Annotated in this window: 38 protein-coding genes; 21 read left to right on the top strand and 17 right to left on the bottom strand. The window is 67.0% G+C overall.

The window, feature by feature from the left end:
- Nucleotides 1-10: 10 nt before the first annotated feature.
- Together CWC60_RS20995 and CWC60_RS20990 are read right to left on the bottom strand one after the other, a co-directional pair.
- Complete coding sequence (locus CWC60_RS20995; protein WP_109792444.1) at nt 11-472, bottom strand: pseudoazurin; 462 nt, start codon at nt 470-472, stop codon at nt 11-13.
- Nucleotides 473-879: 407 nt separating this feature from the next.
- Nucleotides 880-1,908: a ferritin-like domain-containing protein gene (locus CWC60_RS20990; protein ID WP_206420082.1), complete on the bottom strand. Its 1,029-nt coding sequence runs from the start codon at nt 1,906-1,908 to the stop codon at nt 880-882.
- Between the two features lie 67 nt (nt 1,909-1,975).
- On the opposite strand from CWC60_RS20990, the gene CWC60_RS20985 reads away from it, so the two are divergent.
- From CWC60_RS20985 to CWC60_RS20950, 8 genes are all read left to right on the top strand, one after another.
- Entirely contained in the window at nt 1,976-4,231 is a 2,256-nt protein-coding gene (locus tag CWC60_RS20985) for a NosR/NirI family protein (protein ID WP_206420081.1), read from the top strand.
- A gap of 3 nt (nt 4,232-4,234) precedes the next feature.
- A complete protein-coding gene (nosZ, locus tag CWC60_RS20980) occupies nt 4,235-6,151 on the top strand; it encodes a TAT-dependent nitrous-oxide reductase (RefSeq protein ID WP_109795881.1) in 1,917 nt (638 codons plus the stop codon).
- Nucleotides 6,152-6,156: 5 nt separating this feature from the next.
- Entirely contained in the window at nt 6,157-7,428 is a 1,272-nt protein-coding gene (locus CWC60_RS20975; protein WP_109795880.1) for a nitrous oxide reductase family maturation protein NosD, read from the top strand.
- A complete protein-coding gene (locus CWC60_RS20970; protein WP_109795879.1) occupies nt 7,425-8,342 on the top strand; it encodes an ABC transporter ATP-binding protein in 918 nt (305 codons plus the stop codon). Before CWC60_RS20975 ends, CWC60_RS20970 begins: the two co-directional genes overlap by 4 nt.
- Nucleotides 8,339-9,154: an ABC transporter permease gene (locus CWC60_RS20965; RefSeq protein ID WP_109795878.1), complete on the top strand. Its 816-nt coding sequence runs from the start codon at nt 8,339-8,341 to the stop codon at nt 9,152-9,154. Before CWC60_RS20970 ends, CWC60_RS20965 begins: the two co-directional genes overlap by 4 nt.
- Nucleotides 9,151-9,714, top strand: a complete 564-nt coding sequence (locus CWC60_RS20960) for a nitrous oxide reductase accessory protein NosL (RefSeq protein ID WP_109795877.1) — start codon at nt 9,151-9,153, stop codon at nt 9,712-9,714. Before CWC60_RS20965 ends, CWC60_RS20960 begins: the two co-directional genes overlap by 4 nt.
- Nucleotides 9,698-10,696 carry an FAD:protein FMN transferase gene (locus CWC60_RS20955; RefSeq protein WP_164516670.1) on the top strand — a complete coding sequence of 333 codons (999 nt, stop codon included), beginning with the start codon at nt 9,698-9,700 and terminating at the stop codon, nt 10,694-10,696. The genes CWC60_RS20960 and CWC60_RS20955 overlap by 17 nt, the downstream gene beginning before the upstream one ends.
- A 142-nt stretch (nt 10,697-10,838) precedes the next feature.
- The gene (locus CWC60_RS20950) at nt 10,839-11,981 is read left to right on the top strand and encodes an NADH:flavin oxidoreductase/NADH oxidase (protein WP_109795875.1); all 1,143 of its coding nucleotides are present in this window, start codon (nt 10,839-10,841) and stop codon (nt 11,979-11,981) included.
- Between the two features lie 156 nt (nt 11,982-12,137).
- Here the strand turns inward: CWC60_RS20950 and CWC60_RS20945 are convergent, their stop codons facing one another.
- The 11 genes from CWC60_RS20945 to CWC60_RS20895 all read right to left on the bottom strand — a co-directional run bounded on the left by CWC60_RS20945 (nt 12,138) and on the right by CWC60_RS20895 (nt 29,032).
- Nucleotides 12,138-12,629, bottom strand: coding sequence for a hypothetical protein (locus CWC60_RS20945; RefSeq protein ID WP_109795874.1), 492 nt, complete (start codon nt 12,627-12,629; stop codon nt 12,138-12,140).
- 8 nt (nt 12,630-12,637) lie between these two features.
- Nucleotides 12,638-13,402 carry a hypothetical protein gene (locus CWC60_RS20940; protein ID WP_109795873.1) on the bottom strand — a complete coding sequence of 255 codons (765 nt, stop codon included), beginning with the start codon at nt 13,400-13,402 and terminating at the stop codon, nt 12,638-12,640.
- Between the two features lie 13 nt (nt 13,403-13,415).
- Nucleotides 13,416-14,975 (bottom strand): formylglycine-generating enzyme family protein, encoded by a 1,560-nt coding sequence (locus CWC60_RS20935; protein ID WP_109795872.1) that lies wholly within the window; start codon nt 14,973-14,975, stop codon nt 13,416-13,418.
- Complete coding sequence (locus CWC60_RS20930; protein WP_109795871.1) at nt 14,956-16,185, bottom strand: ABC transporter permease; 1,230 nt, start codon at nt 16,183-16,185, stop codon at nt 14,956-14,958. The genes CWC60_RS20935 and CWC60_RS20930 overlap by 20 nt, the downstream gene beginning before the upstream one ends.
- Complete coding sequence (locus tag CWC60_RS20925; protein ID WP_109795870.1) at nt 16,185-16,901, bottom strand: ABC transporter ATP-binding protein; 717 nt, start codon at nt 16,899-16,901, stop codon at nt 16,185-16,187. The genes CWC60_RS20930 and CWC60_RS20925 overlap by 1 nt, the downstream gene beginning before the upstream one ends.
- 2 nt (nt 16,902-16,903) lie before the next feature.
- The gene (locus CWC60_RS20920; RefSeq protein WP_109795869.1) at nt 16,904-18,895 is read right to left on the bottom strand and encodes a vWA domain-containing protein; all 1,992 of its coding nucleotides are present in this window, start codon (nt 18,893-18,895) and stop codon (nt 16,904-16,906) included.
- Complete coding sequence (locus CWC60_RS23375) at nt 18,892-20,025, bottom strand: tetratricopeptide repeat protein (protein ID WP_125182847.1); 1,134 nt, start codon at nt 20,023-20,025, stop codon at nt 18,892-18,894. Before CWC60_RS23375 ends, CWC60_RS20920 begins: the two co-directional genes overlap by 4 nt.
- An 11-nt stretch (nt 20,026-20,036) precedes the next feature.
- Nucleotides 20,037-22,781: a virulence factor SrfC family protein gene (locus CWC60_RS20910; RefSeq protein WP_109795867.1), complete on the bottom strand. Its 2,745-nt coding sequence runs from the start codon at nt 22,779-22,781 to the stop codon at nt 20,037-20,039.
- Between the two features lie 11 nt (nt 22,782-22,792).
- On the bottom strand, nt 22,793-25,786 hold the full coding sequence (locus tag CWC60_RS20905) for a virulence factor SrfB (RefSeq protein ID WP_109795866.1): 2,994 nt from the start codon (nt 25,784-25,786) through the stop codon (nt 22,793-22,795).
- An 83-nt stretch (nt 25,787-25,869) separates the two neighbouring features.
- Nucleotides 25,870-27,348 (bottom strand): SrfA family protein, encoded by a 1,479-nt coding sequence (locus CWC60_RS20900; protein WP_109795865.1) that lies wholly within the window; start codon nt 27,346-27,348, stop codon nt 25,870-25,872.
- A gap of 22 nt (nt 27,349-27,370) precedes the next feature.
- Entirely contained in the window at nt 27,371-29,032 is a 1,662-nt protein-coding gene (locus CWC60_RS20895; protein WP_109795864.1) for a VWA domain-containing protein, read from the bottom strand.
- Nucleotides 29,033-29,158: 126 nt separating this feature from the next.
- Between CWC60_RS20895 and CWC60_RS20890 the strand changes: the two genes are divergently transcribed.
- Both CWC60_RS20890 and CWC60_RS20885 read left to right on the top strand, forming a co-directional pair.
- Nucleotides 29,159-30,298 (top strand): S1 family peptidase, encoded by a 1,140-nt coding sequence (locus tag CWC60_RS20890; RefSeq protein ID WP_109795863.1) that lies wholly within the window; start codon nt 29,159-29,161, stop codon nt 30,296-30,298.
- A gap of 238 nt (nt 30,299-30,536) precedes the next feature.
- On the top strand, nt 30,537-30,938 hold the full coding sequence (locus tag CWC60_RS20885) for a response regulator (protein WP_109795862.1): 402 nt from the start codon (nt 30,537-30,539) through the stop codon (nt 30,936-30,938).
- A 41-nt stretch (nt 30,939-30,979) separates the two neighbouring features.
- Here the strand turns inward: CWC60_RS20885 and CWC60_RS20880 are convergent, their stop codons facing one another.
- Nucleotides 30,980-31,747, bottom strand: a complete 768-nt coding sequence (locus CWC60_RS20880) for an SDR family NAD(P)-dependent oxidoreductase (protein ID WP_109795861.1) — start codon at nt 31,745-31,747, stop codon at nt 30,980-30,982.
- A 69-nt stretch (nt 31,748-31,816) separates the two neighbouring features.
- Between CWC60_RS20880 and CWC60_RS20875 the strand changes: the two genes are divergently transcribed.
- Together CWC60_RS20875 and CWC60_RS20870 are read left to right on the top strand one after the other, a co-directional pair.
- On the top strand, nt 31,817-32,476 hold the full coding sequence (locus CWC60_RS20875; RefSeq protein ID WP_109795860.1) for a DsbA family oxidoreductase: 660 nt from the start codon (nt 31,817-31,819) through the stop codon (nt 32,474-32,476).
- Nucleotides 32,477-32,512: 36 nt separating this feature from the next.
- Complete coding sequence (locus tag CWC60_RS20870) at nt 32,513-33,745, top strand: MFS transporter (protein WP_109795859.1); 1,233 nt, start codon at nt 32,513-32,515, stop codon at nt 33,743-33,745.
- A 9-nt stretch (nt 33,746-33,754) separates the two neighbouring features.
- Here CWC60_RS20870 and mfd read toward each other — a convergent pair whose 3' ends face one another.
- Complete coding sequence (mfd, locus tag CWC60_RS20865; protein WP_206420079.1) at nt 33,755-37,255, bottom strand: transcription-repair coupling factor; 3,501 nt, start codon at nt 37,253-37,255, stop codon at nt 33,755-33,757.
- Nucleotides 37,252-37,533, bottom strand: a complete 282-nt coding sequence (locus CWC60_RS20860) for an FAD assembly factor SdhE (protein ID WP_109795858.1) — start codon at nt 37,531-37,533, stop codon at nt 37,252-37,254. Before CWC60_RS20860 ends, mfd begins: the two co-directional genes overlap by 4 nt.
- A 100-nt stretch (nt 37,534-37,633) precedes the next feature.
- Here CWC60_RS20860 and recG point away from each other — a divergent pair, with 100 nt between their 5' ends.
- Nucleotides 37,634-39,712, top strand: a complete 2,079-nt coding sequence (gene recG / locus CWC60_RS20855; protein ID WP_109795857.1) for an ATP-dependent DNA helicase RecG — start codon at nt 37,634-37,636, stop codon at nt 39,710-39,712.
- Here the strand turns inward: recG and CWC60_RS20850 are convergent.
- Nucleotides 39,704-40,426 (bottom strand): DUF502 domain-containing protein, encoded by a 723-nt coding sequence (locus CWC60_RS20850; RefSeq protein WP_109795856.1) that lies wholly within the window; start codon nt 40,424-40,426, stop codon nt 39,704-39,706. The genes recG and CWC60_RS20850 overlap by 9 nt on opposite strands.
- Nucleotides 40,427-40,669: 243 nt before the next feature.
- Between CWC60_RS20850 and CWC60_RS20845 the strand changes: the two genes are divergently transcribed.
- The 8 genes from CWC60_RS20845 to CWC60_RS20810 form a co-directional block, all read left to right on the top strand.
- A complete protein-coding gene (locus tag CWC60_RS20845) occupies nt 40,670-41,731 on the top strand; it encodes a type III polyketide synthase (RefSeq protein WP_109795855.1) in 1,062 nt (353 codons plus the stop codon).
- On the top strand, nt 41,728-42,228 hold the full coding sequence (locus CWC60_RS20840; RefSeq protein WP_109795854.1) for an isoprenylcysteine carboxyl methyltransferase family protein: 501 nt from the start codon (nt 41,728-41,730) through the stop codon (nt 42,226-42,228). The genes CWC60_RS20845 and CWC60_RS20840 overlap by 4 nt, the downstream gene beginning before the upstream one ends.
- A 143-nt stretch (nt 42,229-42,371) precedes the next feature.
- A complete protein-coding gene (locus tag CWC60_RS20835) occupies nt 42,372-44,651 on the top strand; it encodes a PAS domain-containing protein (protein ID WP_125182846.1) in 2,280 nt (759 codons plus the stop codon).
- 98 nt (nt 44,652-44,749) lie between these two features.
- On the top strand, nt 44,750-45,538 hold the full coding sequence (locus CWC60_RS20830; protein ID WP_206420078.1) for an ABC transporter ATP-binding protein: 789 nt from the start codon (nt 44,750-44,752) through the stop codon (nt 45,536-45,538).
- 17 nt (nt 45,539-45,555) lie between these two features.
- Nucleotides 45,556-47,439 (top strand): AMP-binding protein, encoded by a 1,884-nt coding sequence (locus CWC60_RS20825; protein ID WP_109795851.1) that lies wholly within the window; start codon nt 45,556-45,558, stop codon nt 47,437-47,439.
- A 17-nt stretch (nt 47,440-47,456) separates the two neighbouring features.
- Nucleotides 47,457-48,392 (top strand): branched-chain amino acid ABC transporter permease, encoded by a 936-nt coding sequence (locus CWC60_RS20820; protein WP_109795850.1) that lies wholly within the window; start codon nt 47,457-47,459, stop codon nt 48,390-48,392.
- A gap of 3 nt (nt 48,393-48,395) precedes the next feature.
- On the top strand, nt 48,396-49,466 hold the full coding sequence (locus CWC60_RS20815) for a branched-chain amino acid ABC transporter permease (RefSeq protein ID WP_109795849.1): 1,071 nt from the start codon (nt 48,396-48,398) through the stop codon (nt 49,464-49,466).
- Between the two features lie 63 nt (nt 49,467-49,529).
- The coding region (locus CWC60_RS20810; protein WP_164516669.1) for an ABC transporter substrate-binding protein at nt 49,530-50,317 on the top strand (788 nt) is incomplete at its 3' end.

Genomic DNA, 50,317 nt, shown 5'->3' with positions numbered 1-50,317 from the left:
GGCATCCGGTTCAGCGCGCGGCCAGCCGGTCGTCCATTTGCTGCAGCAGGGCGGACATGCGCTTGTCCGCCCGGCCCGGATGCTTCGCCTCGCGGATGGCGTCCAGGTTCGCCGTGGCGTCGCCGACCACGACAACGCCGACCATGCCCATGCCGTAGTGGGGCAGGCACTTGTAGCCGTAGACACCCTCCTCGGTGAAGGTCACGGTGACCGGCTTGTTCATCCGGCCCTTGAAAGCCTCGGCATTGGCGGGAAGCATGGACCTGATGGTTTCCGCGTTGTGGCCCTTGTCGGTGGGCAGGAAGGTCACGGTATCGCCTGGCTGGACCTCCAGATAGGCGGGCTCGAAGACCATCATGCCGTCCGCGCCGCGGTTCAGCATCTTGACCTCGAAGTCGGCGGCCGCGGCGGGCTGTACGGCGGCGGCGAGGAGACCGCCCAGCATGGCGGCGGCGATCAGGGTGCGTTTCATCTCGGGGTTCCTTTCGTCAATTGTCTTCGGGAAAAGGGGCGGCGGTCCCGCGGGAGCGAGGGGGAGGAAGTGCGGAACCGCCGGAGCGTCAGTCGTCAGCAACCCCCGACCGCGATCATGCTGGCGGCGCCGGGAAGAGCATTACGTAACGTGCTCATTTGGGTTCTCCTTGACGCCTGCGGTTGTTGGCGACGGACAAAACCTAAACGGCGTCTCGGCGCGTTGATTTGCGCTGCAGCAATTTCGAACCGGATTGTCGAGATCGACAGAGCAATCCGGGAATCCGGGCAATGAGGCAGGGTGGCGGGCTGGGGCGGCGCTGCACGCTGTCTGCAGGACGTCGTCGACCGTGCTCGGTCCGGTCGCTCCCGACATCGGACCAGAAGGCAGGCAGGCGAGCGGTTCACTCAGACCTCGTCCGACCGTTCCAGTCTGTCATTGATCAACGCGATCCGGCGGACAACGTCTTCAAGTGACGATTGCGCAAGGCTCATGATCTTTTCGTCTTCCGCGGCGATCAGAACGGATTCAAGCCGTTCGCTGAACCGCTCCAGCCGGGCCTGCGCTGTGGTCATAATGCCAGCGGCGCTGTTCGGAACCGGCGGCATGTCATCCGGCGAACTTTTCACCTCGTCCACCGCGGCGCGCGTCTTCGCCTTTTCCGCCATGCGCCGCACGTCATCGGCGGATCCCGCGGCGCCCAAGTCGTCCAGACGATCGGCCATAGCGGCGAACATCTCCGCGATCTCCGCTTCTTCCTCAACGATCAGCCGCGCAAGGGCCGCCTCTGTTTGGATATCGTCGAGTTCAGGGGTGCTTCGATGGCGTCCTTCGGCGCGATACGCAATCCGGCGCTGCGTGCGCAGTTTCGCTGCGTGCCGCAGTTCTTCCCGGGCCAGCATCTCGGCTTCGGCGGCAATCTTGCGGTCTTCGGCCCAGGCGCTCACATAGGCGTAGAAGGCGAAGGCCCGCTCCTCGTTGTCGACAGCGATGGCGAAGGCGCGATAGGGCGTCAGCAGGGCGCTGCCGGCCACCTCGTCCCAGCTTTCGGCGAGATCGGAAGGCAGGCGCCAGAAGAAGGACTCCGCCGCCGGCACGGGCTGGCCGAGATTGTCGGCCCAGCGCGAGACGTCGACGATATGGTGCTCCTCTTCGCCCGCCATGCCCTCGAACGCTTCGGCCGTCTCCGGCTCGCCACGGCGGCGAAATTCCTCCGCCAACCAGCGATAGCGTCTTTCGGCTTCATGTTCGAGCGCATTGGCGATGCCGACCAGTTCAGCCAGTGTAGCGACGCCGGTGTCCGGCGATTTGCTTAGCCTCGGCATGATCGAGCCCTTCCTGTTGCCGTTCTTCGAGGACCTGCCGGCACCCTCGCGCCACAACGCCCTCGGAAAACCTTCCCCCGGACTATTGCCCGTCGATTTGCGCCAGCGCAAATGGCGTCGGCGTCGGGGGATCGAAGGTTGCGTAACGATGACCGATCCGAGAGCATGAGGTGCTATGTTGCGTAGGGGCAGAGATCGAAACGATCCGGCCCGCTGGTTCAAGGGAATGCGGGCGAGTCTTCTGGCCTGCTTCGCCATTCTCCTTCTGGCGTCGTCCGCGACTGCGCAGACGACATCGCGCCTCGTCGGCTATCTCGACACGGTCGATCCCGCTTCCGTCGTGCCCGGCGCCGACCAGTTCGGCGCCCCGGAAGGCGCACCGCCTCTTGTTCCTGTACTGCGTGAGGGAGAAGTCGCCGGCTACGCCTATCTGACGTCGGATGTGGTCAACACCGCCGGTTATTCGGGGAAGTACATCGACGTTCTTGTCGGGCTCGATACCGACGGCACGATCGTCGGCGCACAACTCCTGGAGCACCACGAACCCATCGTGCTGATCGGCATTCCCGAGGCCAGGATCGAGACCTACATGTCCGAACTGGTCGGCTTCAATCCGCTGAAGGCCGCCGCGGCCGGCGAGGAGCCGCCGGACGTGGATATCGTCTCAGGCGCCACCGTCACCGTACTCGTTATCGGCGACAGCATCCTGCGCTCGGCCGCACGGATGGGCCGGCGCATTGCAGGTAGCCCAGATCCCGCGGACACCACGCGCCGCATAGTCGACCCCGACGCGGGCGAGGTGACGGACTGGTTGACGCTGCTCGGCAACGGGGCGATCCGGCGGCTCAGCATCTCCGTCGAGGACGTCAACCGGGCCTTCGAACAATCCGGCGGCGCGCGGGCGGCCGAGCGGCCCGAGAAGGGGCCGCCGGACGCTGTCTTCGCCGAAATCTATGTCGCCCTGGTCTCCCATCCTGCGATCGGCCGGTCGCTGCTGGGGGATGCCGGATTCGAACGGCTGCAGGGGCGGCTTGACGAGGACCAGTCGGCGATCCTGGTGATGGGCGAAGGCCGCTATTCCTTCAAGGGCTCCGGCTATGTCCGTGGCGGCATCTTCGACCGCATCCAGCTCACTCAGGGCGCGGAGAGCATCCGCTTCCGCGACAAGCAGCACGAGCGGATCGCGGACCTCGCGCCGGGCGACGCACCGTCGTTCAACGAAATCGCGCTGTTCCGCATTCCGGAGGATGCCCGTATACGGCCGGCCGAGACGTGGAGCCTGCACCTTCTGGTCCAGCGGGCCATCGGCGCTCTCGACAAGGCTTTTGTGACATTCGCGCTGGACTACCGGCTGCCGGCCCCCTACGCGCAGACGATCCGCAAGGCCACGCCCCCGCCTGATGGCCGGGGCGCGACAACCGAAGCCCCCGTGGCGCCGGCGCTGGACGAGAGCCCCGGTCAGGCCGAGACGCCGCTCTGGCAGCGCATCTGGCGCTCCAAGGTCGCCTCGATCTCCGTGCTCGTGGCCATGCTGGCGGCGCTGACCGCCATCTTCTTCTTCCAGGACATCCTGGTGAAGCGGCCAAAGCTGTTCGATCGGATCCGGCTGGTCTATCTCGGCGTCACCCTGGTCTGGCTCGGATGGGTCGCCAAGGCCCAGCTTTCGGTCGTCAACGTTCTGGCCTTTGCACAGGCGCTGCGCACCGATTTCCAGTGGTCCTATTTCCTCGCCGACCCGCTGATCTTCATCCTCTGGTTCTCGGTCGCGGCGGCGTTGCTGTTCTGGGGGCGCGGGCCGTTCTGCGGCTGGCTCTGCCCCTTCGGCGCGCTGCAGGAGCTGGCCAACCGGGCCGGGCGGCTGCTCAGGATCCCGCAGGTCAAGGTGCCGTGGGCGCTGCACGAGCGGCTCTGGCCGATCAAGTACATCATCTTCCTGGTGCTGTTCGGCGTTTCGCTGACGTCGCTCGCGCTCGCCGAGCAGCTGTCCGAGATCGAGCCCTTCAAGACCGCGATCATCCTGCGGTTCCTGCGGGACTGGTGGTTCGTGCTCTTCGCCGTGTCGCTGCTGGTGGCGGGCCTGTTCATCGAACGCTTCTTCTGCCGCTATCTCTGCCCGCTCGGCGCTGCGCTGGCCATTCCGGGACGGCTCAGGATGTTCGACTGGCTGAAACGCTACCGCGATTGCGGCAACCCCTGCATGCGCTGCCACAACGAATGCCCGGTCGGCGCGATCCATCCGGAGGGGCACATCAATCCGAACGAGTGCATCTCCTGTCTGCACTGCCAGGTGCTCTATCACCACGACCACAAGTGTCCGGTGATGATCCAGAAGCGCCTGAAGCGCGAGAAGCGGGCCGCCATGGCCTCGCCGAGCATGCGAGGCGCCGCCGCGGCGCCGCCGCGCACCGCTCCCACCCCCCAGGAAGGAGACTGAAAGATGAAACGGACGGAACAGGACGGGAAGGGCCTAAGCAGGCGCGATCTGCTGGGCGGAACGGCTTCGGCCGCGACCCTGGCCGGGCTGGCCGGCACCGCCGGTTTCGCCGGCGGCATGACCCTGACGTCGCGCGCGGCGCAGGCCGCCGCCGGCAAGGCGAGCGTCGGACCGGGCGAACTGGACGAGTACTATGTCTTCTTCTCCAGCGGCCAGACCGGCGAGATGCGGATCGTCGGCCTGCCTTCGATGCGCGAGCTGATGCGTGTGCCGGTCTTCAACCGCTGCAGCGCCACCGGCTGGGGCGACACCAACGAAAGCCGCAAGATCCTGACCGAGGGCTTGCTGCCGGAGACCCGCGAGTTCCTGAAGGACAAGGGCGGCGTCTACCTCAACGGCGATCTCCACCACCCGCACATGTCCTTCACGGACGGGACCTACGATGGCCGCTACGTCTTCATGAACGACAAGGCCAATTCGCGCGTGGCCCGCGTCCGCTGCGACGTCATGAAGTGCGACAAGATCATCGAGATCCCGAACATGGAAGCGGTGCACGGCCTGAGGGTGCAGAAGTTCCCGAAGACCGGCTACGTCTTCGCCAATGGCGAAGATCGCCTGCCGCTGCCGAATGACGGCTCCATCCTGGACGAGCCGGAAAAGTACCATGGCATCTTCACAGCCATCGACGGCGACACCATGGAGATCGCCTGGCAGGTGATGGTCGACGGCAACCTCGACAACGTCGATGCCGACTACCAGGGCAAGTACTGCTTCTCGACCTGCTACAACTCCGAGGGCGGCACCAATCTCGGCGAGATGATGGCCGCCGAGCAGGACTGGATCGTGGTCTTCAACATCGCCCGCATCGAGGAGGCGGTACGCAACGGCGACTTCACCGAGCACAAGGGCGTGCCCGTGATCGACGGCCGTCACGGCTCCCGCTACACGCGCTACATCCCCGTCCCGAACAGCCCGCACGGCATCAACACGGCGCCGGATGGGATCCATGTGGTCGCCAATGGCAAGCTGTCGCCTACGGTTACCGTGTTCGACGTTCGCCGTTTCGACGATCTGTTCGATGACAAGATCAAGCCGAGGGATGCTGTGGTCGCAGAGCCGGAACTTGGTCTCGGCCCGCTGCACACGGCCTTCGACGGACGCGGCAACGCGTACACGACGCTGTTCATCGACAGCCAGGTCTGCAAGTGGGACATGGCCAAGGCCATTCGCCGCTTCCAGGGCGAGGACGTCGATCCGATCCTCCAGAAACTGGATGTCCACTACCAGCCCGGCCACAACCATACCTCCATGGGCCAGACCAAGGAGGCGGACGGCAAATGGCTGATTTCGCTGAACAAGTTCTCCAAGGACCGGTTCCTCAACGTCGGCCCCCTCAAGCCGGAGAACGATCAGCTGATCGACATTTCCGGCGACGAGATGAAGCTGGTGCATGACGGGCCGAGCTTCGCCGAGCCGCACGACGCCACCATCGTCCACCGCTCCAAGGTCAACCCGGTGCATGTCTGGGACCGCAACGACCCCATGTTTGAGGACGCCAGGAAACAGGCCGCGGCCGACGGGGTCGATCTGGAGGACGCTGCCGACGTCATCCGCGACGGCAACAAGGTCCGCGTCTACATGTATTCGGTGGCGCCGTCGTTCAGCCTGGAGAAGTTCACGGTCAAGGAAGGCGACGAGGTCACGGTCTATGTCACCAACCTCGACGATATCGAGGATCTGACCCACGGCTTCGTGATGGTGAACCACGGTGTGTGCATGGAGGTGCCGCCGCAGGCGACGGCGTCCATCACCTTCACCGCAGGCCGGCCCGGTGTTCACTGGTTCTACTGCCAGTGGTTCTGCCACGCCCTCCACATGGAGATGAAGGGCCGGATGCTCGTCGAGCCGCGGGCGGCATAGGGTCGATGCGGCTGCTCGGGCGACATGCGGCCGGCTGGCCTGCGGCCCTGACGCTGGCGGTCGGGATGGCGTTCGCCGTCCCGGCCCCGGCGGCAGAGCAGGTCGTGGCTCCGGGTGACGACCTGGGCGTCCTCATCGAACAGGCGGCGGCCGGCGACGTGTTGAGTCTCGCCGCCGGCCGTCACGCCGGGCCGGTCGTCATCGACAAGAAGCTTTCCCTTCTGGGCCGTTCCGGCGCCGTGGTGGAAGGCGACGGCAAGGGGAGCGTCCTCACCGTGACCGCTCCGGGCGTCACCATCCGAGGGCTTACCATCCGGGGCTCCGGTGTGGACGTACCGGCCATGGATTCCGCCATCCTGGTCCGGCAGAGCGCACGCGGCGCGGTGATCGAGGACAATCGGCTGGAAGGCAACCTATTTGGTGTCTATCTGCATGGCGCGGCGAAGTCGGTCGTGCGGGCCAACACGATCGTCGGCCGCGACGACCTCAGGCTCTCGGAGTCCGGCAACGGGGTCTCGATATGGAATGCGCCCGGCGCGAAGGTCATCGGCAACAACATCCGCTACGGACGCGACGGGATCTTCGTCAACATCAGCAAGCGCAACGAGTTCCGCGACAACACCTTCGCCGACCTGCGCTTCGCCATTCATTACATGTACACCCACGACAGCAAAGTCATCGGCAACGTCTCGCGCGGCAATCATGTCGGCTGGGCACTGATGTTCTCCGATCGTCTGGAAATCCGAGACAATGTCAGCGTCGACGATCGAGATCACGGGCTGCTGCTCAACTACGTCAACAACTCCCAGATCACCGGTAACGTCGTGCGCGGCAGCAGAAACAAGTGCCTGTTCATTTACAACGCACACAAGAACCGGGTCGCCGGCAACCACTTCGAGAATTGTCCCATCGGCATCCATTTCACTGCCGGTTCTGAGCGGAACGACGTGTATGGCAACGCCTTCGTCGCCAACCGGACCCAGGTCAAGTATGTCGGCTCGCGCAATGTGGTCTGGAGCCATGAGGGCCGAGGCAACTACTGGAGCGACAACGCCGCGTTCGATCTGGACGGGGACGGTGTCGCCGACCGTCCCTACCGCCCCAACGACTTGGTCGACGACGTATTGTGGCGCTATCCGCAGGCGAAGCTGCTGCTCAACAGCCCCGCGATCGACCTGCTCCGCCTGGCGCAGTCACAGTTCCCCGGACTGCTACCGGGTGGCGTTGTGGACATGGCGCCGCTGATCGACCCGCCCGACATCGGAGGCTCCGAATGAACGCCGTCGTCGCCCTGGACGCCGTCTCCAAGAACTACGGCCCCGTTGCCGCGCTGGAGAGCGTCAGCCTGGACCTCGTCGCCGGCGAGACCGTGGCGCTGGCCGGTCACAACGGCGCCGGCAAGACCACCCTCATGAAGCTGGCGCTCGGCCTGGCACGGCCGAGTTCGGGCACGATCCGTGTCTTCGGCCAGGATCCGGCCGGGCGTCACGGGGCCCGTGCGCGGCGCCGCGTCGGCTTTCTGCCCGAAAGCGCCGCCTTCCACGGCGCCATGACCGGGCTCGAATTGCTCGCATTCTACGCTCGGTTGAAGCGTGCGCGCGTCGAACCGCTCGAGGAACTGCTGGAACGGGTTGGCCTCGACCATGCGGCCAACCGGCGCGTCGGCACCTATTCCAAGGGCATGCGCCAGCGACTGGCGCTGGCCCAGGCACTGATCGGTGAGCCAGGACTGCTGCTGCTCGACGAGCCGACTTCCGGCCTGGATCCTGATTCAAGAATGCAGGTCTACGACACGATCGACCGTCTGCGGGCCGAGGGCTCGACGATCCTGATATCGACCCACGCGCTGGCGGAGATCGAGAGTCATGCCGACCGGGTGGCCCTGCTTCATCGCGGCAAGCTACTTGCAGCGGGCGAACTACAGGCGCTGCGCCGCAAAGCTGCCCTACCGTCTCGCATAACCCTTGTGGTCAGGCCTTGCCACACCGAACGGGTGCTGTCGGCGCTCACTGTCCGCGCCGAGGTGCGGGCCCGGAGTGAAGAGCGGCTGGTACTCGCCGTGCCCCACGCCGACAAGATCGCCGCGTTGCGCGACATCGCCGGCCTGGGTGAGGCAGTGACCGACATCGAAATCACCGAGCCGGGGCTGGAAGCGCTCTATCACAGCCTGACGCGGGAGGACGGCCGATGACGCCGCTCGTCACCATCGCGGGTCAGGAGATCCGCGCCGGCATCCGTAATCGCTGGGTGCTGGCGATGACGCTCCTGCTGGCGGCGCTCGCCCTCAGCCTGGTGCTGGTTGGCAGCGCGCCGACGGGAGCGGTCGGGGCCTCCCCGCTCGCCGTCGTTATCGTCAGCCTGGCCAGTCTGACCATCTTTCTGGTGCCGCTTGTCGCGCTCATGCTCTCATTCGACGCCATCGTCGGGGAGGCCGAACGCGGCACATTACTGCTGCTGATGGCCTATCCGATCTCCCGCTGGCAAATCGTGGCCGGCAAGTTCGCCGGCCATGTCGTCATCCTGGCGCTGGCGACGACCGTCGGATACGGGGCCGCAGGCGTTGTCCTGTGGCTGAACGCGGGCGCGGAGGCCGGCGCGTGGGGCGCGTTCCTGGCCCTGATCGGCACCTCCATCCTGCTGGGCGCCGTGTTTGCCGCGCTTGGCGCACTTGCCAGTGTTCTGGTGCGAGAGCGAGCAACCGCGGCCGGGCTGGCGGTCGGCCTGTGGCTCGTGCTGGTGCTGCTCTACGACGCGGCTCTCTTGGGGCTGCTGGTGGCTGACCAGGGCCAGTACGTCACGGAAGCGCTGCTCGACACGTTGCTGCTGTTCAATCCGGCCGACGTCTACCGGCTGATCAACCTGGCCGGCCATGAGGCCGTTGCGCAAGTCGCCGGAATGACCCTCTCGGGCCATTCCCTTCTGGCGCTCTACGGCGTGCTGGCCGCCTGGGTGGCCGTCCCGCTGGGCCTCGCCATCCTGTTCTTCGAGAGGAAACAGCCGTGAAATCCTTCAGCTACTTGCCGTTTGTTCTGGCGGCGTTTCTCGTGCTGGCTGCCTGCGAGGAGGAATCAGGCGCGGCAAGCGCTGTCGCGCCGCAAGAGCCGGGGCCGGAGGATGTCGGCCACTACTGCGGCATGATCGTGGAGAATCATTCCGGGCCGAAGGGGCACATCTTCCTGTCCGATCAGACGGAGCCGCTCTGGTTCAGTTCGATCCGCGACACCCTGGCTTTCACGATGCTGCCCGAAGAGCCCGACAACATCGCCGCCATCTTCGTCAATGACATGGGCCAGGCGAAGAACTGGGACAACCCGGAGCCCGGCAGCTGGGTCGCCGCGCGCGAAGCGCACTACGTCATCGGCAGCGACGCGCGCGGCGGCATGGGCGGGCCGGCGATCGTGCCCTTCGGTGACCTGACTGCGGCGAAACGGTTTGTCGAAGAACGCGGCGGCAGCATCCTCGCGTTCGATGAAATCCGGCAGGAGATGGTGCTCGGTCCGGCTGACGAGGGCGTTAGCGAAACTTCTGAGACAGGCGGAGGCAGTCATGAACGGACACAGTAGCGCCCACTCGTCTCTCAGTCGTCGGCGTTTCATCGGCATTGCTGGCGCGGCCGCCGGCCTGAGCTTGCTGCCCGGTGGAGTCCCGGCCGCCCGGGCCCGGACCTTTCACTGGCGGGGCGTCGCGCTGGGAGCGGACGCTTCGATACAGATCATTCATTCTCACGCGCGCGAGGCGCGCCGGATCATCGATCTCGCAGTGGCTCAGATCGAACGGCTCGAGGCGATATTCAGTCTCTACCGGCCCGACTCAACGCTCCGGCGGCTGAATCGGGACGGTCGCCTTTCGGAACCGCCGATGGAACTTCGCGACTTACTGGCCAGGGCGGCGGTCGTGAGCGAGGTGAGCGGCGGCGTCTTCGACGTCACCGTGCAACCGCTTTGGGAACGGCTGGCTCGTCACTTCGCCGAGCAGCCGGATTCTGACACTCTGCCCGAGTTGGACGGGACATTGGCGCTCGTCGACTGGCGCGGTGTACGGATCGATGACCATGAGATCGTCTTTGACCGGTCAGGTATGGCGGTCACGCTGAACGGCATCGCGCAAGGCTATATCACCGACCGCGTGGCCGAGTTGCTGCACCGCAACGGCGTCGATCGCATTGCTCTCGATCTTGGTGAGACCCGAGCCATCGGACGCTCGGCCGATGGTGATCCGTGGCGGGTCGGCATCCCGGACCCGATGCGGCCCTCTCGACTGATCGGCCGGCTCGACGCGTCGGATCGGGCCATCGCGACCTCAGGCGGATACGGCCTGCTGTTCGACCGAGGCGGCCGGGTCAGCCATCTGATGAATCCCCGGAACGGTGAGACGGCGCCTGCCGACCGCAGCGTGACCGTGGTCGCCGGGGAGGCATGCCTGGCGGACGCCTGGTCGACCGCATTCGCATTGATGGAAACCGGCGCGGTCGGCGAGAAGGCTCGGGGTGCCGGACTGGAGGTCTATCTCGCCGGGGCGGAGGGCACCCTGTATCGGGTTGCCTGACCATCTGGGCTGCCCCGCCGAATTGGTCGACTCTGACAAGCCTTGCATACGCTTCGAACGACGATATGAACGTGCATAGCTGGCGAGCATGTCGTTCTTCCAGATGCTCTTCGTACATTGACAGTTTCTGGAGATTGCTCGCGTGACCGACCTGTTCACCCCATTTACTCTCAAGGACATAACGCTTCGCAACCGCATCGCGATGTCGCCGATGACGATGTACCGGTCGGTCGAAGGCCGGATGACGGATTTCCATGTGATGCTCATGGGATCGCGCGCGGCCGGCGGCTTCGGGCTGGTATTCCCCGAGCAGATCGCCATCACGCCGGACGGACGGACAAGCACGAGTTGCGCCGGCATCTATGACGATACGCAGATGGAGGGCTTGAGCCGCATCGCCGAGATCGTGAAGGACATGGGCGCGGTTCCGGCCATTCAGCTTGGACACACCGGCCGCAAGGGCAGCGAGAACAAGCCCTGGGAAGGCAAGATCCAGCTTCCGGCCGACGATCCGCATGGCTGGAAGGTGCGCGGCCCCTCGGCCATTCCCTATGGCGGCCGCTATACGCATCCCGTCCAGGAACTCAGCGTGGATGAGATCAGGGAGATTCATGGGGCCTACGCCGACGCCGCGCGCCGGGCCCTCGATTGCGGCTTCGAGTGGCTCGAGATGCATTTTGCGCACGGCTATCTGGGCGCCAGCTTCTTCTCCCCCCTGGCCAATCAGCGCACGGATGATTATGGCGGTAGCCTGGAGAACCGGCTCCGTTTTCATCGCGAGGCGCTGGATGCCGTCCGCGCGGTCTGGCCCGAGCGGCTTCCCCTCACGGTGCGGCTGGGCTCCGACGATTTCAACCGGGATGGCGTGAAGTTCGATGATGCGGTCTGGGCGATTTCGGCGTTGAAGGCGCACGGGCTGGATTTCGCGGATATCAGCCTGGGGCTGAATACCGATGCGATGCAGGATGTTCCCTTCGACGAGGTCGGCTTCATGGTCGAGCGGACCACGCGCGTGCGCCGGGAGGCCGGCATCCCGGTCGGAGTGAGCTGGAATCTGGGCATTCCGTCCGAGGCCAACCGGGTGATCGCCGAGGGGCTGATCGATGTCGTCTTCCTGGGCCGGCCTGCGTTGGCGAATCCGCACTGGCCCGTCATGGCGGCGCGGGAACTGGGACTTGAAGATCCCCTGACGCTCATGCCCGAGGACTGGTCCTGGTGGCTTCGCCGCAGACCGAAGCCCGAGGGCTCGCTGGGCTGGCCGCCCGTTTCCGGGAAGGTGCAGTAGGAGCTCTCCGTACAGCCGGTCGACCCGAAGAAGCGAGCAGTCCGGCCCTCACTTGATCTTAACCCTCGCCGGCGAAAGACGGTGCGATGGTGGATGCTGTCCGCCAGTGCGTCGAGTGTGCGGACGGGAGTCGTTCAGCTTCCCGCTCGGCCCCGCCTATTTCGCCAGCAGGTCGATCTCGTTGGACAGGGCGTCGGCCTTCGAGCGCAGGGTCTGCAGTTCCCGGCGGAGCTTCGCGGCCTCGCCTGCATTTCCGGATGCTTCGGCCGCCGCCGTGCGGAATTCGTTGTCCCGCAGTTCCCGGTCGAGCGCCGTGATCCGGTCGCGCATCGCCTGTTCCTTCTCCCGGGTGATGCGGTTCTGCTCGCGCGCCCGGGCGATGGCGCTCTCCTGGCGGGCCAGCTCCGCGTTCAGGGCGGCGATCTCCTGCTCCTGGAGTTCACGCTCCTCCTCCAGGGCTTCCCGGTCGCTCTGCAGGCCGATGCGGGCGTCCGTCGCCGCCTGCTGGCGCTGCTCGGCTTCCTGCACCCGCCGTTCGGGACCGCCCGAGACCGCGTCGGCCTTCTGCTGCTGATAGGTGGCGCAGCCGGTCCCCGCCAGGACGGGAATGGCAAGAACGGTGGCAAGCGTGATTGTGCGGAATGTCATTGGCGGCCTCATCCGATCCGTACGGCGCGGTCGATTTCCTCAAGCGCGTCGCGTTCGCGCTCCAGGGCCGCGATCTGCTGGTTCATGTCGCGGATCTCGGCCTCGAGCTGACGAGTGTCGCGGCCGACGCCCTCGAGTTGCTCGGCAACCTCGTAGTAATTGTCCCGCTCCTTCCGGAGTTGTGCGAGGGTGTCGTCCATCACGTCGATATTGCTCTGCAGGCGCTGACTTTCCTCCTCCAGCATCTCCTCGCGCACTTCGTTCTTCGCCACCTTGAGGCGGACATCCTGCAGCCGTTCCCGGTTCTCGGCCACGACCTTCTGCGAGGTCTCCACCAGCTTGCGCAGCTTGACGTTCTTTTCCTGGATTTCCTCGGTGACCAGGTCGATTTCGCGGACCTGCCGCCGGGCGGCCTCCTGGCGCTTCGCGACCAGATAGCCATCGACGGCGCCATAGGCGGCGCCGATGCCGGCCATCACCGCGCACTGGCCCATGTTGTCGCTGCCACCCAGCAGCGCGGCGGCGACGCACAGCCCGCCGAACAGCAGGGCGTTTGTGGCGGCGCCGCCGGCGACGGTCTCGTTGAAGACTTCCGCATCCTCGCGGAGCTGGCGCTCCTCTTCGCTGAGATCCTCGTCCCCGCCCGACGACGCGAAATCGAACAGTCCCTGCCGCTGTCCGTCGGCGTTCTGGGCGCAGCCGGCCAGGGCAAGCGCGGCGGCGAGCAGCCCGGCCGCGATCAGTCTGCCGAAAAGGGGAAGAACACTGTGCATCGGACTGACTCCGTTACTTGCCGGCGTTGGCTGCGGCGTCCGTCAAGGACTGGATTATGGCTGGTCTGGCCCCGGTTCCCAAGCTTCGAATCTTTTCCAGGTGGCCGAGAACCCGGTCCGTCAGGGGGGGCAGGGTCCGCAGTCCGCGGTCGGCATATTCCACCTTCAGCACCGCCGCCTGCCCGTTCAGCTTCTCCTGGCCAAAATCGTCGGCGATGCGCGTCAGGCGGTCGAGGTAATAGCCGAGGTTGAATTCGAACGTCGCGTAATCCTCGGCGTGATTTTCCATGTAGCGGGCCTTGCGCGCTTCGTCGTCGACGGCGTCCGCCAGCGCCTTCCAGCGCTGGAAGGCGACGATGTCGAAGGTCGCCCGCCGCGCGGCGAAAACGGCGTTCGACAACAGCTCCCGGGCCGCCCGGTCGCGCTCCTGATTGCGGGTGCGGATGCTCTCGGCAATGACGAAGGAAAGATTTTCCAGCCGCCGCTTCATCTCTCCGTTCGGCGCCGCCTCGGCCAGGGCGCGGGCTTCTTCGACCGGATCGGCCTGTTCCGCGGCCAGCTTCGCGCCTTCGCCGTCGGGGTTGCGGTCCTCCTGCGGCAGGTTCTCCCACGCCTTGCGCACCGTCTCGATGCGGTCGCGCGACGGCAGGGCCGGCGCCACCAGGGCGAGGCGGAAGCCCGCGGTCTTCTGGCGCCGGATGCCGTGCTCGTCGACCGGCGGATATTCCTCGCGGTGGCTGGTGCGGATCTCGCCGGCCCGCGTCAGGTAGCTGCCGCCGCGCAGCACGAAGCCGCCGGCCTGGCCGTGCAGGTGGGAGACCGCGTTGAGCCGGAACGGCTCCAGCGCCAGCTCGGCGGCGTTGCCCAGCATGTCGAACAGGCCGAGCGGGTTGGGCTGAACCGTGCCGATCAGGTTCAGTTCCCGGTAGGAGTTGCCGTCGTGGATGACGAACTCGTCCAGGCGGCCCGGCGGCACGAAGGTCCGTTCGGCGAATTCGGCCGGGCCTACGGCGGTACCCCCGCGGGCGGCGAACTCCCATTCCGCCTCGGTCGGCAGGCGCAGGAAGCCGACAGCGCCCTCCTCAGCCGGCACGAGACCAACGGCGTTCCGCAGCAGCCATTCGGAGTAGCGCTCGGCGAACAGCATCGCCTCGGCCCAGGATATCTCCGTCGCCGGCAGCTCCAGATCGGGGTTGGCGGCGTCGGGGCAGGTTTCGCCGAGCGCGGCGCGCTGCATCGCCGTGACTTCGTACTTGCCCAGATAGTAGTGGCGGCTCCCGCCCCCGCCGGCCGCGGCGAAGGCGCCGGCCAGCCAGGCGATGCGCCGGTATTCGGCGAAGCCCCGGTCCGTCTCGTGGCTGCCCAGGGTGACGCGGTAGTCGTCGAGGGCGCCGCTGCCGGGCACGTTCACCTTCCGGAACGCCATGGCGCCGCCGCAGGGCATGGGCAGCACCAGGTCGCCCTCCAGGGGACGGGGGTTGAAGCTTTCGGAATTCCAGGTGATCTCCTGCGCGCCGGCCGGCAGCGCGGCGAGCAGCAGCAGGGCGGCCAGCCTACATCTCGCGGATTTCATCGCTTGGCTCCAGACGGGTGAAGTTGAGTCCGATGAGGACGGCGGGCAACAGCGAGAATAGGAGCACCACCAGAAGACCCTGGACGATCGCCGCGGCGGTTATCACGCACGCCGCGCCCTCGGCGCCGAAACTCGCCGCGAAATAGCCGTTGATCCAGGCTGCGGCGGCATGGGCCAGGGCCAGCGCCGCGCCGCCGCCGGCGGCGGCCAGCAGAACGGCCTGGACGGTGGGGAAGCCGATCAGCCAGTTCCGGCCGTAACCGATCAGGTTCAGCATGGCGACCGTGCGGCGCTTGCGCGCCGCCACCGCCCACTGGATGGCGGCGAGACTGCCGGCCAGGCCCGCGGCGCCGAGTATGACTATGGCGTCGAGCACCGCGCCGATATTGCGGTCCAGTTCGATGGCGGAGACGATCGCGCCCTCCTGGGCGCTGACGCTGAGTCCCTGGTCCTCGCGCAGGTGCCGCGCCAGGCCGGCGACATCCTCGATGCGGGTGGCGTAGAGACGGAAATTCGGAAAGACCGCGCGCGCTTCCCGTTCCGGACCCTCGGCGAAACCGAGTTCGGGCGCCGCGAAGCCGTCGCGGAACGCCTCGATGGCGTGCAGCAGTTCGGGCCGCACGAAGGCGACCACGCCGCCATGCCGCTCCGGCGGGGCTATGGCCGTGACCGCCGCCTCGATCCCCGCCGCCTCGATCCGTCCGTCGGCGCGTCGGCGCTCCACATCGACGAAGACGCGGTCGCCCTCCCCGAGACTTGCGCGCGCTGCGGCGGCAGCCGATAGACGCAATTCAGCGATCGAGCCGAGCGGCGGCGTTGCGGCGTCGAAGACGGGGTCGGCCGGGCCGGTGGGCACGAGAGAAACGCGGAGCGGGCCACCCTCTCCTGAAGCCGGGGTGATATCCACCTGGGCGGCGGCGAAACGTGTCGACGGCAGCACGAAGGCGACGTCGGGCCGCGCGCGCATGGCCTCGAACCAGTCGGCGTCGAAACGACGGGCGCCGGTGGCGTCCAGTGTGATGCGCCGCATCGCCGGGTCGGCGCGCAGGCGGTCGAAGATCTCTCCGATTACGCCGGTCTGCAGGCCATTCAGGACCAGCAGCGGCGCCAGCACGGCGGCGATGGCGAGTACGACCGCGACGGCGATCGGCCATTCGTCGGCGAGGTCCGCCGCCGACAGGCGCAGGAGCTGGACACCGCGCAGCCGCATCAGCTTTCGAACCCGATGGTGGACGTGCGCGTCGCCGGATCGTGGCGGCATTCGGCCAATGGCAGGCCGAACCCCTCGGCCAGCGCCCGGTCGTGGGTGACCAGGATCAGGGCCGCGCCCTGGCTTCCCACCGTTCGGGTAAGCAGGGTCATGACGTCGAGGGCGTTGGTCTGGTCCAGCGAAGCCGTCGGCTCGTCGGCCAGCACGATCGCCGGCTCGTGCGCCAGGGCGCGGATCACGGCCGCCCGCTGGCGTTCGCCGATGGAAACGCGCCGGGGCTTGCGCCGACCCAGATTCTCGATGCCGAGCCGGCGGAACAGCTCCGGCACCGGACCGGGGTCGTCGCGGCCCAGTAACCGGCGGGAGAGCATGGCGTTCTCCCTGAGACTGAGGAACGGCGCCAGCCCGCCGGTCTGCAGGACATAGCCGAAGTGCCGGGCGCGGATGTCGCGCACCTGGCTCCGCCGCTTCTCCCGCCAGAGCCGGGCCACGTCCACTGCCTCCGCGGCATCCCCGGGACAGATCGTCATCCGCTCCGCACTGTCGGGCCGCAGTGTCATGGCGATCAGGTCGAGAAAGGTGCTCTTGCCGGAGCCGCTGGGCCCGACGATGGCGACGCGGCCGCCTGGTGCCAGGCGGAACCGGTCGATGACCAGGCGAAAGCCGTCGCCGCGCCGCCGTTCGACGCCTTCCAGATCCAGCAGGGCCTCGGTCATGGTCAGGGAAGCGCGTCCAGCGGCACGGGATAGACCCAGTCGCCGGGATCGTCACCGTCATTGAGCGCGATCCAGCGGTCGGAATCGTCATGGAAACGCTGGTAGAGACGGACCTTGGAGTTCACGTCGTCGATGATGCCCTGCTGCTCGCCGACGCTCATGCGCTGCCAGTCGTCCTCGGTCAGCGACATGATCCGGCTCTGATAGGGTAACCCTTCAAGATACTCGCCCATCAGGCCGCTGGCGGCGAGGTTGCGGGTCTCGCCCTGCCCCACCCGGTTCGGGTCGCGGCCCATGGCGGTGGCGGCGCTGCGCAGCTGGTTGAAGAAATCGCTCGGGTCGATCTGCCCGGCGTCGAGGGCATCGACCGTAGCCGTCATGGTGCGCTGGAGGTCGCTCAACTGGTTCTTCGACAGCAACAGCCGTACCGAGAACGCCTCGACGGCCGGGTTGTCGAGGTCGCGGTCGATCGACCAGGCTTGGAACATCGGCGGCGCCTGGGCCCCGGAGACACGGCCCAGATAGGCCAGCGCCATGGCCCGGCCGACATCGGCGGCGGACTGGCGGATATCGGATTCCGCGCCCGTCTCCGCCGGGGGCTCGGGTGCATCGGGCAGGGCGCCCTCCTGCGCGGCCTGCCGTGTCCGTTCGACCTGCTCGACCAGGGCGTCCGTCAGGGCGCCCACCTTGCTTTCGAAGGCCGCCGGATCGCCCGATGGCACGGGATAGTAGAGCGAGTTGCCCGAATCCCGCCGCGCCAGCTCGGTGTACTGGGCCTCCGCCCTGGCGTGGTCGTCCCGGCCCACGGGCGTCTTCAGGTGCAGCACGTAGAGCGCGGTCGGCAGCGCGGAACTGCGCCCCATGATGTCGCGGCGCATGTCGCCGGCGGTGAGCTTCAGCGTGGCATAGGGCGAGGATGCGTCGCGGGCGCTGGCGTCGGTGATCAGCACCAGATAGCGGGCGTCGAAGCCCTGCCAGTCGATGCGGCCCATGGCGTGATCGAGCGCGGCGAAGGCATCCTCCGAGAAGGAGCGCGTCGAAACTTTCGAGGCGCTGAGCGGCTCGACCGCTTCCTGGAACCCGGTGGTGCTGTCGATCTCGTTCGGATCGGCGAAGGTGCGGGTGAGATATTCGACGCCTTCGACGGCGGCCGGATCGTCGCGATAGCCGACGACGCCGAAGCGCACCTTGTCCTTCAGGCCTGCCGCCTCGACGCGGTCGAGCACGCCGCGCATGACCTCGCGCGTGCGGCTGATATAGGGCTGCATGGAGCTGGAGGCGTCGATGACGAAGACGACGCCGGCGCGGAACTCGCCCAGTGCGGCGAGGTTCTCGCGGCTGTTGAGCAGGCCCAGTTTCTCCTCGTTCTCCGCGCGGGTGACGCTGGCGATGCGTACGGCCATGGCGCGGCGGCGGCTGGGCAGCCGCTTCGGCTTCGCCTCCAGGATCGGCAGCATATAGAACTGGCTCGCAAAATCGACATAGGCCTCCGGCTCGATCGAGATCACCGGACTGTCGGACGGCAGCGCACGCCGGTCGGCGGCCTGCCGCGCCTCGGCCGCGCGCTCGGTCAGATCGTCCGACGCCAGCCAGGCGTCCAGGGCCTGCTCCTCGTCGAAGAACAGCACCCTTTCGCGATTGGCGCGCTCGGTGAAGGCCAGCACCAGGGCGTGGTCCCACGGCACCGTCGCGGTCTCCGGCAGGAAGCCCAGCACCTCGCCTTTGGCATCGGATCCGACTTCCAGATAGGCGGGTCCGCCGCCGTCCACCGGATGGCGCTGATAGACATAGAGCGGCGTGAAGGGCGGCAGCGGCTGCGTGCCGGGCGCGCCGGGGCCTTCGGCCGTGGCGGCCCCGGGTCGGGTGAGAATCTTCTGGTAGAGCGTGGTCTTGCCGGGAATGAGCAGCGGCGTGCGGTCCTGCGCCCATGCGCCGCCGGCAATGCCGAGTCCCAGCGTGGCCAGCACGATCAGTGCGAGCGTTCGGACGATCATTGGAGCAACTCCTTCGCCTTTTCGCTGCCGGCCTCGGCCGCCTTGCGCAGCCAGAACACGCTCTGCTCCGGCGCGTCCGGCCGGTCGAGCGCGCCGGATTTCAGCATCTCGCCGAGGCGGACCATGGCGTCCACATTGCCGCCATCGGCCGCGCGTTCGTACCAGTCCGCGGCGATCGCGGCGTCCGGTTCGGCGATCACGCCGGCGTCCGGATCGTGGGTCGCCGGATCGTATTGCCGCGCCATCAACAGGGCCGCCTCGGACGATCCATTCTGCGCGGCGTACTTGCGCAGGATGAACGCCGCCTGAACCTCGCCCGCGCCATCGAAGCGCTCAGCCTCCGCCTGGGCGTCCGCTGCGGAGGGCTTCTCCTCGATCAGATAGGATCGTGCGGCATCAAGGGTCAGGGGGATGCGCGTTGGCGCCTGTTCCGCGGCGGCGGGCGCATCGCTTTCCGGTGCCGGCGCCTCTTCGGCGCTCGGCGTCACCTCGCCAGCGGGGCCGAAGACATCCTCCCGGAAATACCAGAGAAGAGCGGCTGCGATCAGCAGGAGGATGAGCAGCGCGCCGATAATGATATAGAGGCCGGTGCGGTGTCCGGCACGGCCATCCTCCTCGTCCGGGCGTGCGGGTTCGATGATCGCATCGCCGGCATTGGCTTCCAGTTCGGCGAAGGCCGCCAGCGGATCCTCGTCCACCGCCTCGGCCTCGGCTGCCGGTTCCGGTGCTGGCTCCGGCTGCGCCGCGGGTCGCTCCGGCGCGGGCGGCGGCGGGTTCGATGGCAGACGCATCGCGATCCAGCTCATGCGGTCATCGGCCCGATGGCCTGCGGCGTCGCGGAAACTGATCTGATAGGGTTGGTAGGGCTTCAGATGCCAGGTCGCGGAGGGACCGAATTCGAGCGACAACGCGCCGCCCTGGCGCGCGACCTCCGCGGGACGGAACCAGTTCTCGCCCGCCGCCCACGCTGCGGTCCCCTGCCGCGAGGGGTCGAGATGCTTCTCCACGCCGTCGATGCTGGCGGAAACCGCCACCTCGACCGTTGCAGGGTCCAGGTCGCCGGCGTTCATCAGCTTCAGGCGGGCATGGCCCGCGGCCATTTCCGGATTCTGTTCGACGACCACCGGCATTCAGGATCTCCCTAGTCTGCCGCCTCCGCGGGCTGCAGCGCGTCGCGCACGTCGATCCGTTCGATGATCTCGCCGAGCTCGCGGTTGTGCTCGTCGGAGATCTCGCGCCCCGATCCGTGACTGACATTGTCCATGCCCAGGCTGCGGAAGGCCACGCCCCAGTCGACGAAATAGTTGCGTTCCAGAGGCTCGCGCGCCGGACCGATCTCCATGCCTTTCACCTTCAGGGCGTCGGCGGAGAAGATCGCGCGCTCGGCCTCGCGCGGCGCTTCGGGAAATCCGGGCCGCTCGCCTTCTGGGAGCGCACCATAGCCCAGATAGGCGATGTAGTCGTTGATCTCGTAGACCGCGATCCGCACGGCGCGGTCGGCCGCGTCCTCCCATCGTGCACCGGCGGCAAGCGTCTCCTCGCGCACGGCTTCGGCGATACGGTCCAGCAACTTGTGGCGGTCCGCGCCCACGACGATCTCGTCGATCACCTCGCGGACGACGTCGCCCGACAGGCCCAGCGTACGCAGGGCTTGCTCGTCCTGCTGCAGGCGGCGCAACCGTGCCGTCCAGGCGTTAACGATGCGGTCGGCAAAGACCTCCGGCCGTTCCCGCCGCCGCGCGCCGCCGGCCGGCGCGGCCTTGTCGCTGGCGGGTCCCGTATCTCCGGCCCACGGGTCGTCATCGGCCCAGGGATCGTCGGAGCCATTGGCTGTCGGCGCCACGCCGTCGCCCTCGGCGGCCAGATCCTCATCCCGCAATGCGGCGACGTTGAAGAAGATGCCGCGCGCATCCGGCGCAGGCAGGGTTAGCGCCTCCATGAAATGCGCGAAGGGACGGAAATCCTGCCCTCGCACGGCGTTCAGCAGGTTCTTGCGGACTTCCTGCAGGCGCTGGTCGCGTTCGCGCCGGGCCGCCTCGCCGCCATCGTGGTAGAAACGGCGCAACGCGTTCTCCAGCCGGCCGACCGCATCAAGCAGCCTTTCGGCGCCCTGCCGCCGTTTCAGGTCGGGGTCGAGCACGCCCGACAGGCGGTCGACCAGGTAGGCTACACCCCCGTCATTGGGCTGCATGGCTGCGTTCCAGACCGCCTCCCGGTCGGAAAAGTGCTTTTCCACCAGCGCCGAACCCATGAAGGCGTCCTTGTACTGCTGAATGACGTTCGCCGACTGGGCGGCGGGGCCCCGCTCCACCAGGTTCTCGACGTCCGAATAGTCCATCAGATGGACCTGCTTCATGCCGGGATTGCGCAGGAACACCGTGTTGTCGAAGGCTGCGCCGTTCCAGTCCTCGGGCCAGGCGTCCTTGCCGTATAGCTCGAGGAATGACGAGTGCAGCCGCCGGTCCCACTTGCCGCGGCGGGAATCGGCTGTCTCTCCTCCCTTCTCGAGGAACTCGAGATCGAACTTCGTGAGCACCAGGAACAGCGCGTTGCGGACCCGCTTGCGCTGCGCCGGCGTCGCACCGTGCGTGGTCTCGATCCAGGACCGGACCATGCCGGCGAGGTCCTTCACCTCCTGCACGCTGGGGGGCATGCAGAGCAGCATGGCTGTCAGCTCCAGCTCGTCGGTGAAGCGCTGGAACAGGTAGGCGATCTTGCCCCGCAGGAACAGTTCGCGCAGCTGCAGGTCGCGGTCCGCCGCCGCGGGCGGCAGCTGCGTCAGCTTGAGGCGGGATCGCGCGCCGGGAAAGTCGAGCAGGTCCGTGTGCTCGAAGAAGGGCCAGGGCGCGTCCACCATCACCAGCTTCACCTCGGCGATCAGCGCGGTCAACGTCGCCCGCGGCAGTTCGACAGGCTTGCCTTCGCCATCCTTGTGGACCGGCTTCAGCGGCACCGTGTCCCGGGCGTCTTCCGGCGAATTGAGCCGGCTGAGCACGGCGACGTCGATGATCGTGTTGGGACGCGGTGGATTGCCCGTCTCGCGCGGCACGAGGCCGGAAAGCGCCGCCCGCGCCTCGGGCGGATTGCCTATGCGTTCCAGCGCCGTAGCAAGCGATACGAAGAGATCGGTGAAGGCTTCCAGCCCGCCCCAAAGCATTGCGAACAGCTTCGCGCGCCCGGCGACGGGCAGCCGCCCGCCGACCCGGATCAGCGCGTTCCAGTAGTCGGCGCGGTCGAGCGCACCCACCCTGCTCTTGAAATGGCGGCGGAAATACTCGCCCAGGTCGAACAGCTCGATCTCATCGAGATGCGCAGCCGGCTCACCGCTCCGCGCCTCCTGCTCGGCGCTGCGGATGGCGGCGCGGATCTCTTCCTCATCGGGCAGTTCGATCGACATGTTGTTGGGATCGAAGTCGGACAGGAAGCTGTTGGCGATGATCTTCACCAGATCGGTCTCGCTCAGCAGGCGCAGTTCGACCGGATAGTCCGGGTCCACGTCGCCCTTGTGCCTGGTGAACCGCGATACCAGCCCGGTGGATTCCCGATCGCCTGCCGGATTGATATCCTTCAGGAAGTCCTTGATTTCACCGCCGAAATCGATCTTCAACGGACCGTCTTGACGGCGCGCCAGGGCCGACACGAGATAAGACTTGCCGGCCTGGCTGGGCCCGAAGACGCCGACGCAGTTGCGCCTGTGCATGGCGCCGCCGATGCGGCGCGCAGCCAACCGGGCGCGGCGGGTATTCTCGATCAGGCTGTCGGCCTCGCTGGCGACGCCGACGGATTCGCCCCGCACCCTGTCGATCCACAGGCGCGCGTCGGCGCCGCCGCCCTCCAGGCGGCTCACCGCGTCCTTCAGCGCGCCGTCGCGTTCGATGTCCGCCATATCCTCTTCCCCTACTGGTTCAGCAGGATGCCGGTATCCAGCCAGTAGCCATCCTGGTTGTCGATGGTCTGCAGCCGGAGCCGGAGCTGGTTCTTGCCGATCGATGCGCCCCGGGCGTCTTCGATGCGGTCGATGGTGAAGGCGTCGACGATCTCCGGATTGTCGCGCCGCTGGTTGCGTTTCAGCGTGACCTGCAGCGGCGTGCGCGGATTGAGCTTCTCCGCGATTTCGGGGCTGGCGTAGTCGAGGCTGTAGAGTCGCGTGCCGGGCCACCAGTCCGCGTCGAACTGACGGAAGCCGAGTGTCATCGGCCCGCGGAACTCGAACGGCTCCTCGGGCAGTTCGTAGTCCTCGTCCTCCAGGTTGAGGCCGCTGTAGTAGACGTCGTCGGCCCGCAGCCGGTTGTCGCGGTCCAGCTTGCCGAAGAACCGCGCGGTCGATTTCGGTTTCAGATTGTCGGAGCGGAAGTTGAAGTTCCTGAGACGCCCCTCGCCGAGCAGGCACAGCATGGCGCCGACCGCCGCTGTCGTCTTGGGGTCGGAAATCGTCGCCGCGTAGTCCCGGAACGGATACCAGGAGCCGACGCGGAAGCTGTGCAGCGGCACGATGCGGTGCGGCGGCAGGGCCATGCTCTCGGCAAGCACCGCGTTGACCGCCGGCATGCGCGATGGCCGCCCGGACAGGATCAGGATGTCCGCGCGCGCCCGGTAGACGATTTCCGCGAAGGCCTGCAGCATTTCCAGCACCACGCTGCGGACGCTGAGATCGATGGCGCGGAAATGCACGGGCAGGGTCACCCCGGCCAGGTCGAAGCCATCGGCGCCGTGGCGGCGCGCCTCCTCGTTGACATGCGCGATGACCGCCTGGCTGGCTCGGTCATCCTCTCCGAACAGGTCGCCCAGGCGGATGCCGTCGGCATCGATGACGCCCGACATCAGGTCCCAGTTCTCGTACTCGCCGATGAGCCGGAGCGCGGCGGGCATCGCCACGTGGACGGCGAACTGCTGGCGGTAGAGCTGGTCCTCGACGTCCATGTCGGCGCGGTCCCCACCGAACAGCGTGTGCGCCAGATAGTCCGCGCGCTCGCCCAGACCGGCCTCGTCCAGCGCCTTGACGATCGGCTGCAACACGTGATCGCGGATGATCTGGTAGGCGATGTCGTCGCCGGCCAGGCTCATCCCCTCGCGGAACATCTGGGTCGGGAACAGCGTGACATTGGCCCCCTTGCCCTGGACCGCGTAGGAGGTCACGACCAGGTCGGTCGTGCCGCCGCCGATGTCCAGCGTGGCCAGGCGGAACTCGTCGTCCAGCCCGGCGGCGCCGCGATTGATCGGCAACCGGCTTCGCCCGAAGAACGCCCGGGCGTCGCCCGAATAGGCCATGGCGATCTGGCTGTAGAGATAGACGGCCTGGGTGGCGGAGGCCTCGTCCCACTCGATCTTGATTTCCGGCAGGTGGACGCCCTCGGCGACCTTCAGGGTCTGGGCGCCGCTTTCCGTATCCATCTCGACCGTCGCCTGGCCCAGGCAGAGATAGACCAGGTCGCGTGCCGCCTCGGCCTGCCTGCGGAGGATCTGCCGTTCGGCGAGCGGCAGCGCCGTGGGCATCGTCATGATGATGCGCCGGAGCCGCCGCGGCAGGTCCGCGTTGCGGCGGCGCAGCCGGTGCGCCGCCGAGTTCATCATCACCAGCGTCTGCAGGAAGATCTCGGTCAGGGCGAAGGACAGCAGGTTGGAGCGCGCATAGAGCGCCCGGAAGGACGGGAAGCGCTGCTCGTCATGGGCCGGCACGTGTGCGGGCACCTTGTGCAGCGGCTGGCCGGCGTCGTTGACCAGGGTGGTGAAGGCAACGCCGGTAGCCGCGGGCGCGTGTTCGCCATGCACCGCCGCATTGTTGAAACGCCAGCCGTCGCGGCGCGGATCCTCGTCCCAGAGATAACGCTTGGGCGAGGACATGCCCGTGGCGCCTTCGCTGCCGCGCCGGTAACCCGCCAGGCGCCGCGCCTCGGGGCCGATCCGCGCCACCGTCGGCCAGGCGAAGGCCGTGGCCCGCCCGCTGGTCAGCGAGATGTCGTCCTTGCCGAAACTGGCGCGATTGAACTCGATGCGGCTTTCGAACGGATCGGAATAGATCTGGGTCGGGTCGGAAAGGTCCCGGAGCTGCACCTTCACGGCCTGGGTGATGTCGGTGCCGACCTCGTCCGGCTGGGTCTCGATCAGCATGCCGCAGGTGCGCGAATTGCCGACGTCGAGCACCAGGTCGACGTCGATCGGCGTCGGCCGCGGATCGGTGAAGCGGTCGATCATGCGGATCTTCGGCAGCAGGTCGAGATCGGCCAGCAGGTAGATCAGCGCCTTGTAGCGCGCCACGTCCTCCTTTGGCCCTTCCAGCCGCTCGGCGATCTGTTCGTCGCTGGCGGGCCCGGCGTTCCGCCGCCGGCGCGACTCCTCGCGGGTGACCATGTCGCGGATGGCTTCCCGGCACCAGCCGGCAACCCAGTTTTCCTGCACGAACCAGTTGAGCGCCTTCTCGTCGGCGCAGATGGAGAACACGGCGCCGCGCCGGGCGTCGGCCTCCGACGGCGCGAGATAGGCCTCGCTCGCCCGCTGCGGCAGCAACTCGGTGTCGAAGGCCACGATGATGCGGTGGTCGAAGCCGTTATCGTCCGGCTCCGGCAGCTTCCTGAGACAGACCCGCGCCCAGTTCGTCGGGCCGTGGAAATAGTCACCGCCCTGCTCTTCCCGCAGCATGGGGAGCGGCATCCAGGCGTTCCCGAAGGTCTCCACCAGTTTCTTCAGGTCGACCTCGTAGGTGGTCTGCGCGTTCTCGTCGGAGAGGTCGACGCGGATCGGCGGCCCGGCGTCGCCGGGTTTGTCGTAGAAGCCCCAGTTGGTCTCCACGCCGGACGAGCGGTCCGCCACGAAGCCGAGATCAATGAGCTGAACGCCGCTCGAAGGGATCAGGGACAGCACGGGCGGGCGTTTCAGGATCGGCGCGAGCGGCATGGTCAGCGGTCACCTCGGACGGGCGCAGGGGTTCCGAGCGTAGGCAGGGTCTTGTCCATTGGTCAACGTGCCCCGCCGCTCACTCAGGGTTGAGCATTCCGGTTGAGATCGACCTTGAAGGTCTTGCCGTCGGCGTCCGTGCCGACGCACTGGACCTGCCCGTCATCGCCGCGGGAGCAGACCGTCTGCGACCGCTTGAACGAACTGCCGTCCGAGCATTCGAGATTCTCGAGTTCCTCCACCTGCAGATTGCCGTCCCTGACGGTCGCCTCAGCCGGCGCGCGGCAGGTCACGCCGTCCGCACGGCGGATGACGGCCTCGCCTCGGCCTTCCTCGTCGAAGTTGTACTCCTGGGTCAGCTTCTGGCGGGTCTGGGAATCCACCAGTCCGCTGTCGCTCCGCCAGTTGCCCTGCATGAACCCGGCCGACCCGTCCGAGGCGCCCTCCGGAATGGCGGGCGGCTCGCCGGCGTCCGGCGTCTGACCTTCGGGCTGCGCGGGCTCCCGGCCGGGCGGGGTTTCCGGTTCCCCGCCCTCGGGCGGCGCCTCGCCTTCTTCCGCATCGGGCGCTTCAGGCTCGGCTGGCGGTTGTTCCTCTGTCGCCGCTTCCTCGCCGGGAGCGGGTTGCTCCTCCGGCGTTTCGGCTTCTTCGGCGGTCGATCCGCCCTCGCCATCATCGGCAACGGCCCCTTCGGGCGCGACCGCATCGCCTTCGCCCGGAACGGCGGTGTCCTCGCCGGGGATCACCTCACCACCCTCGCCGGGTACGGCCACTGCATCCCCTTCGCCGTCGACGATAACGCCGTCGCGTTCGATGACCGTCCGGTCCGGATCCTCGACGACGGCGCCTTCCTCCGCCGGCGGCGGAGCTTCCGTCTCGTCCTCCAGCGGCCGTTCGATCGCTGGCGCCTCGTCCCCGCCGCCGACGACCGGCAGATCGTCCCACAGCCACCACAGCAACAGCGCCAGCAGAAGCAGCAGCAACAGCGGGACGAGCCACCACAGAAAGCCGAGGCCCCGGCGCTCGGGCGCCTCTCCGCTCGCCGCCGCGGGCGCAGCCGCCCGGGCCAGACGCGGCGCGGCCGTCAGCGTCTCGAAGGGCTGGGCGTCTTCTTCCCGGAAGCCCCAGAACGTCGCCACCGGCTGATCGCCAACAAAGTACAGATGGCCGTCGTCCGGCGTCTTCAGCGCCTGGTCCAGGACCGCGACGAAAGCCTCGGCCCCGCGCGGGTCCCTGCCCTCCTTGCCATAGGCCCTGAGCTCCGAGGCATAGGCGTCGAACTCGCTCTTCATGACCTGCAGGTCGAGGGAGCGTTGCACCTGGTCTTCCTCGGACAGGTCGGACCAGCGCACCGGCTCGCCCTCCACCGGGGAAATCCAGCTCACGGTCCTGCCCTGCGAATCCATGCGGGGAATGGCGAAGAAGTTGGCGTACTTCGCCCCCAGGCGCTGACGCAGCGCCGCCTGAAGCTGCAGATGGTTCTGGTAGACGGGCTGCCCGAAGGCGCCCAGGGGCTGATAGCGGTCCAGCCTGTCCTCGGCCAGTGTGGGTCCAGTGCGCATGCGTCTCGCTCCCGCGCCTTCGTCAGGGGTTGCAGGCGCTGGCGTCCGGCTGGCCGGTCGCTTCCTGCATCTCTTCGGTCATCTGGGCGGCGTTGCGGGGGGTGAAGACCCGCCCGCCGGTGGCGCCGGCCACGCATTGAAGCACGGCCGAGCGGCCGCCGCTCAGGTCGATGACATTGATCTTCAGCATCGGCTTTTGCGCCTTCAGCGCCCGGGCCGCGGCGCAGGGATCGCCGCCGCAGGTGTCCTCGCCGTCGCTGACCACGACCACCGTCGCCGGTCCGACCGACTTGGCGGCGTTGCCCGCGCGGCGGATCGAGTTGGCGAGCGACGTCCCCCGGCTGGGGCTGACGCCCCGCACCCGCGAAAGCAATTCCGGACGCTGGCTGTAGCCGTACTTCTGCGGCGTCGAGGTCTCGCCGCAGTCGGTGAAGCTCACCAGGCCGGTCTTGATGTCCTTGTGCAGGCTGGTGACCACATCGCCGATGGAATCCTTGGCCGCCTCGATGCGCGAGGGCGCGCCGGCGAAACTGTCCTGCATGCTGCCCGAGCCGTCGATCACCACCATGACCTCCGGCCGCTGGCTCGGGGTCCAGCCCGGTTCGCAGAGCGTGGGCGCCGGGCGGGTGGTTTCCGGGAGCTGTGCGACCCGCGGCGGCAACTCGGCTGCGGGCGGAACCTCCGGCGGCAGTTCGACCCGGGGACGTGGCGCAGGTTGCGGTTCCGCCTCGGCCACCGGCGGTTCGGGCCGGGGCTCGGGTTCCGGCTCCGGCTCCGGTTTCGGTGGCTCCACGACCGCGACGTCGGGGTCCGGCCCGGATTGCGGTTCCGGCTCCGGCGGCGGCAACTGGGTCCGCTCCTGCGGCAGCGGTTCACAGAGGCCGATGACCTCGTCGCGCATGGCCTCCACCCTGGCCAGTTCCGCCTCTATCGCCGCCAGCCTGTCGCGCGCGGCCGGCACCGGATCCACCGGCGGCGGCGCGGGCCTGTCGCGTTGGACCAAGACCGGCTCGACAGGCTGCATGAGCAACCAGATCAGTGCGCCGAGCGCCACGAGCAGGAGCCCCGGCAGCGCCCAGGCGAGCCAGCCGAAGCCGCCGGTTCGCGCCGGCCGCCGGCCGGGACTGTCGGTTTCGTCGTCTGCGGCCGTGTCGGCTTCCGGCAATGGCGCCACGTCGGCCGCCGCCGTGCCCGTTCCCGCCGGCGCAGCCATTGCCTTCCCGGCCGCCGGTTCCAGGACCGGGACCGCCTGGCCCTCGGCGGCATGGCCCCAGTTCACCAGCACGGGCTGATCGCCCGCTGCGTGCAGCGCCTCGAAGCCGTCAGGTGTTACCAGGGCCAGACGCATCATGTGGCCGGCGATGCGGCCCGCGTCGCCCTCGCCTGCGATCCGCTGCGCCAGGGCCTCCACGCGGCCGGCGATTTCCCGGTGGCGCTCGCGCAGGCGGGCAGCCTCCGCCGGCGGCAGGGCGCCGAGCGGCTTCAGCGGCGTTCCGTCGACAGCCCGCCAGACATGGCCGCCGTCGTCAGGCGTCGGCGCCGCGAACAGCGCCGCGGCTTCCGGGCCGATCCGGTTGCGCAGGATCGACGCAATCTGCTCCCGGGCAGCGACGACATCCCGTCCCGCGGCTCCGAGCCTGCGGATTCCGGCGCTGTCCTGGGTCCTGATTCCGCGCTCAGCCATTCAAGCCTTCGATTGCTCTGCCGGGAGACAGGTTCGGGAAAGGTTGTCCGGTTGTGGTTTCATCCACAACATACGAGCCGGTCATGGCTGAACCAAGCCTGACCACAAGCAGACAGGAGAGACGCCTTGAGCAACGCCGAGGCCAGAGACGATCGGAATGCGCGCGGACATATCCCGGCCTTTGGGGCGTGGCTGGCGGTTTCCGTCCTGCTCGCGCTCGCTGTCGCCACTGCGCTGACCTGGCTGCTGCTGCGGGAGCCGGAGACCGTCGTCCGTGATGGCCCGGTACCGCCGCCGCAGCCGCCGACGGCCGAAATGCTCGCGGAAGTCGAACGCCTGGATGCCCTGTCCTTCGAAGCCGGCAAACGTTTGCAGGAAATCCTCCGGGCCGTGGCCGCCTACGAGTGTCCGCCCGGTACGGCGCCCGCGGACCGGGCACGGTTCGAGGCGCTGAAGGAAAAGGCCAGGGCCATGCTTGCCGCGGCCGGGGATATTCTGCCCGACCGCGCCGCCGCGCCCGCGGCACAGGCTGAGCCTGCGGTGGCCCGGGCGGTAGCGCCTCCGACGCAGGGACAGGCCACGCCGATGTCAGTCGCGGCGTTGTCGCAATTGCTGGAAAAGGCGGTCGTCTTTGTCATCTCCTTCCAGGACCGCAGACCGGTGGGGACCGGCACCGCCTTCTTCATCGCGCCCGACCTGCTGGTGACCAATCGCCACGTCATCCAGGAGGGAGATGCGGAACAGATCATCGTCACCAGCGAAAGCCTGGGGGACGTGGTCCGCGCCCGCGTGATCGCACGCTCCCCCGACGGTCGACCGGGGGATCCGGACTTCGCGCTGCTCCGGACGGAGCGTCCGGCGGCGCCCGGGGTACTGCCGCTCTCCCCCGCGCATTCCAAGCTGATGGACATCATCGTCGCTGGCTATCCGGGGCTCGCGCTCCAGACCGATGCGGGATTTCTCAAGCTCGCCTATGGCGACCGCACCTCCGCGCCCGACATGCACCAGAACCGCGGCGAAATCCGCTCGACGCAGGAACTGCCCGGCACCACGTCGATCATACACACCGCGGACGTGCTGACCGGCTACAGCGGCGGTCCGCTGATCGACATGTGCGGCCGGGTCGTTGGCGTCAACACCTTCATCCAGGTCGACCGCCAGCAGAGCGGCAAGTTCAACAGTGCCCAGTCCACCGGCGATCTGGTGCAGTTCCTGAACCGCAGCAACATCGATATTCCGGAACAGCAGATGATCTGTAAAAAGTAAATAAGAATAATTTGTTAGGGAAAATACCTCAAGTATCAACTGCAGTGTGATGGCGGTAATTCATTACAGCATATCTGGTGTGACACGTTGAGGGCATGCAGGGCTTGGCATCGACCTTGCTGCCTTTTGAGCATGAACGCAGTTTCGCGCCGCCGTGGCGGTCCGAATCGTCAGATGAGAAGCGAAATGGGAATCGCGTTTCGCTTTGCGTGGCAGATTGAAAAGGTGCTCCGACCGAATGCGCGTACTCGTCGTCGATGACAGCCAGGCGAATCGAAGCATCGCCCGCGTGTTGCTCGAGAATGCCGGCCACCGGGTGATGGAGGCCGACGGCGGCGAGGCGGCGGTGGCCGCCGCGAGCGAATTCCTGCCCGACGTCATCCTCATGGATGTCGCCATGCCGGGCATGGACGGTCTGGAGGCGACCCGCGCGATCCGGCGGCTGGAAGGCGACGTCGGGACGACGCCGGTCGTCGCCTGGACGGCCCACGACATACCCGGCATGCGCCGCCAGACCAGCGCCGCCGGCATGAACGCCTATCTGACCAAGCCTGTGGTGCGGCAGACGCTGATCGCCACCATCGCCGCCTTCGGGCGCTCCCGCGGGCCGAACCGCTTCGACGCGGTACAGTCGGCCTGAGCTGCCGATCCCTTAAATTCGACTGCAAAAACCTCTTTTATCTATTTGAAACCTATGGCGAAACCATCGTCGACACTGACGATGGATCCGTTCATGAACCGCCCCTCCTCGCCGGCCAGCAGCAAGAGCGCGCCGTCCAGATCCGCCGGCTCGCCGACGCGCGGCCGCGGGAAACGCGCCAGGAAGGCCTGTCCGCCCTCGGTCTTCCAGTAGTCGGCGTTCATCTCGGTTTCGATATAGCCGGGACAGATGGCGTTGGTGTTGATGTCGTGGCGCCCCCATTCCAGCGCCATGGCGCGGGTCATCTGGTCCATCGCCGCCTTGGACATGCAATAGATCGAGAGTTGTCCGATCACCCGATGCGACAGGGTGGACGAGATATTGATGATACGCCCGCCGCCCTTGCGCTCGATCATCGACTTCGCCGCCGCCTGGGCCATGAAGAAGGCGCCCTTGAGATTGGTATCGAGGACAAAATCGTAGTCGGCCTCGGTGATGCGCTGCATGGCGTTGGGCGCGGTGACGCCGGCGTTGTTGACCAGAATGTCGACGGGGCCGAGTTGTGCCTCGACGTCGTTGAGGCAGGCTCCGATCTGACCGATGTCGGTCACGTCCAGGTCCACGGCGTGGGCGCGGCCGCCTGCCTCGCCGATCTTCGCGACCAGTCCGTCCAGCTTCTGCTTGCGGCGCGCGCCGACGCCGACCGATGCGCCCGCCGCAGCCAGAACCTGCGCGAAATGCGCGCCCAGCCCAGAACTCGCCCCGGTGACGAGCGCCACCTTGCCGTCGAGTCTCCGATTCTTTTCCATTGTCCCCTCCTGCACCGCTACCATGTCCGGTTATTGTGTAGTGTTTAGAGAATGCCTTAGGCTTGTCCCATGATTATCGACATCGTCTCAGACACGGTCTGTCCGTGGTGCTACATCGGCAAGCGCAAGCTTGAAGCCGCGCTCGCCAGCCGTCGCGATGTCAAGGTTCAGGTAGGCTGGCGACCGTTCCAGCTCAACCCGGAAATGCCGCGGGGCGGCATGAGCCGGGAAGCCTATCTCGCCGCCAAGTTCGGCGGCGTGGAACGCGCCGCGCGCATCTACGAGAACATCCGAACCGCCGGCGCGCAGGTTGGTATCGACTTTCATTTCGAGCGCATTCGCCGCACCCCGTCGACGCTGGATTCCCACCGGCTGATCCGCTGGGCCGCCAATGACGAGGCCCAGCAGGAGGTCGTGCAGCGCCTGTTCGACGCCTATTTCGTCAATGGCGAAGATATCGGTGACCATGAGGTGCTGGTCCGCATCGCCGGCGAGGCGGGCATGAATGCTGATCTGGTGCGCGACCTGCTGGCCGGGGATTCGGACCTGGACCTTGTGCGCCAGGAGGACTCGGTGGCCCGCTCCATGGGCATCAACGGGGTCCCCTGCTTCATCATCGACCGGAAATACGCCGTCTCCGGCGCGCAGGACGTGCCGGTCTTCCACAAGGTCTTCGATCTCGCCCTGAACGAGACCGTAAGGCCCGAGGACGCCTCCGTCACCGGCTGAACGCGTCAGCACGCCTCACTCGAACCGCCGGAATCGATGACGATTTTGGCGGCCATGATGGCGCGCTTCCTACTTACCGATGCGGGACGGCTTTCGCTCGCGGGATTCGCGGCGACCGCGATCGCGTTCGGGCCCGCGCGGATGGGCTTCGGTCTTTTCCTGCCCGCCTTCCGGGCGGACTTCGGGCTGACGACGGCAACCGCGGGCTCGATCGCCTCGGCGGCGTTCGGCGCCTTCCTGGCGGCGCTGCTTCTGACCGGCTGGCTGACCGGCCGTGTGGGGCCGCGGGCGCCGGTCGCGCTGGGCGGGATAGCCGCGACGGCGGGACTGGGCCTCATCGCCGCGACGGGCAATGTGTTCCTGCTGGGTGTCGGCGTGGCGCTGGCCGCGTCGAGCGCCGGCTTTTCGTGGACTCCCTACAACAACACCGCCGCGCGGAGTCTCGTCGACGGCCAGAAGGATCGTGTGCTTTCGGTGGTCAGCACCGGCACCACCTTCGGCATTGGATTCGCGGGCGCTGTCGCGTTTGCAATGTTCCTGGGGGAGTTCGGCTGGCGGGCGCCCTGGGCCATGTTCGCCGGTCTCGCGGCGGTCTCGCTTCTGATCAATGTGCTGGCGCTGTTCCACATGCGCCAGAGCCGGGGACCCGGCGGCGCGGATCTGCCAGCGCCGAGCGACTGGCCGTTGCGGGAACTGGTGGCCTACCGACCCGCATGGCCGATGTACATACTGGCCTTCTCCTTCGGTCTGACCAACGCGCTCTACCTCTCCTTCGCAGTCGATCACATCACCCGCGAAGGCGGCCTGACCGGCCTCGATGCGGCCGCCGCCGGGCCGGTTCTCTATATTGCCTTCGGTGTGGCCGGCGCGCTCGGCCTGCTGACCCGGCAGATCGAGGGACGCATGGGTCTCCCGGCGCTGCTGCGTGCGATCTTCGCCGCCAGCGCCCTGTCGCATATCCTGCTCGCGCTGGCGCCGTCGTCTTGGGCCGGAGTTCTGGTTTCCGCCGGGCTGCAGGGCGTCTGTCTGATGATGCTGAGCGCGGTGCTGGCCTTCTGGAGCGCACGGCTCTTTCCCGACCTGCCGTCGGTCAGCTTCACGGCGGCCGTCTTCTGCGTCGCGGCCGGGAATGTCCTGGGGCCGCTGGTCGCCGGTCAGCTGGAGGAGCCGATCGGCTTCGGTGCGGTCTTCGCCGGCGGCGCGGCGGTTTCCCTGCTGACCGCCCTGATCTTTCCTGCCCGTCCTGTCCGTCGGGCCTCGGCGGCGTGAGCGCGCGGCTTAGGCGGCCTTCTCCGCGATCTGGGCCAATCCGCGCGCGAGGCTGCGCACGCCCTTGACCCGCGTCGACAGGTCCGACCAGTCGCGCAGATAGACAAGGGTGTGATCGGGGCGAAGCTTCGCCGTGCCCTGCTGACCGGAAATGAAACGCACGAGCCCGCCGGGATCGGGGAACTCGTTCTCCCTGAACAGCACGGTGGCGCCCTTCGGTCCGGCGTCCAGCTTGGCGATGTTCGCCGCGCGGCACAGGCTCTTGATGGCGACGACGTCGAACAGGTTGTCGACTTCGGGCGGCAGCGGCCCGAAGCGGTCGATCATCTCCGCAGCGATGGCCTCGATCTCGTCCAGGTCGGCGACATGGCCCAGGCGCTTGTAGAGGTCCAGCCGCGCGGACAGGTCGGCGACATAGTAGTCGGGGATCAGCACCGGCGCCCCAAGGTTGATGTTCGGCGACCAGTCGCCGCTCTGGGCGTCGGTCTGGCCCCGGGCCTCGGCCACCGCCTCCTCCAGCATGGACTGGTACAGTTCCACGCCCACCTCGCGGATCTGGCCCGACTGCTCCTCGCCCAGAAGGTTGCCGGCGCCGCGGATGTCGAGATCGTGGCTGGCCAGGGTGAAGCCCGCACCGAGCTGGTCCAGGGTCTGGAGCACGCGCAGCCGCTTGTCGGCCCCATCGGTAACGCGCCGGTTCGCCGGCACGGTCAGATAGGCGTAGGCGCGCGTCTTGGAGCGGCCGATGCGGCCGCGAAGCTGGTAGAGCTGGGACAGACCGAACATGTCGGCGCGGTAGACCACCATCGTGTTCGCATTGGGCACATCCAGGCCCGACTCCACGATGTTGGTGGAGACCAGCACGTCGTAGGAGCCGTCGTAGAAGGCGTTCATCGCGTCCTCCAGCTCCCGGACAGGCATCTGGCCATGTGCGACCACGAATTTCAGCTCCGGCACATGGTCCTTCATGAATGCCTCGACGGCGGCGAGGTCGCTGATGCGGGGGCAGACGAAGAAGCTCTGACCGCCGCGATAATGCTCCCGGAGCAGGGCTTCCCGGGCCACGATCTCGTCGAAGGGCAGCACGAAGGTGCGCACCGCCAGCCGGTCGACGGGCGGCGTGGCGATGACCGAAAGGTCGCGGATCCCGGTCAGCGCGAGCTGCAGGGTGCGCGGGATCGGCGTGGCGGTCAGCGTCAGCACGTGGACGTCGGATTTCAACTCCTTCAGCCGCTCCTTGTGCTTGACGCCGAAATGCTGCTCCTCGTCGACGATCAGCAGGCCGAGGCGCTTGAACTCGACGCCCTTGCCCAGCAGCGCATGGGTGCCGATGACGATGTCGAGCTGGCCGTTCCTCAGGTCCTTCCTGACCTCGTTCGCCTGCTTGCCGGGAACCAGCCGCGACAGCTGGCCGATCCGGACGGGGAAGTCGCGGAACCGCTCGAGGAACGTCTGGTAGTGCTGACGGACCAGCAGGGTGGTCGGCGCGACCAGCGCCACCTGCATGCCGTCCATCGCCGCGATGAAGGCGGTGCGCAGCGCCACCTCGGTCTTGCCGAAACCCACATCGCCGCAGATCAGGCGGTCCATGGGACGCCCGGCGGCCAGGTCGCCGATCGTATCGTCGATCGCCCGCGCCTGATCGTCGGTCTCCTGATAGGGGAAGCGGTCGCAGAATTCGTGGTAGGCGCCGGCGGGCGGCGTCAGCCTGGGCGCATCGGCGAGCTGGCGGCCCGCGGCGACGCGGATCAGGGCCTCGGCCATCTCCTTCAGCCGCTGTTTCAGCCGCGCCTTCCGCGTCTGCCAGCCTTTGCCGCCGAGCCGGTCCAGGGTGACTTCGCCCTCACCCGAGCCGTAGCGGGACAGCAGCTCGATGTTCTCCACCGGCAGGTAGAGCTTGTCGCCGCCGTCGTAGATCAGCAACACGCAATCATGAGCCGCGCCGACGATGTCGAGTGTCTCGAGTCCTTCGTAGCGGCCGATGCCGTGTTCGCTGTGGACCACCAGGTCGCCGAGCTGCAGGTCCGACGCGTTGGCGACGAAGTTCTCCGAACGCCGGCGCCGGCGCCGCTTGCGCACCAGCCGGTCACCTAGAACGTCCTGTTCCGAAATCAGCACCGCGTCGGGCGCCTCGAAGCCGGCTTCGATGGACAGCACTGCGAGGCCGACCACGTTGCGGTCGAGCTTCATCGCCTCGTCGAAGGTCTCGACCTCGGCGATGGCCCGGATTCCGGCGTCGCGCAGCATGCCGCCCAGGCGTTGCCGGGCGCCGTCGGAATAGCTCGCCACCATGATCTGGCGGTCGGGCGCCAGATCCTGGATATGGCGCGCAAGCGCCTCGTAGACATTGGCGTGCGGCGTCGCCCGCTCCGGCGCGAAGTCCCGTCCCCTGCGGCCCTGCAGATCGTGGATGACCGGACTTTCCCCGTCGCCGACGTTGAACGGCGTCAGGGCGGCCACCGGCTGACCGGCGAGATATTCGGCCCATTCGCCGGGCGCAAGATAGAGCGCGTCCGCCGGCAGCGGTCGGAAGACCGCGCCGGCGCTCCCCTGCCCCGCGGCGGTCGCCTTCACCGCTTCGGCGCGGGTGACCTGGTAGTCCTCGATGGCCGCGAATCGGCTTTCGGCGGCGTCGTCCGCCAGGTGGTCCAGCACGAGCGCAGCCTCGCCGATATAGTCGAACAGTGTCTCCAGACGGCGATAGAAGATCGGCAGCCAGTGCTCCATCCCCGGAAAGCTCCGGCCCTCCGAGACCGCCTCGTAGATCGGATCGGACTCGGCCTTGATGCCGAACAGCTCGCGGTAGCGGGCCCGGAAATGGTTGGCGCGACGTTCGTCCAGCACCAGTTCGCTGACCGGCGTGAGCGCAAAGCTGTCGACCCTGGCGAGCGTCCGCTGGCTCATGGGGTCGAAACGCCGGATGCTTTCCAGCTCCCGCCCGAACAGATCGAGCCGCACCGGCTGGTCGTCGTTGGGCGGGAAGATGTCGATCAAGCCGCCGCGGATCGCGTACTCGCCGGGTTCCATGACCGTGCCGGTGCGGCCGTAGCCCTGGGCCACCAGAAAGGCGATCAGCTCGGCCTCGTCGATCGGATCGCCGACCCGCGCGGCGAAGTGGCCGCCGCTGACCTCGGCGCGCTCGGGCACGCGCTGGGTGATGGCGTTCACGGTCGTTAGGATCAGCCGCCCGGCGGCGCCGTTTTCCGCCAGCATGCCAAGCGCTTCCATGCGTTCGGCCAGAATCTGGCGATTGGGCGAGGAACGGTCGAAAGGCAGGCAATCCCAGGCCGGAAAGACCACGGGCTCCAGCGCCGGCGCGAAGAAGCGGATCATGTCAGCTGTCGCGGCAAGCCGCTGGTCGTCGCGGGCGACGAACACGGCGCCGCGGTCGAGTTCCCGCGCCAGATCCGCCAGCAGGCGTGCGTCGAGACCCTCCGGCGCGTTCTGGACGGTGATCCGCCCCGGGCCGGCGAGCTTGTGGCTCAGTGGCGCGCGTTCTGTGACCGTCACGATCCGGGCTGGGCGAAGTTGAAACGGACGAGCATGCGGCTGACCTCGTTGTCGTATTCGGGGGGTATGGGCTTGCGGCCCACGACCCAGGCGAGAATTTCTGGATCGCCGGCGTGCAGTATCGCCTCATAGAGGTCGAGTTGCCGGGCGTCGAACGTCGGCAGATTGCGCTCCGCGAAGCGCGTGAGCAGGATATCGGTCTCCTTGGTGCCCGTGTAGTGGGACCGGTAGAGCAGCTTTTTCCGCCGCAGCTCGAGATCGTCGTCGGTCGCGTCCATGAATCCGGCCTCGCTGAATGGAACCGCTGATATAACCGTCCGGTGGCGGGATGTCAGGGTGCGGCTTGTCACGGGGGCGCGGGCCGCATCATAAAGGGCCATGCGCCCGGAGATCCTCTTTGCCCTGTTCCAGCCCGCGACCAATCTGAAGGGCGTCGGCCCGCGCGTGGCGGCATTGCTGGACCGGTTGGGGGCGAGCCGCGTGCTGGATCTGATCTGGTTGTTGCCCAGCGGCGTGATCGACCGCGGCTACCGCCCGAAGCTGGAAGACGCCGAGACCGGCCGCGTGGCGACGATCGACGTCACCGTCACCGAGCATCGCGCCGGACGGGGACGTCAACCCTATCGCGTGATCGTCACCGACGGCACGGCAAGCGCAGCCCTGGTGTTCTTCAATCCCCGCCGCGACTGGCTGGAGCAGACCTATCCGCCGGGCGCGCGCCGGCTGATCAGCGGACGGATCGACCGCTATGGCGACGCGCTCCAGATGGCCCATCCCGACTATGCCGTCGATCCCGCGGCGGGTGAGGAGATACCGGCCATCGAGCCGGTCTATCCGTTGACCGCAGGGCTGGCCCCGAAGACGCTCCGCCACATCGTCGCCCGGGCCGCCGCGCAGGCGCCCGATCTCCCCGAATGGCTGGATCCGGCGCTGAAGGAAAGACACGGCTTTCCTGCCTGGCGCGATGCGGTGCGCTCGGTTCACGCGCCGGAGCGCGCAACGGCGATCGAAAGCACGCCGGCGTTGCGCCGGCTGGCCTATGACGAACTGCTGGCCAACCAGCTCGCCCTCTCCCTGGTGCGGCGCCGGCTGAAGCGCCGCGGCGGACGGCGTCTCCAGGGCGACGGCCGCATCGCGGAGAAGGTCCGGCAGGGGCTGCGCTGGGAACTGACCGGCGCCCAGCGGCGCGTGCTGGCGGAAATCCTCGAAGACATGGCCTCGCCGCACCGGATGATGCGGCTGATCCAGGGCGATGTCGGCAGCGGCAAGACAGTGGTCGCCCTGTTGGCCGCCGCTGCCGCGGTCGAGGCCGGGACCCAGGCGGCGCTGATGGTGCCGACCGAAGTGCTGGCGCGCCAGCACGCGCGTACGCTCGTCGATCTGGCCGGCGATGCCGGACTGCGGATTGCCTGCCTCACGGGTCGCGACAAGACGCAGGCGCGGCGGACGATCCTGCGGGATCTCAACGAGGGCCGCATCGACCTGCTGGTCGGCACGCACGCGCTGTTCCAGGAGGGCGTGGACTTTCACGATCTGGGCCTCGTCATCGTCGACGAGCAGCATCGTTTCGGCGTGCACCAGAGAATGCTGCTGTCGGAGAAATCGGAACGTCCCGCGGACATTCTGGTCATGACCGCGACGCCGATCCCGCGCACTCTGGCCATGACCGCCTATGGCGACATGGACGTCAGCCGGATCGACGAACGCCCGCCGGGCCGCGCGGCCGTCGACACGCGCGTCGTCTCGGCGGAACGGCTGGACGACGTGATCGAGCGCCTCTCAGCCGCCATGGACCGCGGCGACCGTGCCTACTGGATCTGCCCGCTGGTCGAGGAGACCGAGGACAGCGAACTCGCCGCCGCCGAACAGCGGCACCGGGAACTGCGGCAGCGTTTCGGCGACCGCGTCGGGCTGGTGCACGGCCGGATGCGGGCCGAGGACAAGGACATGGCGCTGCAGCGCTTCGCCGATGGGGACGCCACCCTGCTGGTGGCGACGACCGTGGTCGAGGTCGGCGTGGACGTGCCCGAGGCGACGATCATCGTCATCGAGGAAGCGGACCGCTTCGGCCTCGCCCAATTGCACCAGTTGCGCGGGCGTGTCGGGCGTGGCGACCGGCCCGGCGTCTGTCTGCTGATCTACCGGCCGCCGCTGGGCGAGACGGCGCGGGCCAGGCTCCGCACGCTGCGTGAAACCGACGACGGATTCCGCATCGCCGAGGAGGATTATCGGCTGCGGGGCGCAGGCGAACTGCTGGGCACGCGCCAGAGCGGCCTGCCCGGCATGCGGCTGGCCGCGATCGACCGCGATCAGGACCTGATGGAGATCGCCCACGACGACGCGCGGCTGATCGTCGAAACCGATCCGGAACTCAGGAAGGAGCGCGGTCGCGCGCTTCGGATCCTGCTCTATCTGTTCGAACGCGATGCGGCGATCCGCTACCTGGAATCAGGCTGACTTGCGTTCCGGGGTCTCGGTCCCGGGCGCAGTCTCGAATCCGGGAAGGGTTGGCGCGCTCGGGTCGGGCGGCACGACGACGCCGACCGAAACGACGTATTTCATCGCCTGTTCGACGGTCATGTCGAGTATCCGCACGTCTTCGCGCGGGATGAACAGGATGAAGCCCGACGACGGGTTCGGCGTGGTCGGCACGTAGACGCTGACCAGGTCCTTGTCGACACGCCGGACGACTTCACCCCTCGTGGTGCCGGCGACGAAGCCGATGGTGTAGAGGCCGCGCCGCGGATACTCGACCAGCGCGGCGTACTGGAAGGCGTCGCTGGTGTCCTTCAGCAGCGTCTCGAAGATCTGCTTGAAGACGTTGTAGATTCCCCGGACCACGGGCATACGGTCGACGATCTGCTCGCCCAGGCGGACCACGGTGCGGCCGAGAAGGTTCGCCGTCAGCGCCCCCACCAGAGTCAGGCCGACCAGGGCGAGGATGACGCCCAGTCCTGGCACGGTGAACGGCAGGAAGGCTTCGGGCCGGTACTCGATCGGGATCAGCGGGATGACAACCTGATCGACCCATTCGACGAACGACCAGGTGAGATAGATGGTGATGGCCACAGGCGCGACCACGATGATGCCGGTAAAGAAATACGTCCTCAGCCGCTGGATAAAGGGTGATCGGAGCTTGACCGGGCGGCCTGCGGGCGTCTTGTCGTTCATTCGCTACGGTTCTCCAACTCCGGTGCAGGCAAGCCGGAAAAAGGTACGGGTGGCGGCGCCTCGCTTCCGTCACGGGCGGAACCGTCGAGACACCTTTCCAATGTGTGCCATATCATATGGGAGCGTCTCAATACGTGGAAAGAGCCGGACAGGGCTTTCGGCGCGGCATCGAATATCGTCACAGGCCGGATTGTTGCCCATATCTTCATCCTGCAGGGCCAGCCAGTCGGGAGCAATGCGAGCATGACAGACACGAACCGGCCGGTCGCGCATATGGCCGGGCTCACGGTCGCCAACCCCGACCACGTGCTTGAACAGGCGGAGGTGGCGCGGCGCGCCGGCGAGCTGTTCGGCGGGGCGCTGGCCAGTTTCGACCGGCTGCGCCCCGTCTACGAGAACGCGGCGATCGATACGCGTTATTCCTGTGTACCGATCGACTGGTATCAGGAGGCGCACGGCTTCGGCGCGCGAAACGATCTTTATATCCGCAACGCCGTCGACCTGCTCGAGAAGGCCGCCCGAGGCGCACTCGAGAAGGCGGAAATGACGGCCGACCAGATCGACGGCGTCGTGGCGGTGTCGACGTCGGGCATCGCGACCCCTAGCCTGGACGCCCTGCTGATGGAGCGCATGAACCTGCGCCGCGACATGCAGCGCCTGCCGGTGTTCGGCCTGGGCTGCGCGGGCGGCGTGCTGGGCCTCGCGCGCGCCGCGCAGATGGCCATGAGCCAGCCCGGCAAGACCTATCTGCTGCTGGTGGTCGAACTGTGCGGCCTCACCTTCCGCAGCCGCGACTACTCGAAGAGCAACGTGATCGCGACGGCGCTGTTCGGGGACGGCGCGGCCGCGGCGCTGGTCGGCACGCATCTGACGAGCGGCGCGGCGGTCCACAGCTTCGCCGAACACACCTGGCGGGACACGCTCGACGTCATGGGCTGGGACGTCACCGATGACGGCCTGTCGGTCATCTTCTCCCGCGATATCCCGACCCATGTCCGCGCACGGATGGGCGCGGCCCTGGGCAGCTACCTGGCGCGGGAAGGATTGAACCTGGACGACTTCCGGCATTTCCTCAGCCATCCCGGCGGCGCCAAGGTGCTCGACGCGCTGGAGGAGATATTCGGACTGGCGCCGGGCGGAATGGCGCATTCGCGCCGCGTCCTGGCGCAGTTCGGCAACATGTCGGCGGCGACGGTCCTGTTCGTGGTGCGCGCGGCGATGGATGACGGACTGCACGGGCGCGCGCTGCTGTCGACGCTGGGACCGGGCTTCACGGCCGGTTTCCTGACGCTGGATCTGCCATGACCGTCTTTCACGGCGTCATCGCCTTCCTGATTGCCCAGCGGTTTGCCGAGCTCTGGCTGGCGCGGCGCAATACGGCGCGCCTCCTCGCCGTCGGTGCAGTGGAGCATGGCGCGCGGCATTATCCGCTGTTTGTCGTCCTGCACGCCTCCTGGCTGGCGGCGCTGATCGTCGCCGCGCCGGCGGAGGGGGCGGTGAACCCGTGGCTGTTCGCCGTCTTCGTGTTGCTCCAGGCGGGGCGGATCTGGGTCATCGCCAGCCTGGGCCCCTACTGGACCACGCGGGTCATCGACGTTCCCGGCGCGCCGCTGGTCCGGCGGGGACCTTTCCGCTTCGTGCGTCATCCGAACTACCTGATCGTGATCGGAGAGATCGCCGTCGTGCCCCTGATGGCCGGCCTGGTTGAGGTCGCGGCCGTCTTCTCCGTTCTCAACCTCGCCCTTCTGGCGTGGCGCGTCCGGGTGGAGAACGCGGCGCTGGCGCTGCGACGGCAGGATTAACGGTGCCTTAAGCGCGCCGGTTCAACTATCATCTTCGTCCGATTGCCCAACGCGGATGGCTTGAATTGAGTACTCGTCACGCGAACAGAACGGTTGCGCCGGGCGGACTACCCGATCGGGATCTGCCCGGCTACGGTACGGCATTGTCCGATGCCGAACCGAACGGACGGCTGAAGGACTTCCTCGAGATCGCCAACGAATGGTTCTGGGAAACAGACCAGGATCACCGTTTCACCTTCCTGAGCGAGAAGCTCCGCGACATCACCGGCGTGGATCCCGCCAACTATATCGGACGCCACCGGGTCGAGATGTCCGCCGACCCGGATGCGCCATCGGTCCGGGAGCATCTGGCCGACCTGGCGGCCCACCGGCCCTTCCACAACTATGTCTATCGGGGCGATACACCGAAAGGGAACCTGTGGTTCCGCATCAGCGGCCGGCCGGTGTTCGGACCCGACGGCGGCTTTCTGGGCTATCGCGGCACCGGCGTCGACATCACCGCCCAGGTCGAGACCGAGAAACGCGCTGACCGCGCCCAGTCCCAGCTCGAGACGGCGCTGCAGACCATCAACGAGGGATTCACCTTCTTCGACGCCGAGGACCGTTGCGTTATCGCCAACCAGCGCTATCGGGAGTTCTTCGACCCCGACGATGTCTGTGTGCGCATCGGCGACACCTTCGAACAGATCCTGCGCCGCATGGTGGACCGCCGCCGGATCGGTCCGGCGCATTCCGACCACGAGAGCTGGCTGCAGCGGCGCCTGGCTGGCCACCGCACCGGAAGCTTCAACGAGGAAGTGCAGAGCGGCGACGGGCGCTGGTTCTCCATCAGCGAGCACGCCCTGCCCGGCGTCGGCGTGATCGGCGTGTCGACCGACATCACCGAGCGCAAGCGCCGCGAACAGGAACTGCAGACACAGCGCGACCTGATGCGTTCCGTTTTCGCCAGCATGAAACAGGGTATCTGCGTGGTGGATGCGGCGCTGCGCATCCGCACCACCAACCAGCGTTATCGCGATCTTCTGGATCTGCCCGCGGTGATGCTCGCGCCCGGTCGTCCCTTCCTCGACATCGTCGAGCACAACCTGGCGCGGGACGAATACGGCGACGACGCACAGAGCCGGCGCGTTCAGGGCTTCGCGGACCTGCTTCGGCGCCGGGAAGCGCATCGCTTCGAGCGGCACCGGCCCAATGGCACTGCGCTGGAGATCCAGGCCGACCCCCTGCGCGACGGCGGCATGATCATCAGCGTCATGGACATCACGGAGAGCTACCGCTTCCGCGAGAGCCTGAAGGAGCGCGAGCAGCGCTACCGCCAGCTCGTCGAGAGCAATCCCGATTCCATCCTGGTGCATCGCGACGGCCGCATCCTCTACGCCAACCGCGAATGCGTTCGCATGTTCCGCGCCGGCACCCGCGAAGCCCTGCTGCGGCGAGGCAGCAAGGCGCTGATGCATCCCGAGGACCTGCCCCGCATCGACAGCGACGTCCGCGCCATGCTGGCCGAGGGCGTGGGCAGCCACCGCGGCTCCATGAACTACCGGGCAATGCGCTTCGATGGCGAGGTATTCGAACTGGAGACCGAAACCTCCATCGTCCCCTTCGACGGGGATCCCGCCGTGCAGGTCATCGCGCGCGACGTCACCGCCCGGCGGGAGCGCGAAATGGCGCTTCGCCGCGCCAAGGAAGAGGCTGAACTCGCGAGCCGCGCGAAATCCGAGTTTCTCGCCAACATGAGCCACGAACTGCGCACCCCGCTCAACGCCATCATCGGCTTTGCCGAAATCCTGAGCGGGCGCATGTTCGGGCCTCTGGGCCACGATAAGTACGAGACCTACGCGGCCGACATCCACGAAAGCGGGCGGCACCTGCTGTCGGTCATCAACGACATTCTCGATCTCTCCAAGGCGGAGTCGGGCCAGTTCGACATCCACGAATCGACCTTCGATCTGGCCTTCTGCCTGCAGGCGTGCCTGCGTCTGGTCCAGGAGCGCGCCGACCGCAGGGGCGTGACAATCGTCAACTGCCTGGCAGATGCCCCGGTCGTGGAAATCCACGCCGACGAGCGCCTGATCAAGCAGATCCTGCTCAATCTGCTGTCCAACGCGGTGAAGTTTACCGAGCGCGGCGGCGAGGTCCGCATCGAGGCCGGCGTGAGGGGCCCGCGATTCGTCGTGAGCATCACCGACACCGGAATCGGCATCCCCCGCAACCGGATCGGCCGGATGTTCGAGGCCTTCACCCAGGGCCATACCGGGCTGTCGCGGAAGTTCGAAGGGACGGGGCTGGGACTTCCCTTGTCGCGTTCGCTTGCGGAACTGCACGGGGGAACGGTGGAGATCGACAGCGTGGAAGGCCAGGGCACGACGGCGGAACTGCATCTGCCGGCGACACGTGTCGCGCCGGCCGGCGACGACGCCTGAATACAGAAAAATTACGGGCTTGGAAATTTTCGCGGCGTGCTGATAGTCTCTGCCGCAACAACAAGAATGACATTGCTATGGGGAGGGAAATGGCCGCGATGCAAGCAGCATCGGCGTCTAGCGATGCCATATTGAAGGTTGTCGGAGTATCCAAATACTTCGGCGGGGTTCGCGCCGTCGCGGATGTCTCGATCGACGTCCCGAAGGGTTCGGTGTTCTCGGTCATCGGACCGAACGGCGCCGGCAAGACCTCGCTGGTCAACATGATCAGCGGCTTCTACACGCCCGACACGGGGTCCATCGAATTCCAGGGAAGGAGCATCGGCGGCCTGCGGCCGAACGAGCGCGCCGAACTGGGCATTGCCCGCACGTTCCAGAACATCGCCCTGTTCCGGGGTCTGTCGGTGCTCGAGAACCTGATGCTGGGCCGCCACGTGCGCATGCACTCGAACGTGCTCACCTCTTTCCTCTACTGGGGACCGGCCCAGAAGGAGGAGATCGAGCACCGCAAGAAGTGCGAGGAGATCATCGACTTTCTCAAGCTCAACGATCTGCGCAAACAGACCACCGGCGCCCTGCCCTACGGTTTCCAGAAGCGCGTCGAACTCGGCCGGGCGCTGGCCGTGGAACCTGATCTCCTGCTGCTGGACGAGCCGATGGCCGGCATGAACCAGGAGGAGAAGGAGGACATGGCCCGCTACGTTCTCGACGTGAACGAGGAACTGGGCACCACGATCATCCTGATCGAGCACGACATGGGCGTGGTGATGGACATTTCCGACCGTATCGCCGTGCTGGATCAGGGCACCAAGATTTCCGAGGGAACCCCGGCTGAGGTCCAGGCCGATCCGGCCGTGATCAATGCCTATCTCGGCACCTCGGACTGACAGGAGACAAGGGAGACATGACCGATACCCTCGCGAGCCTGTTGCTGAACAACGAGAAGCTCCGGCCGAACAAACCCGCGATGCGCGAGAAGAGCCTCGGCATCTGGCAGACCTACACCTGGAAGGATTACGTCGACAATGTCCGGCGCTTCGCGCTGGGCCTGAAGGCGCGGGGCTTCGGCCCCGGCGACAAGCTCTGCGTGGCCGGCGACAACCGGCCCCGCCTCTACTGGGCCGAGATGGCCGCCGTCTGCCTGGGCGGCACGGCAGTCCCCGTCTACTCCGACGCCATCGCCACGGAACTGATGTTCGTCCTCAACGACGCGGACGTGAAGGTGATCGTCGCCGAGGACCAGGAGCAGGTCGACAAGATCCTGTCGCTGCGCGAGAACCTGCCGGGACTGGAGCTTCTGGTCTTCGACGACCCGCTCGGCATGTCGAAATACGACGACCCGATCCTGAAGGACTTCGACTCCATACAGGCCGAGGGCGACAAGCTCGATGACGCCGGGTTCTACGACGCCGCCGCCGCGGTGAAGGCGGAGGATATCGCCTTCATGTGCTACACCTCCGGCACCACGGGGAACCCGAAGGGCGTGATGCTTTCGCACCACAATCTGGTGTCCGCCTCCCGGATCTTCCTGGAAAACGAGACGGTCAGGGAATCCGATGACTTCCTGTCCTATCTGCCGATGGCCTGGGTGGGCGAGGCGCTCTACAACACCGCCGTCAGCATCACTGCCGGCTGTGCCTCCAACTGTCCGGAATCGGGCGAGACCTTCCGCCGCGACGGCCGCGAGCTGGGGGCGACCGGCCTTGTCGCCGCGCCCCGCACGTTCGAGCAGATCCTGTCGGAAATCCAGGTCAAGGCCAATGACGCGCCGCCGCTGAAGCGCTGGGTCTTCAATACCTTCCGCGACGCCGCCGTCGAGATCGAGAACCTCAAGGCCGAAGGGCGCCCGGCGCCGTTCGGGAAGAAGCTGATGAAGTGGCTGGGCGAGATCCTGGTCTACGGCCCGATCCGCGACCAGTACGGCTTCCGCCGGGCGCGCTGGTGTTATGTCGGCGGTGCGCCGCTCGGGCCCGACACCTTCCGCTTCTTCCGCGCGATGGGGATCAATCTGAAGCAGCTCTACGGCTCCACGGAAGCCTGCGGCACGGTCACGCTGCAGCGCGACGGTGAAGCCTCGCCGGACAATGTCGGCAGGCCCTGCCCCGGCATCGAAGTGAAGATCGCGGAGAACGGCGAGGTGCTGGTCAGAAGCCCGGGAATCTTCGTCGGCTACTACAAGAACGAAAAGGCCACCCGGGAGACGATCGACGAGGAAGGCTGGTTCCACACCGGCGACGCCGGCATTCTGGAGAGCACGGGCGAACTCATCATCATCGACCGCGCAAAGGACGTGGGCAAGCTGGTCGACGGCTCGCCCTTCGCGCCGCAATACGTCGAGAACAAGCTGAAGTTCAGCCCCTACATCTCCGAGGCCGTCTCCTTCGGTCACGAGAAGCCCTATGTCTGCGCGATGATCGCCATCGACTACAACACCGTGGGCAACTGGGCCGAGAAGGAAGGCATCGCCTACTCCAACTACATGGATCTGTCGCAGAAGCAGAAGGTTCGCGACCTGGTCCATGACGAGATCGTCCGCATCAACCAGAGCCTGCCGGAAGTCAGCCGCATCAAGCGCTTCCTGCTGCTCGCCAAGGACCTCGACGCGGACGACGCCGAGGTCACGCGCACGCGCAAGCTCCGGCGCGGCTATATCGCGGAAAAGTACGAACCAGTGATCGAGGCCTTCTACGGGGGAGAGAAGGAGGTCGACATCACGACTGAGGTCACGTTCGAGGACGGTCGGAAAGCGACGATGGACGCGCATCTGACCATCCAGGACGCGGCCTAGAGGGAGGAATTCGGAACATGGACATGTTCGTTGTCTGGTATTTCCTGGAGTCGACGATCAACGGGGCGCTCATCGGTCTGATGTACGCCCTGGTCGCCCTGGGTTTCGTGCTGATCTACAAGTCGACCGACGCGATCAACTTCGCGCAGGGCCAGTTCGTGATGATTTCCGGCATGATGGTCGCGGCGCTGGCCGCCGACTATTCGATACCGGTCTTCATCGCGGCCATCATGGCCCTGGTCTTCATGGTGCTGTTCAACGTCGCGCTGGAGCGCGTCGTGCTCAGGCCCATGATCGGCCGGCCGGTCGTCGCCATCATCATGGCCACGATCGGACTCGCCGCCTTCCTCGAGGGCGTGTTCCCGATGTTCTTCGGCTCGGCGACGCGCTCGCTCGATATCGGCGTTCCGAACGATCCCTGGATCATCGGGCAGATCTACCTGACGCCGATCAACGTGGTCGGCGCCCTGGTCGCCATCGCCTTCTTCGCGGGCTTCGGCTGGTTCTTCATGAAGTCCCGCAAGGGCGTCGCGCTGCGCGCGGTCGCCGACAACCATCAGGTTTCCATGGCGATGGGCATCAACGTCGAGCGCTACTTCGTGCTGGCCTGGTCGATGGCCGGCGTCGTCGCCGTGCTCGGCGGCCTGCTCTGGGGCAGCGCCATCGGCGTCGACAACACCCTGGCGGTGGTCGGCCTGAAAGTGTTCCCGGTGGTGATCCTGGGCGGCCTGGAATCCATCAAGGGCTGCGTCGTCGGCGGCATCATCGTCGGCGTGGTCGAGGCCTGGGGCGGGACCTATATCGACCCGGCCATGACCCAGGAATGGTTCCGCGAATTCTTCCCCTTCGAGGGCGGCGGCACCAAGGACTTCCTGCCCTATCTGCTGATGATCGCGGTGCTGTTCTTCCGGCCCTACGGTCTGTTCGGCAAAGTGCAGATCGAGAGGGTCTGATCGATGTTTCATCGTGAGAGCGGTTTCTACAAGACATCCTACGCCGCGGACTTCGCCCTCTACCCGCTGCCGATCGCGCGCTGGTCGGTCATCGGGTTCGCGATCCTGTTCTTCGCAATCGTGCCCCTGCTCGTGCCCAGCTACTACCTCACCATGCTCAACCTGGTGGGCATCGCGATTGTCGGCGCGCTGGGCCTGAACATCCTGCTGGGTCTGACGGGACAGATATCCATCGGCCACGCCGCGTTCATGTCGGTCGGCGCCTACACGGCGGCGAACCTGGCGACGCGGCTGGATCTGCCCTTCTACATCACGCTGCCCGCCGGCGGCCTGATGGCGGCGGCGGTCGGCATCATCGTCGGCTTCCCGTCTGTGCGCATCAAGGGACTCTACCTGGCGATCTCGACCCTGGCGGCGCAGTTCATCATCGACTGGATCATCATTCACACGCCGGCGATCTCAGGCGGCGCGTCGGCTTCGATCCAGGTGCCCAGGCCCTGGCTCTTCGGCATCCAGCTCGACACCCAGGTCGAGCTCTACATGTTCATCCTGTGCGTGGTGACGATCGCGATCGTGGGCGCTCTGAACCTCGCCCGAAGCCGCATCGGCCGGGCCTTCATCGCGATCCGCGACCAGGACATCGCCGCCGAGATCATCGGCATCGACGTCCGCCGCTACAAGCTGATGGCCTTCGCCATCTCCTCGTTCTACGCGGGCGTGGCCGGTGTGCTCTACACCTACTATTCGGGCGTGGCGAACAACGAGTTCTTCCCGCTGCTGATTTCCATCGACTATCTGGCCATGGTCATCATCGGCGGCATGGGATCGGTGCTGGGCGCCATCTTCGGCGCGACCTTCGTCACCCTGCTGCCCATCGTGATCGACCTGGTGATGTCATATATCGGACCGTTCTTCATGGGCGACTCGAGCGGGTTGTCGGGGATCAAGTCTCATCTCAGGCTCGTGGTGTTCGGCGGGCTGATCATGTTCTTCCTGGTCGTGGAGCCCGAAGGGCTGAACCGGCTGTGGTTGAATATCCGGAATTACTTCCGGGTCTGGCCGTTCTCGTACTGAGCGGCCGCAAGCGTTCCGCCCCTGGAGAGGCGGCGGATCTGTAACAAAGGGAGGTAGTAACTCATGAGAGTACTCATCAAGACGTTGACGGCCGCGGGCGTACTCGCCGCCGCCGTGGCGTCCTTCACCGCCGCTCAGGCGGACGAGATCGTCATCGGCCAGATGACGGACCGCACCGGGATCACCGCGAATGTCGGCAACCCGTTCGGCGACGCGGTGCAGGACTATGTCCGCCTGATCAACAAGCAGGGCGGCGTGAACGGTCACACGATCCGCGTCGTCGAGATCGACAACCAGTACAAGGTGCCGCCCGCGATCGAGGGCTATCAGCGCATCAAGTCCGAGGGCGCGGTGCTCGTCGGTCTGTTCGGTACGCCGGTGACCCAGGCCCTGACCGCGGACCTGGAAAAGGATCAGATCCCCGGCACCTCGCCGGGCTTCGGCACCGCAGCGTCGGCGGATGGCGAGCACTATCCGTATCTGTTCCCCGCGGCGGCCAGTTACTGGTCGCAGGCCGGCGGCGCGGTCGAGTTCGCGCGCCAGCGCCTGGGCGGCGACCTGAAGGGCAAGAAGATCGCCTACCTGTTCTTCGACAATCCAGCCGGCCGTGAGGGCCTGCCCGTCGTCCGCAAGCTGGCGGAGATGGAAGGCTTCGACCTGCAGGAGTTCCCGGTCCCCTCGCCCGGCATCGAGATGGACAACCAGGCGCGCGACATCGCCCGCCGGTTCCGGGCCGATTTCGTGATAACTCACCTGTTCGGGCGCGCGCCGTCGGTGTCGATGCAGGCGCTGCGCCGCGCCGGCTACCCGCTGGAGCAGGTCGTGTCCTTCGTCTGGGGCCAGTCCGAAGC

The organism is Minwuia thermotolerans (genome assembly GCF_002924445.1).
Lineage (GTDB): Bacteria > Pseudomonadota > Alphaproteobacteria > Minwuiales > Minwuiaceae > Minwuia > Minwuia thermotolerans.
Note: the sequence above shows the minus strand (reverse complement) of the source record. Positions and strands in the feature narration are given on the sequence as shown.

Coding starts and splice junctions, on each gene's coding strand:
- CWC60_RS20995 (WP_109792444.1), bottom strand. CDS start 472: ATGAAACGCACCCTGATCGCCGCCGCCATGCTGGGCGGTCTCCTCGCC.
- nosZ (WP_109795881.1), top strand. CDS start 4,235: ATGAAACGGACGGAACAGGACGGGAAGGGCCTAAGCAGGCGCGATCTG.
- CWC60_RS20975 (WP_109795880.1), top strand. CDS start 6,157: ATGCGGCTGCTCGGGCGACATGCGGCCGGCTGGCCTGCGGCCCTGACG.
- CWC60_RS20970 (WP_109795879.1), top strand. CDS start 7,425: ATGAACGCCGTCGTCGCCCTGGACGCCGTCTCCAAGAACTACGGCCCC.
- CWC60_RS20965 (WP_109795878.1), top strand. CDS start 8,339: ATGACGCCGCTCGTCACCATCGCGGGTCAGGAGATCCGCGCCGGCATC.
- CWC60_RS20955 (WP_164516670.1), top strand. CDS start 9,698: ATGAACGGACACAGTAGCGCCCACTCGTCTCTCAGTCGTCGGCGTTTC.
- CWC60_RS20945 (WP_109795874.1), bottom strand. CDS start 12,629: ATGACATTCCGCACAATCACGCTTGCCACCGTTCTTGCCATTCCCGTC.
- CWC60_RS20940 (WP_109795873.1), bottom strand. CDS start 13,402: ATGCACAGTGTTCTTCCCCTTTTCGGCAGACTGATCGCGGCCGGGCTG.
- CWC60_RS20935 (WP_109795872.1), bottom strand. CDS start 14,975: ATGAAATCCGCGAGATGTAGGCTGGCCGCCCTGCTGCTGCTCGCCGCG.
- CWC60_RS20930 (WP_109795871.1), bottom strand. CDS start 16,185: ATGCGGCTGCGCGGTGTCCAGCTCCTGCGCCTGTCGGCGGCGGACCTC.
- CWC60_RS20925 (WP_109795870.1), bottom strand. CDS start 16,901: ATGACCGAGGCCCTGCTGGATCTGGAAGGCGTCGAACGGCGGCGCGGC.
- CWC60_RS20920 (WP_109795869.1), bottom strand. CDS start 18,895: ATGATCGTCCGAACGCTCGCACTGATCGTGCTGGCCACGCTGGGACTC.
- CWC60_RS23375 (WP_125182847.1), bottom strand. CDS start 20,025: ATGCCGGTGGTCGTCGAACAGAATCCGGAAATGGCCGCGGGCCATGCC.
- CWC60_RS20910 (WP_109795867.1), bottom strand. CDS start 22,781: ATGGCGGACATCGAACGCGACGGCGCGCTGAAGGACGCGGTGAGCCGC.
- CWC60_RS20905 (WP_109795866.1), bottom strand. CDS start 25,786: ATGCCGCTCGCGCCGATCCTGAAACGCCCGCCCGTGCTGTCCCTGATC.
- CWC60_RS20900 (WP_109795865.1), bottom strand. CDS start 27,348: ATGCGCACTGGACCCACACTGGCCGAGGACAGGCTGGACCGCTATCAG.
- CWC60_RS20895 (WP_109795864.1), bottom strand. CDS start 29,032: ATGGCTGAGCGCGGAATCAGGACCCAGGACAGCGCCGGAATCCGCAGG.
- CWC60_RS20885 (WP_109795862.1), top strand. CDS start 30,537: ATGCGCGTACTCGTCGTCGATGACAGCCAGGCGAATCGAAGCATCGCC.
- CWC60_RS20880 (WP_109795861.1), bottom strand. CDS start 31,747: ATGGAAAAGAATCGGAGACTCGACGGCAAGGTGGCGCTCGTCACCGGG.
- CWC60_RS20875 (WP_109795860.1), top strand. CDS start 31,817: ATGATTATCGACATCGTCTCAGACACGGTCTGTCCGTGGTGCTACATC.
- CWC60_RS20870 (WP_109795859.1), top strand. CDS start 32,513: ATGACGATTTTGGCGGCCATGATGGCGCGCTTCCTACTTACCGATGCG.
- CWC60_RS20860 (WP_109795858.1), bottom strand. CDS start 37,533: ATGGACGCGACCGACGACGATCTCGAGCTGCGGCGGAAAAAGCTGCTC.
- recG (WP_109795857.1), top strand. CDS start 37,634: ATGCGCCCGGAGATCCTCTTTGCCCTGTTCCAGCCCGCGACCAATCTG.
- CWC60_RS20850 (WP_109795856.1), bottom strand. CDS start 40,426: ATGAACGACAAGACGCCCGCAGGCCGCCCGGTCAAGCTCCGATCACCC.
- CWC60_RS20845 (WP_109795855.1), top strand. CDS start 40,670: ATGACAGACACGAACCGGCCGGTCGCGCATATGGCCGGGCTCACGGTC.
- CWC60_RS20840 (WP_109795854.1), top strand. CDS start 41,728: ATGACCGTCTTTCACGGCGTCATCGCCTTCCTGATTGCCCAGCGGTTT.
- CWC60_RS20830 (WP_206420078.1), top strand. CDS start 44,750: ATGCAAGCAGCATCGGCGTCTAGCGATGCCATATTGAAGGTTGTCGGA.
- CWC60_RS20825 (WP_109795851.1), top strand. CDS start 45,556: ATGACCGATACCCTCGCGAGCCTGTTGCTGAACAACGAGAAGCTCCGG.
- CWC60_RS20820 (WP_109795850.1), top strand. CDS start 47,457: ATGGACATGTTCGTTGTCTGGTATTTCCTGGAGTCGACGATCAACGGG.
- CWC60_RS20815 (WP_109795849.1), top strand. CDS start 48,396: ATGTTTCATCGTGAGAGCGGTTTCTACAAGACATCCTACGCCGCGGAC.